Annotated in this window: 55 protein-coding genes (1 of these 55 running past the window's edge); 21 read left to right on the forward strand and 34 right to left on the reverse strand. The window is 57.2% G+C overall.

Annotation, left to right across the window (positions count from 1 at the left end):
• Window positions 1–858, forward strand: partial view of an ABC transporter ATP-binding protein gene (locus JHL21_RS07755; protein ID WP_200212845.1) — the 3' portion only. It extends 48 nt beyond the left edge of the window; only the last 858 of its 906 coding nucleotides appear in the window; its start codon lies off the left edge, out of view; it ends in the stop codon at window positions 856–858.
• Between the two features lie 92 nt (window positions 859–950).
• Here JHL21_RS07755 and JHL21_RS07760 read toward each other — a convergent pair whose 3' ends face one another.
• Window positions 951–1,700, reverse strand: coding sequence for an SDR family oxidoreductase (locus JHL21_RS07760; RefSeq protein ID WP_200212847.1), 750 nt, complete (start codon window positions 1,698–1,700; stop codon window positions 951–953).
• A 348-nt stretch (window positions 1,701–2,048) separates the two neighbouring features.
• Here JHL21_RS07760 and JHL21_RS07765 point away from each other — a divergent pair, with 348 nt between their 5' ends.
• A complete protein-coding gene (locus JHL21_RS07765) occupies window positions 2,049–3,098 on the forward strand; it encodes an alanine racemase (RefSeq protein ID WP_367948168.1) in 1,050 nt (349 codons plus the stop codon).
• Between the two features lie 3 nt (window positions 3,099–3,101).
• Here the strand turns inward: JHL21_RS07765 and JHL21_RS07770 are convergent, their stop codons facing one another.
• Together JHL21_RS07770 and JHL21_RS07775 are read right to left on the reverse strand one after the other, a co-directional pair.
• The gene (locus JHL21_RS07770) at window positions 3,102–3,878 is read right to left on the reverse strand and encodes an SDR family NAD(P)-dependent oxidoreductase (protein WP_169194576.1); all 777 of its coding nucleotides are present in this window, start codon (window positions 3,876–3,878) and stop codon (window positions 3,102–3,104) included.
• Between the two features lie 20 nt (window positions 3,879–3,898).
• On the reverse strand, window positions 3,899–4,282 hold the full coding sequence (locus JHL21_RS07775; protein WP_169194575.1) for a RidA family protein: 384 nt from the start codon (window positions 4,280–4,282) through the stop codon (window positions 3,899–3,901).
• Window positions 4,283–4,461: 179 nt separating this feature from the next.
• Between JHL21_RS07775 and JHL21_RS07780 the strand changes: the two genes are divergently transcribed.
• On the forward strand, window positions 4,462–5,919 hold the full coding sequence (locus tag JHL21_RS07780) for a M81 family metallopeptidase (protein ID WP_200212849.1): 1,458 nt from the start codon (window positions 4,462–4,464) through the stop codon (window positions 5,917–5,919).
• Between the two features lie 593 nt (window positions 5,920–6,512).
• Here JHL21_RS07780 and JHL21_RS07785 read toward each other — a convergent pair.
• The 6 genes from JHL21_RS07785 to JHL21_RS07810 form a co-directional block, all read right to left on the reverse strand.
• Complete coding sequence (locus JHL21_RS07785; protein ID WP_200212851.1) at window positions 6,513–7,379, reverse strand: MurR/RpiR family transcriptional regulator; 867 nt, start codon at window positions 7,377–7,379, stop codon at window positions 6,513–6,515.
• A 28-nt stretch (window positions 7,380–7,407) separates the two neighbouring features.
• Complete coding sequence (locus JHL21_RS07790; RefSeq protein WP_199531370.1) at window positions 7,408–8,484, reverse strand: ABC transporter ATP-binding protein; 1,077 nt, start codon at window positions 8,482–8,484, stop codon at window positions 7,408–7,410.
• A gap of 81 nt (window positions 8,485–8,565) precedes the next feature.
• Complete coding sequence (locus JHL21_RS07795; protein WP_169194571.1) at window positions 8,566–9,786, reverse strand: ABC transporter substrate-binding protein; 1,221 nt, start codon at window positions 9,784–9,786, stop codon at window positions 8,566–8,568.
• Window positions 9,787–9,823: 37 nt separating this feature from the next.
• Window positions 9,824–10,666, reverse strand: coding sequence for a carbohydrate ABC transporter permease (locus tag JHL21_RS07800; RefSeq protein ID WP_182395917.1), 843 nt, complete (start codon window positions 10,664–10,666; stop codon window positions 9,824–9,826).
• 89 nt (window positions 10,667–10,755) lie between these two features.
• A complete protein-coding gene (locus tag JHL21_RS07805; protein ID WP_169194570.1) occupies window positions 10,756–11,643 on the reverse strand; it encodes a carbohydrate ABC transporter permease in 888 nt (295 codons plus the stop codon).
• Window positions 11,644–11,655: 12 nt separating this feature from the next.
• Window positions 11,656–12,810 (reverse strand): Gfo/Idh/MocA family protein, encoded by a 1,155-nt coding sequence (locus JHL21_RS07810; protein ID WP_199531369.1) that lies wholly within the window; start codon window positions 12,808–12,810, stop codon window positions 11,656–11,658.
• A 355-nt stretch (window positions 12,811–13,165) separates the two neighbouring features.
• Between JHL21_RS07810 and JHL21_RS07815 the strand changes: the two genes are divergently transcribed.
• The 3 genes from JHL21_RS07815 to JHL21_RS07825 all read left to right on the forward strand — a co-directional run bounded on the left by JHL21_RS07815 (window position 13,166) and on the right by JHL21_RS07825 (window position 16,337).
• Window positions 13,166–13,654: a hypothetical protein gene (locus JHL21_RS07815; RefSeq protein ID WP_200212853.1), complete on the forward strand. Its 489-nt coding sequence runs from the start codon at window positions 13,166–13,168 to the stop codon at window positions 13,652–13,654.
• A 78-nt stretch (window positions 13,655–13,732) separates the two neighbouring features.
• A complete protein-coding gene (locus tag JHL21_RS07820) occupies window positions 13,733–14,890 on the forward strand; it encodes an MFS transporter (RefSeq protein ID WP_254081968.1) in 1,158 nt (385 codons plus the stop codon).
• Between the two features lie 13 nt (window positions 14,891–14,903).
• Window positions 14,904–16,337, forward strand: coding sequence for a M81 family metallopeptidase (locus tag JHL21_RS07825; protein ID WP_200212855.1), 1,434 nt, complete (start codon window positions 14,904–14,906; stop codon window positions 16,335–16,337).
• Here JHL21_RS07825 and JHL21_RS07830 read toward each other — a convergent pair.
• Together JHL21_RS07830 and JHL21_RS07835 are read right to left on the reverse strand one after the other, a co-directional pair.
• A complete protein-coding gene (locus JHL21_RS07830) occupies window positions 16,334–17,053 on the reverse strand; it encodes a copper homeostasis protein CutC (RefSeq protein WP_200212857.1) in 720 nt (239 codons plus the stop codon). The two genes, JHL21_RS07825 and JHL21_RS07830, sit on opposite strands and share 4 nt — an antisense overlap.
• Window positions 17,050–17,964, reverse strand: a complete 915-nt coding sequence (locus JHL21_RS07835; RefSeq protein ID WP_200212858.1) for an ROK family protein — start codon at window positions 17,962–17,964, stop codon at window positions 17,050–17,052. Before JHL21_RS07835 ends, JHL21_RS07830 begins: the two co-directional genes overlap by 4 nt.
• A gap of 364 nt (window positions 17,965–18,328) precedes the next feature.
• On the opposite strand from JHL21_RS07835, the gene ugpB reads away from it, so the two are divergent.
• The 5 genes from ugpB (at window position 18,329) to JHL21_RS07860 (ending at window position 23,296) form a co-directional block, all read left to right on the forward strand.
• Window positions 18,329–19,648 (forward strand): sn-glycerol-3-phosphate ABC transporter substrate-binding protein UgpB, encoded by a 1,320-nt coding sequence (gene ugpB / locus JHL21_RS07840; protein WP_169194805.1) that lies wholly within the window; start codon window positions 18,329–18,331, stop codon window positions 19,646–19,648.
• Window positions 19,649–19,713: 65 nt separating this feature from the next.
• Window positions 19,714–20,598 (forward strand): sn-glycerol-3-phosphate ABC transporter permease UgpA, encoded by an 885-nt coding sequence (gene ugpA, locus JHL21_RS07845; protein ID WP_169194564.1) that lies wholly within the window; start codon window positions 19,714–19,716, stop codon window positions 20,596–20,598.
• A 9-nt stretch (window positions 20,599–20,607) separates the two neighbouring features.
• Entirely contained in the window at window positions 20,608–21,447 is an 840-nt protein-coding gene (gene ugpE / locus JHL21_RS07850; protein WP_182394991.1) for a sn-glycerol-3-phosphate ABC transporter permease UgpE, read from the forward strand.
• Between the two features lie 5 nt (window positions 21,448–21,452).
• Window positions 21,453–22,550, forward strand: coding sequence for a sn-glycerol-3-phosphate import ATP-binding protein UgpC (locus tag JHL21_RS07855; protein WP_200212859.1), 1,098 nt, complete (start codon window positions 21,453–21,455; stop codon window positions 22,548–22,550).
• Entirely contained in the window at window positions 22,550–23,296 is a 747-nt protein-coding gene (locus JHL21_RS07860) for a glycerophosphoryl diester phosphodiesterase (RefSeq protein ID WP_200212861.1), read from the forward strand. Before JHL21_RS07855 ends, JHL21_RS07860 begins: the two co-directional genes overlap by 1 nt.
• A gap of 56 nt (window positions 23,297–23,352) precedes the next feature.
• Here JHL21_RS07860 and JHL21_RS07865 read toward each other — a convergent pair whose 3' ends face one another.
• From JHL21_RS07865 to JHL21_RS07885, 5 genes are all read right to left on the reverse strand, one after another.
• Complete coding sequence (locus JHL21_RS07865; protein ID WP_200212862.1) at window positions 23,353–23,898, reverse strand: GAF domain-containing protein; 546 nt, start codon at window positions 23,896–23,898, stop codon at window positions 23,353–23,355.
• 51 nt (window positions 23,899–23,949) lie between these two features.
• A complete protein-coding gene (locus JHL21_RS07870) occupies window positions 23,950–24,492 on the reverse strand; it encodes a biotin transporter BioY (RefSeq protein WP_169194559.1) in 543 nt (180 codons plus the stop codon).
• A 7-nt stretch (window positions 24,493–24,499) separates the two neighbouring features.
• A complete protein-coding gene (locus JHL21_RS07875; protein WP_182394982.1) occupies window positions 24,500–25,156 on the reverse strand; it encodes an energy-coupling factor transporter transmembrane protein EcfT in 657 nt (218 codons plus the stop codon).
• A complete protein-coding gene (locus JHL21_RS07880) occupies window positions 25,153–25,827 on the reverse strand; it encodes an energy-coupling factor ABC transporter ATP-binding protein (RefSeq protein ID WP_200212863.1) in 675 nt (224 codons plus the stop codon). The genes JHL21_RS07875 and JHL21_RS07880 overlap by 4 nt, the downstream gene beginning before the upstream one ends.
• Before the next feature lie 67 nt (window positions 25,828–25,894).
• Window positions 25,895–26,983: a LacI family DNA-binding transcriptional regulator gene (locus JHL21_RS07885; RefSeq protein ID WP_200212864.1), complete on the reverse strand. Its 1,089-nt coding sequence runs from the start codon at window positions 26,981–26,983 to the stop codon at window positions 25,895–25,897.
• A gap of 56 nt (window positions 26,984–27,039) precedes the next feature.
• On the opposite strand from JHL21_RS07885, the gene JHL21_RS07890 reads away from it, so the two are divergent.
• Window positions 27,040–28,203, forward strand: a complete 1,164-nt coding sequence (locus JHL21_RS07890) for an MFS transporter (protein ID WP_200212865.1) — start codon at window positions 27,040–27,042, stop codon at window positions 28,201–28,203.
• Window positions 28,204–28,280: 77 nt separating this feature from the next.
• The gene (locus JHL21_RS07895) at window positions 28,281–28,679 is read left to right on the forward strand and encodes a hypothetical protein (protein WP_200212867.1); all 399 of its coding nucleotides are present in this window, start codon (window positions 28,281–28,283) and stop codon (window positions 28,677–28,679) included.
• A 124-nt stretch (window positions 28,680–28,803) separates the two neighbouring features.
• On the opposite strand, the gene JHL21_RS07900 is transcribed toward JHL21_RS07895, so the two are convergent.
• The 5 genes from JHL21_RS07900 to JHL21_RS07920 form a co-directional block, all read right to left on the reverse strand.
• The gene (locus tag JHL21_RS07900; protein ID WP_169194553.1) at window positions 28,804–29,505 is read right to left on the reverse strand and encodes an ABC transporter permease; all 702 of its coding nucleotides are present in this window, start codon (window positions 29,503–29,505) and stop codon (window positions 28,804–28,806) included.
• Window positions 29,506–29,508: 3 nt separating this feature from the next.
• The gene (locus JHL21_RS07905; RefSeq protein ID WP_200212868.1) at window positions 29,509–30,192 is read right to left on the reverse strand and encodes an ABC transporter permease subunit; all 684 of its coding nucleotides are present in this window, start codon (window positions 30,190–30,192) and stop codon (window positions 29,509–29,511) included.
• Between the two features lie 6 nt (window positions 30,193–30,198).
• The gene (locus JHL21_RS07910) at window positions 30,199–30,960 is read right to left on the reverse strand and encodes a transporter substrate-binding domain-containing protein (RefSeq protein WP_199531354.1); all 762 of its coding nucleotides are present in this window, start codon (window positions 30,958–30,960) and stop codon (window positions 30,199–30,201) included.
• A 75-nt stretch (window positions 30,961–31,035) separates the two neighbouring features.
• Window positions 31,036–31,803: an ABC transporter ATP-binding protein gene (locus JHL21_RS07915; protein ID WP_200212869.1), complete on the reverse strand. Its 768-nt coding sequence runs from the start codon at window positions 31,801–31,803 to the stop codon at window positions 31,036–31,038.
• A gap of 26 nt (window positions 31,804–31,829) precedes the next feature.
• Window positions 31,830–32,423 carry a helix-turn-helix domain-containing protein gene (locus JHL21_RS07920; RefSeq protein WP_200212870.1) on the reverse strand — a complete coding sequence of 198 codons (594 nt, stop codon included), beginning with the start codon at window positions 32,421–32,423 and terminating at the stop codon, window positions 31,830–31,832.
• Window positions 32,424–32,714: 291 nt separating this feature from the next.
• Here JHL21_RS07920 and JHL21_RS07925 point away from each other — a divergent pair, with 291 nt between their 5' ends.
• Window positions 32,715–33,623 (forward strand): arginase family protein, encoded by a 909-nt coding sequence (locus JHL21_RS07925; protein WP_200212871.1) that lies wholly within the window; start codon window positions 32,715–32,717, stop codon window positions 33,621–33,623.
• 197 nt (window positions 33,624–33,820) lie between these two features.
• The gene (locus tag JHL21_RS07930) at window positions 33,821–35,539 is read left to right on the forward strand and encodes an ABC transporter ATP-binding protein (RefSeq protein WP_200212872.1); all 1,719 of its coding nucleotides are present in this window, start codon (window positions 33,821–33,823) and stop codon (window positions 35,537–35,539) included.
• A 59-nt stretch (window positions 35,540–35,598) separates the two neighbouring features.
• On the opposite strand, the gene JHL21_RS07935 is transcribed toward JHL21_RS07930, so the two are convergent.
• From JHL21_RS07935 to JHL21_RS07990, 12 genes are all read right to left on the reverse strand, one after another.
• Complete coding sequence (locus tag JHL21_RS07935) at window positions 35,599–36,840, reverse strand: NAD(P)/FAD-dependent oxidoreductase (protein ID WP_200212873.1); 1,242 nt, start codon at window positions 36,838–36,840, stop codon at window positions 35,599–35,601.
• 134 nt (window positions 36,841–36,974) lie between these two features.
• Complete coding sequence (locus JHL21_RS07940) at window positions 36,975–37,820, reverse strand: nitrilase-related carbon-nitrogen hydrolase (protein WP_200212874.1); 846 nt, start codon at window positions 37,818–37,820, stop codon at window positions 36,975–36,977.
• Window positions 37,817–38,512 (reverse strand): DUF1028 domain-containing protein, encoded by a 696-nt coding sequence (locus JHL21_RS07945; RefSeq protein WP_200212875.1) that lies wholly within the window; start codon window positions 38,510–38,512, stop codon window positions 37,817–37,819. Before JHL21_RS07945 ends, JHL21_RS07940 begins: the two co-directional genes overlap by 4 nt.
• Window positions 38,512–39,795, reverse strand: coding sequence for an FAD-binding oxidoreductase (locus JHL21_RS07950; protein ID WP_200212876.1), 1,284 nt, complete (start codon window positions 39,793–39,795; stop codon window positions 38,512–38,514). The genes JHL21_RS07945 and JHL21_RS07950 overlap by 1 nt, the downstream gene beginning before the upstream one ends.
• 14 nt (window positions 39,796–39,809) lie before the next feature.
• Window positions 39,810–40,157: a RidA family protein gene (locus tag JHL21_RS07955; RefSeq protein ID WP_169194542.1), complete on the reverse strand. Its 348-nt coding sequence runs from the start codon at window positions 40,155–40,157 to the stop codon at window positions 39,810–39,812.
• 68 nt (window positions 40,158–40,225) lie between these two features.
• Window positions 40,226–41,032, reverse strand: a complete 807-nt coding sequence (locus JHL21_RS07960) for an ABC transporter permease (protein WP_169194541.1) — start codon at window positions 41,030–41,032, stop codon at window positions 40,226–40,228.
• Window positions 41,032–41,889, reverse strand: coding sequence for an ABC transporter permease (locus JHL21_RS07965; protein WP_169194540.1), 858 nt, complete (start codon window positions 41,887–41,889; stop codon window positions 41,032–41,034). The genes JHL21_RS07960 and JHL21_RS07965 overlap by 1 nt, the downstream gene beginning before the upstream one ends.
• Window positions 41,889–42,968 carry an ABC transporter ATP-binding protein gene (locus JHL21_RS07970; RefSeq protein WP_200212877.1) on the reverse strand — a complete coding sequence of 360 codons (1,080 nt, stop codon included), beginning with the start codon at window positions 42,966–42,968 and terminating at the stop codon, window positions 41,889–41,891. The genes JHL21_RS07965 and JHL21_RS07970 overlap by 1 nt, the downstream gene beginning before the upstream one ends.
• Before the next feature lie 306 nt (window positions 42,969–43,274).
• On the reverse strand, window positions 43,275–43,940 hold the full coding sequence (locus JHL21_RS07975; RefSeq protein ID WP_169194538.1) for a GntR family transcriptional regulator: 666 nt from the start codon (window positions 43,938–43,940) through the stop codon (window positions 43,275–43,277).
• 87 nt (window positions 43,941–44,027) lie between these two features.
• Window positions 44,028–45,206, reverse strand: a complete 1,179-nt coding sequence (locus JHL21_RS07980) for a M20 family metallopeptidase (RefSeq protein WP_169194537.1) — start codon at window positions 45,204–45,206, stop codon at window positions 44,028–44,030.
• Between the two features lie 294 nt (window positions 45,207–45,500).
• On the reverse strand, window positions 45,501–46,856 hold the full coding sequence (locus JHL21_RS07985; protein ID WP_200212878.1) for an amidase: 1,356 nt from the start codon (window positions 46,854–46,856) through the stop codon (window positions 45,501–45,503).
• Window positions 46,857–46,939: 83 nt separating this feature from the next.
• Window positions 46,940–47,938 (reverse strand): extracellular solute-binding protein, encoded by a 999-nt coding sequence (locus JHL21_RS07990; RefSeq protein ID WP_200212879.1) that lies wholly within the window; start codon window positions 47,936–47,938, stop codon window positions 46,940–46,942.
• Between the two features lie 1,024 nt (window positions 47,939–48,962).
• Here JHL21_RS07990 and JHL21_RS07995 point away from each other — a divergent pair.
• The 6 genes from JHL21_RS07995 (at window position 48,963) to JHL21_RS08020 (ending at window position 55,727) form a co-directional block, all read left to right on the forward strand.
• Window positions 48,963–49,361: a hypothetical protein gene (locus JHL21_RS07995; RefSeq protein WP_200212880.1), complete on the forward strand. Its 399-nt coding sequence runs from the start codon at window positions 48,963–48,965 to the stop codon at window positions 49,359–49,361.
• A gap of 112 nt (window positions 49,362–49,473) precedes the next feature.
• Window positions 49,474–50,148, forward strand: coding sequence for a hypothetical protein (locus JHL21_RS08000; RefSeq protein WP_200212882.1), 675 nt, complete (start codon window positions 49,474–49,476; stop codon window positions 50,146–50,148).
• On the forward strand, window positions 50,145–51,584 hold the full coding sequence (locus tag JHL21_RS17970; protein WP_200212883.1) for an O-antigen ligase family protein: 1,440 nt from the start codon (window positions 50,145–50,147) through the stop codon (window positions 51,582–51,584). Before JHL21_RS08000 ends, JHL21_RS17970 begins: the two co-directional genes overlap by 4 nt.
• Complete coding sequence (locus JHL21_RS08010) at window positions 51,581–52,375, forward strand: metallophosphoesterase (RefSeq protein ID WP_200212884.1); 795 nt, start codon at window positions 51,581–51,583, stop codon at window positions 52,373–52,375. The genes JHL21_RS17970 and JHL21_RS08010 overlap by 4 nt, the downstream gene beginning before the upstream one ends.
• Window positions 52,376–52,417: 42 nt before the next feature.
• The gene (locus JHL21_RS08015) at window positions 52,418–54,544 is read left to right on the forward strand and encodes a Wzz/FepE/Etk N-terminal domain-containing protein (RefSeq protein ID WP_200212885.1); all 2,127 of its coding nucleotides are present in this window, start codon (window positions 52,418–52,420) and stop codon (window positions 54,542–54,544) included.
• A gap of 598 nt (window positions 54,545–55,142) precedes the next feature.
• Complete coding sequence (locus JHL21_RS08020; RefSeq protein WP_302052382.1) at window positions 55,143–55,727, forward strand: sugar transferase; 585 nt, start codon at window positions 55,143–55,145, stop codon at window positions 55,725–55,727.
• 412 nt (window positions 55,728–56,139) lie between these two features.
• Here the strand turns inward: JHL21_RS08020 and JHL21_RS08025 are convergent, their stop codons facing one another.
• Complete coding sequence (locus JHL21_RS08025; RefSeq protein ID WP_210338868.1) at window positions 56,140–57,600, reverse strand: MOP flippase family protein; 1,461 nt, start codon at window positions 57,598–57,600, stop codon at window positions 56,140–56,142.
• Window positions 57,601–57,671 lie beyond the last annotated feature (71 nt).

Raw genomic sequence — 57,671 nt, forward strand, 5'->3', positions numbered from 1 at the left:
GGTCGGGCCACCAATCCGGTCTATGCCGCGCGCTCGGTCAGCTTTGGCCTCCATGCCGGTCGCACCCTCGCTCTCGTGGGCGAAAGCGGCTCGGGCAAGACCACGGCGGCGCGCCTGATCATGCGTGAATATACGCCTGACGATGGGCAGCTGATGTTCAATGGCCAGCCGCTCGGCAAGGCCAATGCTAAGGCTCTCAAGGACTATCGTGCGTCGGTGCAGATGGTGTTTCAGGACCCCTTCTCGTCGCTGAACCCAACGCATACAATTTTCTACCATCTCGAGCGCCCGCTCAAACTGCATCAGAAGCAGCTCAACAAGGCGCAGCGCCAAGAGAAGGTGGAAGAGCTTCTGCATCGCGTCCGCCTCGACCCGGCGCTGGTGATGAAGAAATATCCGCACGAGCTATCGGGTGGTCAGCGTCAGCGTATTTCGATTGCCCGCGCTTTGGCAGTGAACCCCAAGGTCATCGTCGCGGATGAGCCAACGTCTATGCTCGACGTGTCAGTGCGCCTTGGCGTGCTAAACTTGCTTAACGATATGAAAAAGAACGACAATCTCGCTCTTCTCTATATCACCCACGACATCGCCACGGCCCGTTTCGTGGCCGAGGACATCATGGTGATGTATGCGGGGCAGATCGTCGAATGGGGCGCAACGGACAGCGTGCTGACCAATCCGCAGCACCCCTATACCCGCCTCTTGTTGGCGGCGGTGCCGGATCCGGATCGACGCTTCGATGCGGCGCAACCGGGTGAGCTAGAGCAGATCGAAGACATTCGCCGTCGCTCTGCCATGCCCCAATCTAATATTCACCAGATTGCCGAGAACCACTTCATCCGCCCAATGGCCGAATAAAATTTAGGAACGCGCGGGGGAAGCCTCGCGCGTTGCCCTTTCGGCGAGGATCGCCGTCAACAAAAAATACGGATCGGTCAAAGTTACAGCCCTCAGCCACGCCCTACGAATGGCATTGTAGTGGCCATTACGGTCATGGTGAGTACATTTGCGTCTAGGGGCAAATTTGCCATGTAGCTCACGGCCTTAGCGACGTGTTCGACGTCCATTGTTGGCTCAACCATGGTCTGGCCATTCGGCTGCAAAATGCCGGTGGTCATTGCTTTGGTCATGTCCGTTTGGGCGTTGCCGATATCGATCTGGCCAACCGCAATGTTGAAGGCGCGACCGTCTAGCGAGGAAGCCTTGGTCAGGCCGGAAATCGCATGTTTTGTAGCGGTATAGGGCGAGGAGTTCGGGCGGGGCGTTGTGGCTGAGATGGAGCCATTGTTGATGATCCGGCCGCCCTGTGGGGACTGCGCTTTGAACTGCTTAAAGGCGAACTGGGTGCAAAAAAATGCCCCGTCTAGGTTAGCAGACACGACATTGTGCCACTGTTCTTTTGTCAAATCTTCCAATGGGATAGGTGGCGCGCCCATGCCGGCGTTGTTGACCAGAAGATCAAGCCGGCCCCAATGGGTGATGACGGTTTGGAAGGCTGCTTCGACGGCGTCACGGTCGCCGATGTCGACTGGTACGGTGAGAGTCTGCTGGCCACTCGGGTCGAGTTCGTGCGCGGAATCTTCTAGGACGGCCAGGCGACGACCGAAGAGGGCGACGGAAAAACCATCTCTAAGCAAGGACTTAACGATTGCCTTGCCGATCCCCGTTCCTCCACCAGTGACGATTGCAACCTTGGTCATGACGCCCTCCCGTTTTGACTTATAGCCATATTCCATGGTTCCGCTTTTGTGTCTCTAGTCTTGTTACCCTATGGCGTTTGAGTGGCTTTTGGCTGGCATTTATGGGCCTGTGGCAGGGCCTTCACTTGGCACTTTGGTGCATTTTCGGGGCCCACGCATCGTATTCACATTGCACCGCAGGAACTGTGAAATTGATGGGCGCTGAACGTCGAAAATGAGGGGTGATTTTCAAGAATGCACGACGGAATGAAAATCAGCACAACTGTCACGATTGTGTTGTTTGAGGCTGACGGCTCACCCAAGGCAGGTTAGTTTTAGCCAACCCAAATTTCAGGCTGAGAGTGTCTCGTGCTCACTATTGAAACGCCGACCCCTGTTGTCGATCTCGACCGCGTTGATGCCAATCTGACTAAGATGCAGGCCTATGCCGATGCACATGGATTGAAACTGCGGCCGCATATTAAAACGCATAAGATCGTGCAGCTGGCGAAACGCCAGTTGGAGCTCGGGGCGGTGGGGATCACCTGCCAAAAATTGCAGGAAGCCGAAGTGATGGCGGATGCGGGGATCACAGATATTCTGATCTCTTATCCGCAGATCGGGTCTTTTAAAGCAGCACGCCTCGCTGAACTGGCAAAGCGCGCGGATATGACCGTCGCTGTCGATAGTGTCGAAGGCATTCAGACCGCCGCTGCTGCTGCCGAGGTTGCGGGAAAGCCGATCAAGATTCTCGTTGAGTTCGATAGCGGCATGAAGCGCACGGGCGTGCAGACCGTAGAACAGGCCACGGCTTTGGCGGTCGCGGTTGCGGCGGAGAAGAACCTTGTTCTCGAAGGTCTCATGACCTACCCGACCACGGAGCAGACCGCGCCTTTCGTGGCCGAGGCTAAAAAGCAGTTTGCGGATAAGGGACTTGAAATCCGCACGGTCTCAAGCGGCGGCACACCGAGCGCGTTCCAGACGCACAAGAGTGCGGGCGTGACGGAGCTGCGCGTCGGCACGTATATTTTCAATGACCGGATGATGATGGAAGCGGGTGCGGCAAAGCTCGAAGAGACCGCCTTGCATCTTTACGCAACGGTCGTCAGTCGTCCGACAGAAGACCGCGCCATTATCGACGCTGGCAGCAAGACGTTCACCAGCGACATGGCGGGTGGCAGTGCCAAGGGCCATGGCCTAGTGCTTGGATATCCGGACGCCATTATTGAGCGCATCAGCGAAGAGCACGGCATGCTCGACGTTTCAGCTTGCGCGACAAAACCTGTGGTTGGGGAAGTTCTGGAAATTGTACCGAACCACGTCTGTCCGGTCGTGAACCTGCATGACCGCCTCACGATTGTGCAAGGCGGCCAAGTGATTGGTGAGTGGAAGGTGGATGCACGAGGCCTGACGCGCTAAGCGTCAGCGACCGCGCAGGACCTCATCCACAAAGCGCAGATTGCCTGCGGTTAGACCGGCGTCGACAGGAATGGTGACGCCGGTCACGCCCGACGCAGCATCCGAAATCAAGAACAGCGCGGCATTGGCCACTTCTGTTGGACTGACCATGCGGCCCAAAGGATAGTGCGGCAACACATTGTCCAGAAGCGTACCATCGGCCGCGAGGCGATGATCCCAGGCCGGGGTGCGAACCGAACCGGGCGCCACGGTATTGGCGCGCACATTCTTCTCGCCATATTCAACAGCAATGCCCTTGGCATAGGCGACAAGGCCTGCCTTGGCCGCCGAGTAAGCCGGGTTGCCGTAATGGCCTAGCGCATTGACTGAGGTGACAAAGACAATGCTGCCCTTGTTCGCCGAGGCCATGGCTTCAGTGATCGGATCCACCAGCGCATAAGCGCCATTGAGATTGATCGCCATTTCGCTGGCCCAAACATCATCATTGAGATGACCAAAGTGTTCAGCGCGGGTGAAGCCGGCATTGGCGACCACACCATCGAGTGGGCCGTTGGCTTCCAGATAGGCGGAGATGGCGGCGCGCGTGGCTTTGGCATCGGCCTGATCGAACAGGACCGAACCTGCAATTGGCAGGCCCTCTAGATCTGCGGCGGTGCGGTCGGCACCGATGACCTTTGCACCAGCATCGGCAAAAACCTGCACCAGCGTGCGGCCAATGCCGCCGCCAGCGCCAGAAATCAGAACGGTTTTGCCATCAAGGCGAAACGGCGATTGGGACATGGGAGACGTCTCGGTTTAACTTATGGGCCTTTATAGGCGATGCAGTCGATTTCGACCTTGCAGTCGACCATCATGTGGCTCTGAACGGCGGAGCGGGCTGGTGGGTGTTCGCCAAAATAGCTCTTGTAAACCGCGTTAAAGCTCCAGAAGTCGCGCGGATCATCGAGCCAGACGCCACACTTGACGACATGCTCAAGCCCGTAGCCAGCTTCTTCGAGGATCGCGATGAGGTTCTTGATGGTCAGATGGGTCTGTTCGACAATCCCATGCCCAACAATTTCGCCATCTTTCATCGACACTTGGCCAGAGACAAAGAGGAAGCCATTGGCTTCAACAGCGCGGGCAAATGGCAAGTTTTGGCCACCAGCGCCTGCTTTCTCGGCTCCATAACGCTTGATCGGCATTCTGCACCTCCAAAACACGGATTTTATGTAACGGAATTTCGTTATTGAAGGCAGCATAACGGCAATTTCGCATCTGCGGCGATAAAATCGAACTCAGAATGTAAATTTCTTACGTGATCAGCGCAAAAACATGGTGTAGCGTTTGAAGACCTCAGCGCGACCAAAGTTTGGATAGAAAATTGCGCCTCTTCACTGCGGCCCTAGCGACCGAAACAAACACTTTTTCTCCCATCGCCGTCGATAAGCGCGCTTTCGAAGCATCACTTTATGCAAAACCGGGTGAGCACCCGGCGACGCCTACACTATGCAGCGCACCGATCACTGTTGGCCGTGAAGTGTGCGCGCGCGAAGGCTGGACGCTGATTGAGGGCTCGGCCAGTTGGGCAGACCCAGCTGGCATGGTGGCCCGCGCCACCTACGAAGAACTGCGCGACGAAATTCTGGAGCAGATCAAAGCTGCCCTGCCGCTGGACGGGCTGGTGCTGGGCCTCCACGGCGCGATGGTGGCGCAGGGCTATGACGACCCGGAAGGCGATTTCCTCTTCCGTGTGCGCGAAATCGTTGGGCCAGATGTGTTGATCTGCGCAGAGCTTGATCCGCATAGCCACCTCACCGCCAAGCGTGCAGTGCAGGCCAATTTCTTCGTCTACTTCAAAGAATTCCCGCACACCGATTTCGTCGATCGCGCGCGAGACCTTTGGGACATCGCGGTGAAGGCGCTCAAGGGCGAAGTCACGCCCCATATGAGCATTTTCGATTGCCGCATGATCGATGTGTTCCCAACCTCAAAGCAGCCGATGCGCGGCATTGTTGACCGCATGATGGAGATGGAAAAGACCATTCCGGGTCTGCTCTCGCTCTCGGTCGTACATGGCTTCATGGCAGGCGACGTGCCTGAAATGGGCACCAAGGTTGTCGCCATCACTGACAATAATCCCGCCCTCGGCGCGGAACTGACCGAAAAGGTCGGCCGCGAACTGTTCGATCTGCGCGGCACCTTCATGGTCAGCCAGGTGGACGAAAAGACTGCCGTGGCGCAGGCGCTTGCTGCAACGCAGTTTCCAGTGGTGATCGCCGACGTATGGGACAATCCGGGCGGCGGCACTTCGGGCGATGCCACCGTGCTCTTGGAAGAGTTCATGGCGCAGGGCGCAACTGGCCTTGCTGTGGGCACGATCTGGGACCCGATTGCGGTGCAGATTTGTTTTGCAGCGGGCGAAGGGGCAGAAATCCCCCTGCGCTTTGGGGCAAAATCGGCGCCGTTTACGGGCAGTCCTATTGACCGCACGGTGACCGTGAAGAAGCTCGTGCGCAATGCCGAGATGAAGTTTGGCGATAGTTTTGCGCCGTTTGGCGATAGCGTTTGGATCCACTTCGACGGGATCGATGTGATCCTCAACTCGACCCGCGCGCAGAGCTTTGACCCAAGCCTTTATTCGGTGATGGGAATTGACCCAACCAAGCAGAAATATCTGCTGATCAAGTCGACCAACCATTTCTACGACAGCTTTTCCAGAATAGCGTCGCAGATCATTTATTGCTCGGCAGGGAAACCCTATCCGAACAAGCCGGCTGAAACCAACTACCGCAAGGCACGTAAGGATATTTGGCCAATGGTCGCCAATCCTTGGGCGTAAGCAGCAGTTTTATTGAATTGAGAAGCGGGGTTTTGGCCCCGCTTTTTTTGTGTTGGCATGGGGGAGTTCTTGGGGGTGGGAAGGGCCCCTCATCCCCGAAGGGAGAGGTGAAGGGCGACTAGGGCTCGGGTGAAAGGAGGCCCCCTCACCCGGCCCTCTGGGCCGACCTCTCCCCCAGAGGGAGAGGTGAAGAGGTGTGCTCGCGTGGCGCCGGCATGGGCTGGCTTGGCGGACGATCTGGTTCGTCGCGGTCACGGTCTGGATCACCCGATCAAGTCGGGTGATGACGGGGTGGAGGGGTATGGGGAATTCTGTAGGGGCTGAAGGCCCCCTCACCCGGCCTGCGGCCGACCTCTCCCCCGAGGGAGAGGTGAGAGGTGTGCTCGCGTGGCGCCGTCATTGGCTGGCTTGGTGGGCGTTCTGGTTCGTCGCGGTCACGGTCTGGATCACCCGAGCAAGTCGGGTGATGACGGAGTGGAGGGTACGAGGATTTGTGTAGGGGCTGAAGGCCCCCTCACCCGGCCTGCGGCCGACCTCTCCCCCAGAGGGAGAGGTAAGAAAGGGAGAGGTGCGAAAGAGACGGGTAAGGAGCTTTAGTCGCCCAGTGGCTGGGCGTCGTCGCCGTCGCGGTGGATGACAAGCTGGTGCTTGATGCGGCGCATGCTGACGACGGCTTGCGGGCCGAGGCGGGCGGCGACCGTCTGGGAGAGAATGTCGAGCACGGCTAGGAAAGAGTAGCGGCTCGGCGTGGGCCGGAGAATGTCTTGATTTTCACGCCAGGTCACAGGCACGAAAATGTCCGCCTGCGCGGCCATGGGGGAATTGGCACGGGTGAGCACTACGCAGGTGGCGCCGTATTCCTTGGCCACCGAGATCGCATTGACGAGCGGCATGTTATTGCCCGAGAGCGAAAAGGCGACGACCACGCTTTCCGCTGGAGCGGAGGCAGCCCGCATCATCTGCATTTGATGGTCAACCGAGGATGCCACCTTAAGACCCAGCCGGAAGAAGCGGGCTTCGGTTTCCGTGGCCAGCATGGAGGACGCGCCGCCAGAGCCAAAGGTCATGACGAAACTGGCCCGCACGATGGCTTCGGCCGCGCTATCGATGGCATCGAAATCGCAAGTCTCGAAGGTGTCGTACACCGTCGATTGAATGCCGTTGATGACGCCTTGGGCGATTTCGCGCACGCTGGACGGACCAGACGAGGGTGCAAAATAGCGCTGACCGACGAAGCGGGACTGTGCCAGACGGACTTTAAAATCTGCGTAGCTGTCGCAGCCGAGGCGGCGGCAGAAACGTGTCACCGTTGGCGGCGACACGTCAGCTTGGGCGGCCAAGTCCACGATGGACATTTTGAGAGCGCCATCGACGTCTGCAAGAACGATATCTGTCAACACGCGCTCTGAGCGTGTGAAGCTATCCTTCTCGGTCTGTAGCATTCCCACTAGGTCCAGCATGAACTTACCCCGCTAATGTCGTAGCGGCTTAGTACACAGCCAGACCGTTGGCGTCGAACAGGTGAACCTGTGCCAAATCGAAGCCCTGTGTAACCTTCTGCCCATCGGCCAGGTTCGGATTGCCTTCGAAGAGGCCGATGAAGTTTTCACCAGCAGGCAGGGTCGAATAGGTAATCGAGTGAATGCCAAGCTGTTCGACAATGCTCGGGGTGACTTCGATTTTGAAATCGCCGCCATTGAGCTTGAGGTGTTCAGGACGAATGCCCAAGGTCACCTGCTGGCCAACAATCGCGGTGCTGGTGCGCGGCAGACCGATGGTGCCCAGAGCACCTAGGTCGACCTGAGCGGTCGTGCCATCAGCCGAAGTTACCTTGCCGGTGATGAAGTTCATCTTGGGCGAGCCAATGAAGCCAGCCACGAAGAGATTGTCAGGCTTGTGGTACAGCTCGAGCGGGGAGCCGACCTGAGCAATATTGCCGTGATCGAGGACGACGATCTTGTCGGCCATGGTCATGGCTTCAACCTGATCGTGGGTCACGTAGATCATGGTCGAGCCGAGGCGCTTGTGCAGCTCCATAAGCTCGATACGCATTTCCGAACGAAGCGCTGCGTCAAGGTTGGAGAGCGGTTCGTCGAAGAGGAAAATCTTAGGCTGGCGGACGATCGCGCGACCGATCGCAACGCGCTGGCGCTGACCACCAGACAACTGGCCCGGACGGTGCTGCAAACGGCTTTCCAGCTGGAGCACCTTGGCGGCGGCGGCGATGCGCTTGTCGACTTCGGCCTGCGGCAGTTTTTCAACGCGCAGCGGGAAGGCGATGTTTTCATACACCGACATATGCGGGTAGAGCGCATAGGACTGGAACACCATGGCAATGCCACGCTGAACCGGGGGAAGATCGTTGACGGGCTTACCGCCAATTTCGATGGAGCCCGAGGTGACGTCCTCTAGGCCCGCAATCATGCGGAGGAGCGTGGACTTGCCGCAACCAGATGGGCCGACGAAGACCACGAATTCGCCTTCGGCGACGTCCAGATCAATGCCTTTAATGATGCGTGCTTCATTAAAGGACTTTTCGAGGTTTTTGAGGCTCAACTGCGACATGGTTGTCGGCTCCCGACGGCATTATTCTCTCTTGGGTGCCGCCGCCCCGGTTGGCAGGGCGGCGACTAGGTCGGACAGACCTTACTTGTACTGCTCGAGTTCGCCGGCAGCCTTTTCGAGGGCCGCAGCTGGCTCAGCAGCGCCGGTGACAACCGACTGAACCAATTCGATCATGACGTTCTGCAGGCCGATGTAGTCAGCAAACAGAGGCTCTGGACCACCAAACTCGATACCGTCGAGGAATGGCTTCCAGTATGGCTTGGCAGCAACCATTTCGTCGGTCTGTGGCTGGAGTGGACGCAGTGGGGTCAGACCCTGAGCCATTTCAGCTGCGAACTGGCGTTCACCGTCGGTGAGGAACTTGGCAAGGCTGATAGCCTGTTCTTCAACACCGGTGCCCTTGAAGATTGCGAGAGCGTCGGTGATCAGGAGCGTGCCTGGACCCTGAGCGTCTGGACCACGTGGAAGGTCAGCAACACCCCAGTTCATGCCAGCTTCAGTCGCCAGGTTTGCAGCACCTGGGGACGCTTCGATCATGGCAACGCCACCATCGAGCCAGATCGCGCGAACTTCATTCTGTTCGTAAGCGGTTGGGCCTTCTTCCGAGTAAGGAACGATTGCCTTGATCGCTTCGAGAGCGGCCAGAACCTGTGGCGAGTTCAGGGTGATGTTGCCTTCAGCATCGATCACCGAACCATTGTTGGTGTAAACCCAGTGGAGGAACTGGTGCATGGTGTTGTCGAAGGTCTTGGCGACCAGACCATAGCCAGCAGCGTCGGTCTTTTCGGTGATCTGCTTAGCGAAAGCGATCTTTTCTTCCCAAGTCTTCGGTGGGGTTTCTGGATCGAGGCCAGCTGCGGTGAACAGGTCCTTGTTCCAGTAGAAAGCTTTGGTCGAGAACGCGACTGGAACGCCCCACTGGGTGCCGTCGAAGGTTACGGTGTCCGGTACGTAGTTGTAGTATGACGCCTTTTCTTCTTCAGTCATTGGGACTTCGACGATGAGGTCGTTGTCAGCAAACTGCTTGAGAGCGCGCGAACCGACGTAAGCCATAGCAACTGGGGTACCAGCAGCAGCGAGCGTGGTTACCTTGTCCTGGCACTGGCCCCAGCCAACGATTTCCGGAACGATCTTGAAGCCTGGGTTGGCAGCTTCCCACTCAGCGAAGCTTTCAGCATAGCCTTCAGTGAGTTCGTCACCGCAGTTGATGAAAGTGATTTCTTTGTCCTGCGCATAGGCAGCGGGTGTGGCAACGGCCACAGCCAGCAGGGATGCAGCAAGCAAACCAGATGTCTTCAGCATATTAGTCTCCCTTAAAAATGGGCCCCTTCGCCCATAGTTACTGTTTCACGGCACCAGCTGTGAGGCCGGCGACGAGATATCGCTGCAGGAACACGATGACGATCATGACCGGCAGAATTCCGATGAAGGACGCAGCCATCAACTCGTTCCAGATGACTTCCTGCTTGCCGAAGAAGGCGAAGAGGCCAACCGGCAGCGGCATGAATTCGGTCTTGGAGTTGAAGGTCAGCGCGAAAATGAACTGCTGCGCATAGGCACCGATGAAGGTCATGATGGCGACCACAACAATGCCCGGCATAGCCAATGGCAGGATGACGCGACGCAGAGTGTAGAGACGGCTCGCACCATCAACCCATGCGGCTTCGTCCAGCTCCTTGGGAATGCGCATCATATAGGTGCGCAGCAGCCAGATGGAGGACGGGATGAGGAAGGCCGCACCCGGCACAATCATCGCCCAGTAAGTGTTCAGAAGGCCCAGACCGCGCATCAGACGGAACAGCGGGATGAGTAGAACTGCACCCGAGAACATGTTCACGGCCAAGAACGCACCCAAGAGCATTGCCGACCCGGTGAACGGGAAGCGGGCAAAGGCATAGGCCGCAGGCACCACCACCGCGATCACCACAATGGTGACGACTGTGGAGATAAAGAAGGAGTTGAAGATGTGCATGCCTAGGGCCGGCACAGACTTCCACATGGTGAAGTAGGCGTCGAACGAGCCGTTCTTCGGGATGAAGCTATAAGGCGTCGAGAACAGCTGCGAGAGTGGCTTGAGCGAGACCAAGAACCCTTCAATGAAGGGCGCCAGGACGAAGAACAAGAACACAGCAATACCAGCGTAGAGCGACGCGATTTCGTACCATTTGTAGCGGTCGATCATCGGCTTGGAAGCGCGAACTTTTACGCGCTTCGGCTTGACGGTTGCAGGGCTGTCGACAGCCGCGACTTCGGTGGTGCGAGCGACGTCACTCATTTGGCTTCTCCCTGCTGGAGCTTACGGACGGCACGGAAGTAGACGAGGCAGAAGGCAATCACGAAGATAGAGATCACCACAGCACGCGCTGCGCCTTCGCCGTATTTGCGGCTACCAATTGCAGTCTTGTAGGTGTCGATGATCATCGTGGTCGTCGAGTTAGACGGACCGCCCTGCGTCAAGATCCAGATGATGTCGAACGAATTGAAGGTTGCGATCAGCGACAGCAAGCTCATGGTGATGATCGCAGGGATCATCATTGGAACGGTGATGCGGCGGAAGCGATAGAAGCGCCCTGCCCCGTCGGTCCAGGCAGCCTCATAGAGGTCCTTCGGGATCGACTGCATTGCCGCGAGGAAATAGATGGTGACCATCGGTACACCGATCCAAACGTCGGTGACGATTGTTGCCCAGAATGCTGTGTCGCCATAAGCGAGGAAGGCAATCGGACCATTGGTCAGGCCGAAGTTCTGCAGCAGACCGGAGATCATGCCGAACTGGCCGTTATACATCCAACCCCACATAAAGATGCCGATCGACATGGGCACAACCCAAGGCGGCATGGTCAGGATACGGAATAAGGTCTGGCCCGGGATGGCGGCGTTCAAAAGTACCGCGCCAAACATGCCGACGATCATCTTGATGGACACCGAGAAGAAGGTCCAGATGAAGGTACGGATGATGACTTCAGTGAAATTGCCCGCACCAAAGATGCGCTGGTAGTTGGCCCAGCCGACCCAATCATAACTCGCCTTCAACGATGCGTTCGTGAAGGAAAGGACAATCGTGTCTACCAGCGGGTAGGCCACGATCGTTAAAATGTAGATCAACGCCGGGGCCAGCAGTGCCAGAGCGAAGAGGGTTGCGCTACGGGTACTGGTCATATGGCGTTCTCCTTACGCGTCGTTGCCGAGAGCGGCGTCGAAACGACGCCAGATCGGGGCCATATCGACCACGGTTTTAGTATTCATCGCTTCGTCCATGCACAAAGCGACCAAGCCTGCTTCAAGAGCGTCAGTCACCGAAACCGGGAGCGGCGCGCCTTCCAAGCAATGCTTGAGAATGTCTACTGCCATCTGCTCATCGGCACCGTAGTGCGAGGAGAGGTCAGAGACGATGTATTCCTTGTCGATGAGGCGCTCAGAGGTGCGCGCATCGGTGACCTGGAAGTAGTTGCGGACGAAATCACCTTCAGCCATGCCCTTGGCGCCAATGACGGCGAAATGACGGAAGTCATGGGGTACGTTGAGGTTGGTGTGGAAGCTCAGGGCTGCGCCATTTTCGTATTGAACAATAGCGGCCTGATAGTCGATGAGATCACCATCACTATCGAAAACACTGTCGCCAGCTTCCCAGCCGGAAGGCTTGCGGTAATAGACCTCAAGATCGTTGATACCAGCGTTTTGCGGTGCGTTTTCCGGGGTGAAGCTGCGACGGCCGCCAAAGCTGGAGACGTAGCGCGCACGGCACCCCATGACGCCATTATACAGATCAATGTCATGGCAGCATTTTTCGAGCATGAAGCCGCCAGCATATTTGCCGTGACGGCGCCAATCGCGCATGAAGAAGCCACCGTGATAGGGCGGAATATGTTCGGACGCTTCGATGGACGCAATATTGCCCAGCTGGCCTTCGGCCTGCGCGCGGCGGAGGTCGACATAAAGGGGCGCATAACGCAGCACCAGACCAACCATGACATTGTCTGAGCCGTACTGAGCAATCAGCTCAGCCAGCGCCATCGTGTCTTCGACCGAGGTCACCACTGGCTTTTCAGAGAAAATTTTCATTCCGCGTTCGAGACCGATGCGGATGTAGTCGAGATGGGTGTGATTGGGCGAACCAATCATCAGCAGGTCCAGATTGCCCTGATCGATCAGGTCTTCGATGCTGTCGTAGGCCTGGCCGACGTTGACGCCATGTTCTTGTGTATAGGGAAGGCCCGCAGGAGCAGGGTCCACATATCCGACGATCTCAAATTCGGACGAAGCCAGAGTGAATACTCTGGAGAGATAACCCAGCCGATAACCGAGGCCGACGATACCTACGCGCATACTTTGAATTCCCTACCCTGATCGTTCTCCGGTCAGCCCCTCAGCCCACCAGATTTGTGTAAACGATTTTCAAGACTAGTCAGCGAGGGTAAGGATTGTCAACTGGGTTTACGGTTGAAAATAATACCAATCTGAACCGCCCGGAATTCCGCCAGTTGTGCTTGTATAACTGCAACTTAGCCTAAGAATTAGGCGCGTTGCTCACACAATCCTTGTAGACAAGAAACAAATGCGGAGGCACAGTCATGCGATTGGCATCATCCTAACCCTTTCAGAGGGAATAGGTATCCTGTCGATGACTGAAAATTTTTAACAGAGAAGACGCACGTCCCTCAACCGCTATGGTAAGAGTATAATGTCCCTGTCGCAGAACCCATTTCCCAACGATCCTGATCGCAGTGCAATCTGGACCATGCTGGTTCCGCGCGATATCGAGGCCTATGTTAAGGCCGATTGGTCTATGGTGGAAGGTGACTTTGTCGCCGATGATTTTTTCGGCGTGAACGGCAATGGCAAGGATAATCCAGACGGCTGGACGATCAGCTATCCGACCCTTGAACTCTATCGCGATGAATGGCTTCGGCAGGCGCGCGAAGGCCAGTCCGTTGACTATGCCGAAGACCAAGAAGCCGGCATTCACCGCGCAACGAGCCTGACCGAAATCGAAATCACCGGTGAGCGCGCGATTGCACACAAGAAGTTTGATGGCGAGATCAAGCGCGCGGATGGCGGGGTTGATCGCCTGAACTGGCAGACCGTCTATTTCTGCCGCAATGTCGGTGGTGAGTGGAAGCTGACCGGCTTTATCGGCTATCTCCCCTACCCGATGGGTAAGCTCATCTAATTTCCTAACTTCAGCCACCCAGCTCAGCGCCTTCCGTGCGAGCGGGTGGCGTCGGGCGTTTCGAACCGGACATTTTTCATGTCTTTTCTATCGCCACAACGCCTCGTCATGCTGGTCTTTTTCCTCCAGCCTGTCGCCTATGGCTCCTGGCTCCCCCGTATTCCAGAAATTCAAAATGCGCTTGGCATGAGCCATGCCGACTTGGCTGTCGCGCTGCTCGGCATGCCCTTGGGCACGTTGCTGACCTTGCCAGTGGCTGGGCCCATCGTTGGGAAAATTGGCGCCCGCAGAGCGATTCTGATTGGGTTTGTGTTCTATTCTCTTGCGGTGTTGCTGCCGGTTCTGGCGGCAAGTCCGCTGATGCTTTTTGCGGCACTGATGCTCGCCGGCTCGTCGATTTCGTTTGTTGAACTTGGCCTCAACGTTCAGGCGGATCTTGAAGAAAAAAGCTCGGGCAAATTGATCATGAATACCTCCCATGGCTTTTGGGCCGTGGGGATCATGGTGGGGAGCCTTGTCGGCTCTGGCTTTGCCGCACTTGGTGTGGCGCCGCAGCACGCCGTGCCGATGTTGTCGGCGCTGGTGTTGCCCATTGCCCTATTGGCTGGCGCTGCTTTGCCGGCATTGGCCGATACGGCAACTCAGCGCGACACCAAGAAATCGGCTTGGTCGCTACCGAGCCCTGCATTGATTGGTATTTGCCTGTTTGTTTTCGGCATCACCATGAGCGAAGGCGCCATGGCGGACTGGTCTGCCATCTTCCTGCGTGAAGCGCTCGGCGCTGAAGGCGGTTTTGTCGGTCTCGGCTATTCGCTCTTTGCCTTCATGGTTGCTGCAGGACGGTTTGGCGGTGATACGCTCAAGCGCAAATTTGGTCCTGTCGGGACGGCGCGCCTCTGCGGATCGCTCGCTGTGCTGGGCGGCCTGACACTGTTCTTTGCGCCGACAATCGAGATTGCTCTTCTCGGCTTTGGCATTCTGGGCCTTGGACTATCGGTTGGGTTCCCGCTGGCTGTGACTGCGGCGGCGGACATTGGCGACCGAGCGGCCTCAGCCAATGTGGCCGTCCTGTCCTTTGTTGCGCTCACCGGGTTTCTGGTTGGCCCACCGCTTATTGGATTTGTGGCGCAAGTCACTGACATTCGTTTCGGCATCGCTTGCGTTGTGCCGTTTCTACTCATCAGCCTATTCCTGACCGGACGCCTGAGAGAGCGTTCGGCAGTCAGCTCTACCTAAGGGAGGAAAAGCCATGCGTATTGCTGTTGCGGGCCTGCACATCGAATGCAGCACTTATAATCCGGTTCTGAACCGGCAGGCCGACTTCCGCACGCTGAAGGGCCCGGCCATGCTCAAGGACATCTATTTTGATTTCCTGACGCATTTCCCGGCTGAGTTCGTCACCATTTTCCACGCCCGCGCCATTGCTGGCGGCCCTGTCGCCCGCGACACCTATGAAACATGGAAGACCGAAATCCTTGGGGGGATTAAGGCTGCGCTGCCCGTCGACGGCGTTTACCTGCCAATGCATGGGGCGATGTTCGTTGAGGGCATGTTCGACGCCGAAGGCGACTTTATCGCTGCGGTGCGTGAGGTGGTCGGGCCCGATGTGCTGATTTCGGCGAGCTATGATTTGCATGGCAATGTCAGCCAGAAGATCATCGACAATCTCGACATGTTTTCGACCTATCGCACTGCTCCGCATATCGACGTGCAGGACACGATGCGACGGGCTGTGACCATGCTGGTGCGGGCGCTGCGGACGGGTGTGAAGCCTGTGCTGGGTTGGGTGAAGGTTCCGGTGCTCCTGCCAGGCGAACGCACCTCAACGCAGGATGAGCCCGCGCGCACCTTCTACACCACCATTCACGAGACCGAAGAGCCGATGGGCATTTGGGATGCATCGTTCCAAGTGGGCTATGTTTGGGCGGACGAGCCGCGTTCGACCGCTTGTGCGATTGTGACGGGCACGGACAAGGCGGCGCTCGAAGTGGCGGCGAAATCGCTGGCGCAGAAATATTGGGACCTGCGCGAGGAGTTTGTGTTTGGCATGGAGGTGGGCTCGATCGAAGAGTGCGTCGCCAAGGCCATTGCGAGCCCCACCGCTCCAGTTGTTCTGGCAGAGTCGGGCGACAACCCAACCGGGGGCGGCGTATCGGATCGTGCCGAAGTTTTGGCTGAGTTGATCAAGCAGAATGCTCAGGGCGTGGTGTTTGCTGGGATTACCGACAAGGCCGCGACGGAGGCAGCTTATGCGGCAGGTGTCGGGGCCAAGGTTCAGCTGCACATCGGCGCGAGCCTTGATCCGGCGAGCACGCCAGTCGATGCGGAAGCGGTTGTGAAATTCTTGCTGGAAACCGACGACGCCAAGCTGCGCGAAGCTGTGGTGACCATCGGCGGGATCGATCTGGTGCTCAGCATTCGCCGTCGCCCGTTCCACAACATCATCGACTTCACCAAGCTTGGGCTTGATCCGAAGACGGCCAAGATTGTGGTGGTGAAGTCGGGCTATCTGTCGCCGGAGCTGGGCCCTATCGCCAATCCGGGGATCATGGCGCTATCGCCCGGCGTGGTCGACCAATTCGTGGAACGCACTGAGCGCAAGCATACGCCGCGCCCGACCTACCCGTTCGACAAGAATTTCGCCTACACGCCAGAAATGAAGTGGTCTCAGCGCGCTCTTTAGTGCGCTGAGAGGACGGCTCGAAGTTCGAGCACCTTATCGCGGGAGGTGACGCGGCGGTTGGGGCTGACAAAGCCCAAGCGCTTCGCGCCTTCCGTGTCCTCTGCCGGAGCGCGCTCCGAGCACGAGGCGTGGACAACCGACACCGGCACGCGGTTGAGAATGCGACGGGCATTGACCGAGGACACGCCTGAACCCGGCATAATGGTGATCCGGCCCTTGGCGGCTTCATGCATCTTGGCGATGTCTTCAATGCCAGCTTCAGCGGAAAGCTGACGGCCTGACGTCAAAATCGTATCGAAGCCGAGGGCAATGGCCTGTTCGACTGCTTCTTGGACATCGGGCACGAGATCGACGCAGCGATGCAGTGTGCGGGGGGTGTCGCCCGCCATCTGGCAGAGGATTTCGAGGCGACGCATATCGAGCGAACCACTGGGCATGCTTGCGCCCAAAACAACGCCGAGATTATTGGTCCGGGCGGTTTCGATATCGCTGATCATAATAGCGAGATCGTAATCGTCGAAGACGAAATCACCGGCGCGGGGGCGCACCATCATGCGGACGGGGATCGGGGTGCTTGCGGCCAGTTTTGCCAAGCCCGCAAAGGGCGTGAGGCCGCCATATTCGAGCGATGAGCAGAGCTCGATGCGGTCAGCGCCGCCTTCGACTGCCGCTTGAATGCCCGAGAGGCTATCAACGCAAACTTCTAGCAAGGTCATACCACGCCCTCCGAATAGGCCAAGCTTGCAGCGCCGATGAGGCCTGCATCGACAGTCAGTTGGGCTGGAACGATGAGTGGTCGATCAAGCTTGCGCAGAATGCGCGGGCGAACGGCGGCGTCAAGCGCAGCCACAAGCTCGGGACTATTCCCCAGGCCACCGCCGACGGGAATAATGTCAGGGCCAAGCACGTTCACCAGCAGGGCGAGCGGGGCCGCGAGGAGCTCGGTGTAAAGCGTCATGGTTTGGGTTGATTGAGTATCGCCCTGCCCCCATGCGGAGACAATGTCGAGGCTCGAAAGCGTTTGGCCATGGATTTGCGCATGAAGGCGCTCCAAACCACGAGCGCCGCCGATGGTGTCGGTGCAGCCAAGCTGGCCACAACCGCACGCCATATGCGCAATTTTGTGCGGCCAGGCCTGGGTTTCAGTTTGGACGATGGTGGCGTGGCCCCATTCGCCCGAGAACCCGCCAGCACCGCGGATGAGGCGTCCATCGGCGACAATGCCGCCACCGACGCCTGTGCCAAGGATGACACCGAAGACGACGTTAAAACCCTTGCCCGCGCCCGCATGGGCTTCGGCCAAGGCGAAACAGTCTGCGTCATTGCCGACGATGACGGGGCGAGACAGCTTGGCGCTGAGATCTGGCCCGAGGGCACGACCGTTGATGCAGGGGATATTTGCAACCGTGGCGACATTGGTTGCCGGATCAACGACGCCAGCAATGGAAATGGCGATGGCTGAGCCCGTGGGTGCGCCGCCTTGGGCGATGAGTGCCGCGATGGCGTCGGCAAAGGCATCAAAGTCGTGCGCTGGTGTGGCGACGCGACCGAGCGAGACAATGTCCGTCGCACTGTGGGCAACTGCGGCCTTAATCGTGGTGCCGCCAATATCGAAACAGGTGATCATGAGACGCTGGCGACTTCCCTATAAGGCACGGCCGATGCTTACGGCGTGTGACATGGGTTTGCCTGCGCCGCAAGAGTCCGCAGCTTAATCCGGGCCACCGCGGCGTCCTGCACCCCATATTCGATCACAAACGCAGCCGCGACGGATGGTTGTGCACTGTCATGGTAACGTCACCAAAGCTTCAAGGAAGCGTCAAGCAGCATCGTTAGAGGAGCCATGCCCGCAGAAAACGTCGGCGGGTACGACACCAAATTCGGTGAGCTGAAACGGAAAAATCCGCAGCTCAAATGTCGTTCACGAAATCCAGTCTGGCGGGACTTGGGTCGATGCTGACCTGTCCTATGGGAGACAGAAGATGAAGACGATGAACCGCGCGGCACTTGCCGCTATCACCCTTGCCCTGAGCACCTCGGTTGCCTTTGCGCAGACCGAACTCAACTGGTGGCACTCCATGGGTGGCGAACTGGGCGAACGCGTGGAAGCGCTTGCTGCAGACTTCAACGCCAGCCAAAGCGAATTTAAGGTCGTTCCGTCCTATCGTGGCGAATACGAAGAATCCATGATCAGCACCATCGCCGCCTTCCGCGCTGGCGAGCAGCCGCATCTGGTGCAGGTTTACGAAGTTGGCACTGGCACCATGATGGCTGCCAAGGGCGCTGTTCTGCCAGTTTACGAACTGATGGCAGCACATGGCTCGAACTTCGATCCATCGGCGTTCCTGCCAGTCGTGACCGGCTATTACACCGACACCGAAGGCAATATGCTTTCGATGCCGTTCAACTCCTCCACCCCAATTCTCTATTACAACAAGACCGCTTTCGAGAAGGCTGGGCTTGATCCAAACGTCGCGCCAAAGACCTGGGCCGATATCGAAAACTTCGGCAAGAAGATCGTTGAATCGGGCGCTGCCACGTGCGGTACGGCCATCAGCTATTCGGCCACTTGGATCGGCACCGAAAACCTCTCGTCGCTGCACAACGTGCCATACGGCTCGCTGGAAAACGGCTTTGGTGGTCTCGGCACCGAACTGACCTTTAACCACGACCTCTCCGTTCGCCTCTGGGAAAAGCTGGCTGAATGGCAGAAGACCGGCATCTACCAGTATGGTGGTACCAGCGGCGGTTCGGACAATGCGCCACGCTTCTACGCTGGCGAATGCGCGATCTTCATGGGTTCCTCGGCTTCCCGCGCTGGCGTTCTTGCCAATGCCAAGGACTTTGAAGTTGGCTTCGGCATGCTGCCATACTTTGACGACGTCGACGGCGCACCGCAGAACTCCATCATTGGTGGCGCAACTCTGTGGACCCTGGCTGGTCACGAAGACGCTGAATACAAGGGCGTAGCGCAGTTCCTGAACTACCTCTCTTCAGCTGAAGTTCAGGCCAAGTTCCACCAGGAAACGGGTTACCTGCCTGTTACTCAGGCGGCTTATGAGCTGACCAAGAGCCAGGGCTACTACGACGCAAACCCAGGTTCGGACATCGCAATCCAGCAGATCAACCTCAACCCACCGACTGAAAACTCGAAGGGCGTTCGCTTCGGCAACATGCCGCAGATCCGTACCGTGATCGACGAAGAGTTCCAGGCCGTTCTCAATGGCTCGAAGTCTGCCAAGGAAGCGCTTGATAGCGCCGTTGCCCGCGGCAACGACATCCTTCGCGAATTTGAATCTGCCAATCAGTAAGCAGTCTTAATCCGGAAGGGCCGGCGAAAACCGGCCCTTTCTTTGTTTTGCGGATACGGCGGACGATGGAAACAAAACGTACGACATTCCCGAATAAGGGCCTGCCATTCTTACTGGTCGCCCCACAGTTGATCATCACGCTGGTGTTCTTCATCTGGCCGGCAGCACAGGCCGTCAAATCTTCTTTCGAACGCGCGGACCCATTTGGGCTTTCGACCAAGTTCGTCGGTTTAGCGCATTATGCGCGCCTGTTTAGCGACCCGCTCTATCTGGCCTCTATCGGCCGCACGGCGCTGTTTGCAGCATCGGTTACAGCCATTTCGATGGGCTTTGCGCTGATCCTGGCCGTTGCCGTCAGCCGTGTTATCCGTTCGGCACAGACCTACACCACGCTGCTGGTCTGGCCCTATGCTGTGGCCCCCGTGGTTGCGGGCATTCTGTGGTGGTTCCTGTTCAATAACGCCACCGGCATTCTTCCCTATTTCATGCGCTATGTGGGGATTGATTGGGATTCTGCGCTCAACGGCGATCACGCCATGACCTTGGTGATCATCGCTGCCAGCTGGAAGCAGATTTCTTACAATTTCCTGTTCTTCGTGGCTGGCATGCAGTCGGTTCCACACGCGCTCACCGAAGCTGCGGCGATTGATGGTGCGAGCCCATGGAAGCGGTTCTGGACCATTATCTTCCCGCTGCTCTCGCCGACCACGTTCTTCCTCTTCATCGTCAACATCAACTACGTGATGTTCGACACTTTCGCGATCATCGCGTCGACCACTGAAGGCGGGCCAAACCAGGCCACCAACACGCTGGTCTACAAAGTATACGCCGACGGCTTCATCGGTCTCAACCTGGGCTCCTCTTCAGCGCAGTCCGTGGTCCTGATGCTCTTCGTTATTGTCCTCACCTTCGTGCAGTTCCGCTACGTGGAACGCCGCGTGCAGTACTAAGGCCCACTCATGGTCGAAAACCGTCCATTTCTCACCATCCTCACGCACCTCGTTTTGGTGCTGGGGGTGCTGATCATCGCCTTTCCTGTCTATGTCGCGCTCATCGCGTCGACCCACGACGAGGCCACGCTAAACATGGCAGCGCCTTTGCTGCCAGGCGGGCATTTGTGGGATAATCTGGTCACCGTCTGGACCTATGATCCGCCGGGCCTGCCGCCATTCTGGACCATGGTCTGGAACTCCACGATGATGGCTTTCATCATCATGGTGGGCAAGGTGGTGATCTCGATCATCTCCGCCTATGCCATCGTCTACTTCAAGTTCCCATTCCGCGTTCTCGCCTTCTGGCTGATCTTCGTAACGCTGATGTTGCCGGTCGAAGTGCGCATCATTCCGACCTATGAAGTGGTGGCAAACCTTGGCCTGCTCAACAGCTATGCGGGCCTGACCATTCCGCTGATCGCTTCGGCAACAGCGACCTTCCTGTTCCGTCAGTTCTTCATGACGGTGCCTGACGAATTGATGGAAGCTGCACGCGTCGATGGCGCAGGGCCGATCAAGTTCTTCATCGATATTCTGCTGCCGCTCTCGCGCACCAATATCGCGGCGCTCTGCATCATCCTCTTCATCTACGGCTGGGTGCAGTATCTCTGGCCCCTGCTCGTCACCACACGCGAAGAGCATTTCACCCTGATGATGGGCGTTAAACAAATGGCTGGGGCGCAGGAAGTCGACCCACAGTGGAACCTCATCATCACCGCGGCCGTGCTGGCCATGCTTCCCCCCGTCCTCATTGTTATCTTCATGCAGCGCCTGTTCGTTAAGGGCCTCGTGGACACGGAGAAATAATCGAAATGGCTGGTATTGAGCTCAAAGAAGTTCGTAAGGTCTATCCGGGCAATGTCGCCGCAATCCACGGCGTCGATCTGTCGATCAAAGACGGCGAGATGGTTGTTCTCGTCGGCCCGTCAGGGTGCGGAAAGTCCACTCTCTTGCGCATGATCGCAGGTCTTGAAGGCATCACCTCAGGCACCATCTCGATTGATAATCAGGTGGTGAACCAGAAAGAGCCCGCCGAGCGCGACATCGCTATGGTGTTCCAGAATTACGCGCTCTACCCGCATATGAGTGTGCGTCAGAACCTCGAATACGGCCTTAAGAACCGCAAAACCCCGCGTGACGAAATCGACCGTCGCGTGGCCGAGGCGGCGCGTATTCTGGAAATCACGCCGTTCCTCGATCGCAAGCCGCGTCAGCTTTCGGGCGGTCAGCGCCAGCGCGTCGCCATGGGCCGCGCTATTGTGCGCCAGCCTAAGGCGTTTCTGTTTGACGAACCACTGTCGAACCTTGACGCCAAGCTGCGCGGTCAGATGCGCATCGAAATCCGTCGTCTGCAGCGTTCGCTCAAAACCACCAGCGTCTATGTCACCCACGATCAGCTCGAAGCGATGACCCTCGCCGACCAGCTCGTAGTGATGAACGGTGGCCGGATCGAACAGGTCGGCACGCCGACTGCGATCTATGATCGTCCGGCTTCGCTGTTTGTTGCCAGCTTTATCGGCTCTCCGCCGATGAATTTGATCTCGACGAGCGCGCTGAACTCGTTCTCGGCGCTGCGTGCCTTCCCTGAGGGGACGGACATTTTGGGCATTCGCCCCGATGTCTTCACGCTCGAACGCCCGACTGAGGCGCATTTGAGTTTTGACGTGGTCGCTGAGCTGATGGAGCCGATTGGCGGCGAAAGCCATTTGCACTTCAAACTCAAGCACTCTGAGCAATCGATCATTCTCACAATTGCAGGCCGTCCGGCTATCGCCGAGGGTACGAGCATGACCGTGTTCGCCCGCACCGCCGATATTCACCCCTATAGCTCTGCCACAGGTCGCCGTACGGACGACGCACCAACTACGCAGACGCAGTCGTCCCATTCCGCTCAAGTTGAGATTGCCTAATGACCAATACGCTTCCAACCGGCCCCATTCGCGAAGAAGTTCAGGCCCACCGCGGCTCGTCGGCACTCGCGCCGGAAAACACCATCGCGGCCTTTCGTCGTGCCGCAGAAGATGGGGCGAAGTGGGTTGAACTCGACGTCGCCCTCAATGCCGACGGCACACTGATCGTCATCCACGACGATACCGTCGAGCGCACGACCAATGGCACCGGAAATCTCGGTGCATTGAGCACTGCAGACATCCAAGCCCTCGATGGTGGCAGCTGGTTTGGGGCCGAGTTCGCGGGCGAAAAGATCCCGACGCTGGATGAGGTGATCGTGGCGCTCGGTGCGTTTGGTCTCAACATCAATGTCGAGATCAAGCAGCACCCCCATCACCAATCGGTGGAGCAGCTCACCTCGGCTGTTGCCGCAGCGCTCGCTAAGCGTCCGGCACACATGCAGATCATGATCTCGAGCTTTGATCCTGATTGCCTCAAGGGAATGCATAAGCTGATGCCAGAACTGGAACTGGCCATGCTCTGGGGCCGCATTCCTGATGATTGGGAAGCGCTGCTCGCCGCTATTCCGGCGACCACCATTCATGCCCATTTCAAGGGGCTCAGCATTGGGCTCTTGGAACAGACCTCGGCCAAGGGCATCAAGGTTCGTGCCTGGACGAGCAATGACACGGTGGAGCTTGCCAGTTTCTGGCGCGCGGGCCTCACCGGGGTGATCACCGACGATCCTCGGATCTATCTCAAGTAAAACAAAAAGGGCGGGTGTTGCGACACCCGCCCTTTTTGTTTGATCTCGAAACGCTCTTAGGAGAGCACGAGGACGACGGCTGCTGCGGCGCTCAGCGCATAGGCCTTGGCCACCACGTCTGGGGTGAAGTGGCCTTCGATGTTGAGCATGTTGAGCGTACCGATAGTGGTGCCAGCGACAACGATTGGCAGGTTCAGCATGGACTTGGCGTTACGCGCGAACAGGGCCTCGTGCTCAGGGAGCAAAGAAGCCACTTCGTCAGCAGAATTGAGCACCAGCGCTTCGCGCTTTTCGATCAGGGTCTGCTCCCAGATGCTATCGCCGATCTCATCGACACCTGGCGCTGGATAGAGGTCCTGGGTGTCGGAATAGGCGCGGTACATCAGGCCTTCTTCGTGGTCCAAGGCCAGAATGGTGAAGATGGTGGTGCCGACCAAAGTGTTGGCAAGCGCATGGAGCGCAGCATAGGCCACTTCCGGCTGGTTTTCAGGCTCCGCCATGGCAGCGGCGAAAATGGCGTGGGGATCGGTCATGGTGGTCAAGGGAGTGTCTTTCAGAATATGCGCCAGAGCGCAGGTGGCTTTGCCGGATCGCTCTGGCAAAGCCTTGGTCTTTGAACGGGGTTTAGCCCGTAGTCGTCACCGAGGACAAGATTAGCGAGCGGTAATAAGCGGGTAGGACTGCTTGACGGTGAGCGCAACGGCGGCGGCAACACCGGCTTTGAGCAGATCGCCCGGCACGTAAATGGCCATCGCCATCAGCGCCTTATCGAGGCCAATGCCAGCCACTGCGGCCATCCAAGGCGTGCCGATTGCATAGCTGAGGACAACGCCGCCGAGCACGCAGAACACGAATAAGTTGAGGAAATTGAGCTTGCCCCACGCGCGTTCGGTGAGGAAGCCAATGAGGAAGGCGACGGGGATCCAGCTGAGGAAGAAGCCGCCCGTTGGGCTGGCCAAGACGCCCAAGCCACCGCGACCACCCGAGAGCAAAGGCAGGCCGATACAGACCAGAACTGTGAACAGCACCAGCGATAGCGCGCCCCGCTTGGCGCCCAGAATTGAGCCCGCCAGCATGGCCCCCATGGCCTGCGCCGTGATCGGCACGCCGATGGGCAAAGCAATGGGCGGGATGATGCCAAGGGCAGCAACGATTGCCGCAAAGAGGGCGATATAGGCGAGATCTCGAGTGTTCATGGTCTTCCTATGGCTTGGGAGGGGGCCGCAGGCGCGAAAACAGATCTTTCGGGCTCTTGGCATCGTCCGGATCAAATGACCGGGCTTCAATGGCGTCACCGATCTCGGTTGCCATCTTGAGGGTCCGAACCAGAAGCGGCACCACAAGCGCAAGCACATTGCGCTCTAGGCCACGGGCGCGTTGGGCCTCGCGCACCTCTTCGAGTTGTTCGGCAATCAGGGGAATAAAACGCAGGGCCAACGAAATAGTGAGGCCAATCTTGGTGGGGCTAATGCCGAGATAAGCGAGCGGGCGCACGGCCCAGCTTATGGCCTCGATCATGGCGCTGACTTTGGTGGTGATGGACACCAAAGCGGCGAGCAAAACGAGCGCCGACAAGCGCAAGGCGACCGAGAGCGCCGACACCGGCTCAACGGTGAACCATTGGACGGCGAGCAGAATAAGGATGATCGGCAGGACGGGACGGATTTGCTGCCAGGCCAGGTTTAAATCGAGCTTGGCGAGGCGGAACAGAAGCAGCGCTGTGACCACAGCCGCGAGCTGTAGCCAGATGTTGGGCGTCAGCACCAAAGCGGTGCTGACAAGGGCCAGCGCGAGGAGTTTTACGCCGGGCGGGAGCGCGTGAAGGGGGGATTGCTGATGGACGTAGACGCCAACGCTCACGCCATCATCTCCTCGTAGCGCGGGATGATCTCACGCGGGGTGCCGTCAAGTACCACCCTGCCCGCTTCAAAGGCGATCATGCGATCAAAATCGGCGAGGAGATCGAGGTCATGCGAGACGACGATGGTTTGCTGGGGCAGCTCGGCGATGAAACGCGAGATGAGGCGTTTGTTGCGCAGATCGAGCGCGGTTGTCGGTTCGTCAAAGACGATGATCTCAGGCTCCATGATCAACACAGAAGCAATGGCCAGCATTTGCTTTTGTCCGCCACTGAGCAAATGCGCTGAGCGATTGCGCAGTTCGCCCAAGCCATATCGATCGAGCGCCGCGTCAACGCGCGCTGTGACCTCATCCTTGGAGAGCTTGAGGTTTCTCAAGCCGAAGGCGAGATCTTCCTCCACCATAGGGAAGACAATCTGATTGTCGGGATTTTGGAAGACGAAGCCGACGCGGCGGCGAATGGCTTTGCTGTCTTTGGCCGTCGATAGACCATCGAGTGTGACAGTGCCGCCAGTGGGGATAACGAGGCCATTGAGCAGACGCGAGAAGGTGCTTTTGCCCGACCCGTTGCTGCCAACGATGGCGATGCGCTTTTCCGATAGAGTAAGGTTCACATCCGACAGCACGGCGACGTCGCCAAAGCGGTGTGAGACCGAGCGCAATTCGATCAATCTCGTTCCTCGACTAACCGCGCCTCCAGTGCGCGGCCATAGGAATAGGCGGGATGGTATGCAGTAATCAAGCCGAGGGGAGGCTTTTAACAGACTGCGCCAACAGGGCTGCGTTATCAAAGCTGCCCGAGGATTGACGGATAAAAAGCCGGGGCTCCAGCACTACACTCGCCATTTTTTCAGCGCCCGCCGTTTTTGCCATGCATACAAGTTCTACCGCCTTTGCGCCCATAGCATCGGCGGGCATATCGACGGAGGTCAAGGAAGGGCGGACGAATTCGGAGGTGTGGTAATTGTCAAAGCCAACCACCGCCATGTCGCTGGGCACGCGCAAGCCAGCGTCGGCCAAAGCAGCCATAGCCCCCAGCGCTTGGCGATCGGTGGCGGCGAGAATGGCCGTTGCTGTGGTTTGCTCGGCCACGAGCTTGGTCACAGCGCGATAGGCTTGGGCCTCATCATAGACGCCCTCAATAACCTGCCCTGTGGCACGGTCTTCCTCAGCTAAGCGCTGTTGAAATCCATCAAGGCGGTCGCGGAAGTCTGGCCAGTCGCTATTGCTAGTGAGGAAAACAATGGTGCGATTGCCCCGTGAGACGAGGTGGTCGGTCGCCTCATAGCTGGCGCGGCGGTTGTCGACAGTGACGGTGACATAGCCCTCGGAGGGCTGCTGGCCGATGACCACGGCGGGCACGCCCATTTGTTCGGGGGGGCGGCGGAGGGGGCCGTCCTTGGCACCGGAGCAGATGATGACGCCATCCAACTGGCGCGCCACAAACTGATCAATCGCGGCCTCGCGCCGCTCATCGCTGGCTCCGACAATGGTCAGGAGAATGGAGAGGCCCGCCTCGGTGGCCGCGCCTTCGATGCCCGCCAGCATTTTGGCGTAATAGGCATTGAGCACAGGCATGGCGACGCCAATGGTGTCGGTGCGCGAGGTCGCAAAGGTCTTGGCGAGAAGGTTTGGAACATAACCCATGGCTGTCGCGACGTCGGTGACCCGTTTTCGGGTTTCTTCCGTGACGGGGTAATCAGCTTTGGCCAAGACGCGCGAAACCGTTGCCACGGAGACACCCGCGGCTTTTGCTACGTCTCGAATACCGATTTTTTTGCGCAGTTCCATGGTCGCCAGAACATCAGAGATAGCGAGTTGAAGCAATTACAGTAACCGGTTACTGTAAATTTTCAAATGACTGCTATTTGAACAGTGACGCGATGATAAGCCTACGAGCCCAGATTACGGCGGTTTTCGCCCTACATGCCCTTGGCAATGCCACGCTCCATACGCGCATCCCCGACATACAGCTTGCCAATGGCATGGGCGACGCGGCACTCGGGCTGGTTTTGATGGGCGCGCCGTTGGGCTCGATGCTGGCCTTTCCAATACTCAGCCGCTCCATTGAGCGCTTCGGCACCAAAGCTGTGACCCTGCTTGGGTTCTTCCTGTGCCTAGCCGCGATTCCGCCAATGGCGGTGATCCCCGGTGTGATCCCGCTCTTTATCCTGATGGCGGTGCATGGCTTTGGTTCTGCAATGTCGGCAATGGCGATGAATGTCGAAGCGGATCGTGTTGAGGCGCAGATGGGCCGCCGCATCATGAACAGTTGCCACGGTGCGTGGAGCATCGCCTATGTCGGGGCCTCAGCCGTGGGCGGCGTGATCCGGGGCGCTGACGTCAGTGCCCTTGTGCATTTGGGCAGCATTATTCCCTTAGCGCTGATTGCAATATTTGTGCTCGAAGCAAAGTCTGAACCCGCGCCGCCGCGCGCCTATGCGCCGACCGCACAGAAAAAGCGGTTTGCCATGCCGAGCCTCGTGCTGTTGGCATTGGTTGCGGTCGGCCTTGGAGCAGAACTGATCGAGGGGTCTGCCCGGGTATGGTCGACCATTTTGATGCGCGACACCTTTGAGATCGCAGCCATTTTTGAATCAGCCGCGCTCCCGGCCATGGTTGGAACGATGGCCTTGGGACGGCTCATCGCTGACCGATACATCGATAAGTTTGGGCCAGTTCCCGTCGCCCGGACCTTGCTTACCGTCGCCATTATTGGGCTCACAGTGGTCAGTCTTGCGCCGCACCCGGCATTGGTGCTTGCGGGCTTTGCGATTTTGGGCGCGGGGATTTGTGTCATCTACCCGCTGTCCATTTCGGCTGCGGCGCGATTGGGCAATGCCCCTGCGTCGCAAAACGTGGCGACGCTAAGTGTCATCATCCAAGTGGTCATGTTGGTGGCCCCAATGCTCACAGGGCTATTGGCTGAGTATCTGGGCGTACGCATGGCATTTGCGGCCTTGCTGATCCCGCTCGCCCTTGGCTGGCTCACGGCAGGATCGTTGGAGGATAAAAGCGCCAAACAGGCCGTGCCCTCAGTAGCCTAGCACCGCACAGGGCGCTTGACCTCGTCCCGGCGAGCGTCGAAAAGCGAAGGAAATATCGTCGTTTACACGAGACTAGTATGACCTCTCCAGCCGCCGACTTCGCCTTGCGTTTTATCACCCAACGTCCGCGGGAAGATGGCTGCGGCGGGGTGGTGTTGCAAATGCTGACAGAACGGCCCTTTGACGAGATCATGGCTCGCATCGGCTGGGGCGAGAATGATCTGCGCCGCTCGACCTGGGATGATCTCATCCGCATCTTGGGCGAAGACGGTTGGCAGTTCGGCACGCCGGTCGAATGCACGCGCTGGGATGAGGTTCGGGGCGTTGCAATCGTCCACGTCCATGACGATCACTTCATGCTCTATGATGCCGAAAATGCTGTCTTCTACGATCCGTTTGAGTTCGAAGGCCCGCAGGCGACCACCAAGCGGATCCCCATGCGCTATTTGACCGTGGCCCGCCCCACCACTGCTTGAGCAATCGCTCAGGCTAAAAAGAATGGAGCAGGAGGCAAGGGGCAGCCTCCTGCTCTAGGGGTTCGACAGTGCTCCGGAAAGCACCCACTTCGAACCTGACTGTTGCGCAACCTTTGGGGCGCTCTTAGCGCGCCGACTGTTGATCGCGACGGAGATAGCTGGCCCAACGTCGTTCGGCGAAGCGGAAGATGCCAACGAGTACGAGGGACAGGACGAGGTAAATGACGCCGATGGCGACATAGGGCTCAAGCATAACGTAGCGGTTGAGCGAGATATTGCGCGCTACACCGGTCAACTCGAGCAGAGTAACCGTGGATGCGAGCGAGGTTGCATGCATCATCAAAATGGTTTCATTGCCATAGAGCTGCAGCGAACGTGTCAGCATGGCCGGCAGCAAAATGTGTCGCGTCATGGCGAGGGGGCGCATGCCGAAAGATTTTGCGGCTTCAATTTCACCAACCGGAATGTGGCGCAGGCTGCCTGCGAAAATCTCGGTGGTATACGCGGTCGTGTTCAGCACGAAGGCGAGGATCACGCAGATCAGCGGGCTGGACAGCCACGGCCAGAGGACGCTCTCGCGCACCAGATCGAACTGGGCCAGCCCATAATAAATCAGGAACAGCTGCACCAAAAGCGGGGTGCCACGGAAGAGCAGCGTATAGCCCGCAACCGCGCCCGAAACATATCGATTGGCGGAATTGCGCGCTAAGGCGAGCGGCACTGAGGCGACGAATGCCAAAGCCAGTGACGCAATGGTGAGGAAAATCGTGAGCTGCGCACCCTGCGCGAAGAAGCCGAGATTGTCCCAGATGAGCTGAAAATTCATGGCTTATGCTCGCTTCTGACCAATGTCGGCACGCTTGGCAACGTAGCGGAGCACCAGAAGGGATAGCGCTGCGACCGTGAGATAGAAAGCGCAGGCGACAAGATAGAAGGTGAAGGGCTGGCGGGTCGCTTCAGCCGCGCCTTTGACGCGGAACATGATGTCCTGCAGGCCGATCAGCGAGATCAGAGCCGTTGCCTTGAAAAGGACGAGCCAATTATTGGTGAAGCCCGGAATGGCGAGGCGCACCATCTGCGGCAGAACAATTGAACGCCAGATTTTGAACGGCCCCATGCCAAAGGCACGCCCGGCCTCGATCTGGCCTTCTGGGATGTTCAGAATGGCGCCGCGGAAGGTTTCGGTCATGTAAGCACCGGAGACCACGCCAAGCGTGACGGCTCCGGCCACAAAAGAGTCGAACTCAATATAGGTGCGAATGCCAAGGCTCTTGGCGATCATCATCAGGAGCGCGGGCAGGCTGTAGTAGATGAGCAGCATCAGAACGAGGTCTGGGATGCCGCGCACGATGGTGGTGTAAACTTCCGCCGCGCCTCGCAGAGCCGCGTTGGAGGAGAGCTTGCACAGCGCAAAGCTCATGCCCAGGACTACAGAGATGACAAGCGCAACCAACGCCACCTGAATGGTGACGAGGCCAGCTGCCAGTACAGTGACAATGTAGTCCTGGATCACTTAGGCTTACTCTACCGTGAGGTACTTGGTTTCGATGGCAGCGAGCGTGCCATCGGCAACGACCTTGGCCAGACCTTCATTGATCTTGGCGAGAAGCTCGGTGTTGTCTGGCGCGAGCGCAATCGCAACGCCTTCGCCGAACTCAGGGGCATCGGCACCGGTGTAGGATGGGCCAACCAGCTCAAAGCCTGCGCCGCTTTCGTCCTTGAGGAAGGATGCGATGATCTGGGCTTCGTAGCTCATATGCAGGTCTGCACGACCAGCGGTGAGTTCGAGGTAAGGGGCCGAGCCGCCGTCATAGCGAACGATGTTCGCCGATGGGAAAGTCTTGGAGACGAAGGCATCCATTGGAGTGCCGGTCTGAACCGCAACGGTCTTGCCTGCAAGGCCAGCATCGGAAATGTCGAGGCCTGCACCCTCTTTCGCGACAAAGCGGAAGGTTGGACGGGAATAGATATCGGAGAAGGCAAAGGTCTTGCGACGCTCGTCGGTGACGGTGAGCGAGGAGATCAGCGCGTCATACTTGCCAGCCAGAAGACCTGGGAACATGCCATCCCAAGCGGCATTGATGATGTTGCAATCTAGCGCTGCAGCTTCACAAATCGCTTCCATCAGATCGATGTCAAAACCGACCAGCGCACCGGTCGAGTCGATCGATTCAAAAGGTGGGAAGGTCGCATCGGTGGCAATGGTGACCTGCTGGGCCATAGCACCGCTGGCAAAGGCGAACGCGCTTGCAGCGACAACGGTAAAGAGGGACTTCTTCATTCTGGATGTCCTTGTATTTGTCCGGCGTATCTGTCCGCACAGCGGAGGCGCGTTGACCGGTAACGCGCCGTGTTCCTAAAACCGTCCGGCCATAAACTGCTTGAGCCGCTCGCTTTCAGGGTCACCAAAAACCTTTTCTGGATGCCCCTGTTCTTCGATCACGCCCTGATGGAGGAAGAGCACTTGGCTTGACACTTTGCGGGCGAAGGCCATTTCGTGGGTGACGACAACCATGGTGCGCCCCTCTTCGGCCAAGTCCTGCATGACCCGCAGCACTTCCCCGACCAATTCGGGATCAAGCGCCGATGTCGGCTCATCAAACAGCATCACTTCGGGGTTCATGCAGAGTGCCCGCGCTATCGCGACGCGCTGCTGCTGACCGCCAGACAGCTGGACGGGGTGACGATCATGAAACTGATCGCCGAGGCCAACCTTGGCCAAGTTGAGCCGGGCGCGCTCAACCGCTTCCGCTTTGCTGAGGCCGAAGACATGCATGGGCGCGGCGATGCAATTGTGCATGACAGTCATATGTTGCCAGAGGCAGAAATTCTGGAACACCATGGCAAGGCGCGCGCGAATGCGTTGCAGCTGGGCGCTATCAGCGGCCTTCAAATTGCCGGTCTTGCGGTCCGCGACAGTCTTGAGCACCTCGCCATCGAGCGCGATTTCGCCGCGCGTGGGTTGCTCGAGAAAATTGACACAACGCAGCAGCGTGCTCTTGCCCGAGCCGCTCGAGCCAATGATGGAGACCACTTCTCCGGCCGCAGCGGAAAAGCTCACACCATTGAGAACGTCAACATCGCCGTAGCGTTTATGAATGTTGGCGACAGCCAGCTTGGTCATAGAGAGTATCCGTGGTGTCCCGAAGATTACGCTGGCGGCGGCACAATGACCCAAAGGGCCGTGCAGGTTTCAGTCTTGGACGGGTTTTCCCAAGTATGTGGGATGGTGGGCGGGAAGGTCAGCGTGTCGCCGGGGAGGAGGAGATATTCCTCGCTGCCGATGACGATGCGCAATTGACCGGTTTGGACATGCACCAGATCCGCAGCGGCCTTGAGCGCATAAGGCTCGTGGCCAGAGCCGCCGCCCGGCTCAATCACCGAATAGAGCGCCATCAAATGCTCATTGCTCGCACCGCTGACGAGGTATTCGCGCATTTTCTCGCCGCCAAGGCTGATCGGCACGCCAGCGCCCTTGGGCACATAGCTCGTCGCGGGGGGCTCAAAAATTTCGCCGGGCTTGACGCCGATCACGTCGCAAACACGTAGCAGTGTGGCGACAGAGGCTTGCACTTCGTCGCGCTCAAACCGGGAAATGAAGGATTTGGTGACGCCAGCGCGCTGGGCGACGTCATCAATCGTCAGGCCCTTGGACTTGCGGAACGCACGAAGGCGGCTACCGACGCGAACATCAGCGGAATCCGTCGATGGAGGGACGTCATTTTCTGTGTTTTCGTCGCTCATCACGCACCAAAAAGGTTTACCCTGACGAACCTTATAGGTTCACCCTGAATTCGAACAATGTGCATGAAAAGCGTGCAAACGCACAAACCAGCCGCATATTCAGCCAAGTAAGGCCGCAAAAGCCTTGATCTTGTCAAGCTTTCAGCGCAAAAAAGTTTCGTAATACGAAACCTCTCAGCCGCAAATTGCCGCTGAGTGATCCTGTGCGAGCTTCGTTCACCCTGCGAACCGCGAACCAAGCAGGCACGGCCATCTGGTTCTGCGCCTGAGTGTATACACAAGAGTATCAGAATGAGTGATCAGAATTTGCGCGGCTTCGATCTCTGGGGCGCACCGTTTGATGGCGAGGCATCCCTCGGCTGGCCGGGTTCGCGCTATGCCCCAGCAAAGGTTCGCGAGGCGGCGCGCTGGATCAATATGCGCATTCAGGATGGTCGCATCTTCCGGCTCGAAACCAATCAGATTGAAACCGTTGGTGATAATCTGCTCGCCGACCGTGGCGACATTCAGATCGCTCATGCGGATACTGAAACGACATTCACCCGCGTGAGCGAGGCTGTCGCGGGCTCTATCCGCAACAAGCGTGTGCCGATTGTTATCGGCGGCGATGACAGCTTGCTGTTCCCGGTCGTCAGAGGCGTCCACGACGCCCTACCCGGTCGTATCGGTATCATTCACTTTGACGCGCACCTCGACCTTATGGACGAAAGCGATGCGCAGGGACGTTTGAGTCAATCGAGCGGCATGCGTCGTTCGCTTGAGCTCGATCGCATTCAGGCTGCAGACTGTATTCAGGTGTGTGAGCGCCACTTCAACTTCCCATCCTCAGGGCAGTTCAAGTTTGACCAAGGGCTGGCCCACATCTCTGCCCGCCAAGTCCTCAAGCAGGGCGTCGACGCAACGCTTGAGCAGGTGTTCAAACAGGTTGAAGGCGCAGACCACCTCTATCTCTCGTTTGACATTGATGCGATCGACCCAGCTTTCGCGCCGGGCGCAGGGGCGCATGAACCGGGCGGCATCACGTCGGCTTGGGGCCTTGAGTTTGTTGAACGCCTCGCGCCTTATTGCTCGGCAATGGCGATCACCGAGGTCAACCCGATGATGGACGTCAAGGACATGACATCGACGCTGGCGGCATACCTTGCCTTCACCTTCGCCGTCGCAGGCAGCAAGGCCGCAGCACCGGGCCCCCGCCGCTAGAATTATGAAGCCGCATTGCCTTGCAGTGCGGCTTTTCCACTTTGTTGCGGCGTTTGACGCTCAAGTGCTATTGGTGCTTGAAGATTGTCGCACGACTCCAAGTGGCCCCACATACTCTTTGCGGGCCACAGTCGTGCCGTCGCACTTGGAAGCCAATGCCCCCAAAAGCCACTAACCGCTCCAGTATCAGACAGGAGTTGATCAGCGTCCTGAGCTTTTTGAGCCCACGCCGCCGTGTTCAGCTCGTTCTGGTCTTTCTTCTTTCGCTCGTGGGCGCTGTTGCGGAAATGGCGACGCTTGGGGCCATTATTCCCTTTCTCGCCATTCTGACAGGCGGCAGCGAACAGTGTAGCGCTCTCAGCGTGGTGTGTGGTCTCAGCCCAACCCAAATATCCTTCGGTTTTGCTGCGATCATCGCAACAGCCACACTGTTGCGATTGCTCTTGGCCTGGGTCAGCACGCGCTTTGCTTATGCTGCCGGTGCAGACCTCGGCTACGAGGTCTATAACCGCGCCCTGCATCAGCCTTATCGGTTTCACGTCGAGCGCAATTCCAGTGAAATCATTGCCGCAATCGGCCGCGTCAATCTGCTGATTACCAGTGTTCTATCCCCGATCATGCAAGGCATGGTGGCCTTGATCATCTGCATCGGGATCATTGCTGCCCTGATCACGGTTGACGTCACGACGGCGCTTATCGCGGCAGTGTCGATTGGGCTTTTTTATGTGGTGGTGACAAAGACCACGCGAAAACTGCTGGAGGCCAATAGTCGGATAGAAGCGGAAGCAGAAACGCAACGCGTCAAAATCCTGCAAGAAGGACTGGGCGGCATTCGCGACATTCTGCTCGATGGCACACAGGGGATGTATACCAAGCGTTTCCGTGCTGCGACGTTCCGGCAACGCACCGCTCTGGCGACGAATCTTTTCATCCGCAGCACCCCCCGATACCTCATCGAAGGCGCGGGCATGCTGGTTATGGTCGGGCTGGCGTGGTGGATCCAGAGCACGCAGGGGCTCGAAGTGGCTCTCCCCACATTGGGAGCACTTGCCTTGGGCGCACAGCGCATGCTTCCGCAGCTGCAAGTGGCCTATCTCGCTTGGTCGTCGCTGAGCGCCAGCAAAGCCATCGTCTCGGACGTCGTAGCATTTTTGAACTTGCCCATGCCGACCGCTTCCGCATTGACGGTGGCAGAAGCCGCTATTTCTGCCTCGCCTTCGCAACCAGTTATTGCGCTCGACAAAGTCGGGTTTGCCTATAAGTCGGATGGCGCAGCTATTCTGCGTGATATTGAGCTCGTCGTTCCGCACGGGTCGCGCATTGGCTTTATAGGCAAAACTGGCAGTGGCAAGAGCACGCTTATTGACGTGATCATGGGCCTCCTGCCCCCGACGAGCGGCGAAATCCGCGTTGGAGGCCAGGTGCTGAATGACAGCAATCGTCGCGCGTGGCAGTCACGCATCGCGCATGTGCCACAGTCCATTTACCTAACGGACGCTTCGATTGCGGAAAACATCGCCTTTGGCAGTGAGCACCATCAGATCGACATGGCTCGTGTCATCGCAGCGGCCCAACGCGCGCAGATCGATAGTTATGTTCAGCAATTGCCGGAAGGGTATGACACGCACGTGGGCGAACGCGGCGTTCGGCTCTCGGGAGGCCAGCGTCAACGCATTGGTCTGGCGCGTGCGTTCTATAAAAATGCTGATGTACTGGTTTTGGATGAGGCGACCAGCGCGCTTGATGACGCAACCGAAACGCAGGTGATGAATGCGATCGCTGCCATCGATGGCGACATTACCGTTCTCATTATCGCGCACCGCCTGACAACGTTGAAAAACTGCGACGTCATCGTGCGATTGGAGAAAGGGCAGATCGTCCGCCAAGGCACTTATGCTGAGGTTATCGGCAACTAGTCGCGCGGCCAAAAAAATCCCGGCACCATGTGGCGCCGGGATGAGAATGTTCCGAAGTCTTAGACGTTATACTTGTCGTGGTACTTCTGCATCATGGCGATGTAGTCACCGACATACTTGGCATCGTACCAAACGCCGAAGAGGAAGCTCGAACGGCGACGGGTCTGGAACGGCAGGCCGAGGAAGTAGATGCCTGGCTGCTTGCCAACACCCATGTCGTGGATTGGCGTGCCGTCTTCTTCAAAGGTATCAACCTGGAGCCAGCTGTAGTCGCGCTTGAAGCCCGAAGCCCAGATGATCGAGGTGATGCCGGCTTCTGCCAGATCGAGCTCGAGGATTGGGTTGGTTTCATATTCCGTGGTAGGCAGCAGGTTACGAGCTTCCGGATATTCTGGAAGATCGAGACCATTGTTCTCGATGTAAGCGTCGATGACGTTCAGGGTATCGAGGTAGCTGTTGTTGCCGAACTCGATGTTGTCAGCGAGATCGTTGGAGAAGGTCAGCTTGCCGTTTTCGTAGCTGGCGGTACGACCAACCAGAACTGCGCCCTTGGAGGCGAGCAGGCGGTAGTCGATTGGCATCTTGGTGTGGACGCCTGAGATGGCGAGCGCAATGTTGCGCTTCACATCGCGATTGACGGTGTCCCAACGGCCAAGAACGCCAGTCCAGTATGCGCCTTCGCGATCACGGTAGAAGCGCGGTGGGCGGATGTGGCGACCGATCGAGTGGTAAACCTTGCGGCCAGCAGCAACGAGTTCTTCAGCGATCTGACCGCCCGAAGCGCCCGCACCAACAACCAGAACTGCGCCTTCTGGCAGCTGCTCTGGGTTGCGGTAGTTGACCGAGTGGATCTGCATGACGGGTGCGTCTTCTGGCACCATCTTTGGATAGACTGGGGTCTGGAAAGCGCCAGTTGCGGCGACAACGTTGATGGCTTCGTATTCGCCATCAGAAGTGACGACGTGGTAACCCTGCTTCTTGTGGAGCTTCGTGACCGAGATCACCGAAACGCCAGTGCGGATCGGCGCGTTGTTCCGCTCTGCATGCTCGACGAGGTATTCAACGAGCTTGTCCTTGGGGGTGAAGACGTCCTGTGGAACGCTCTCGATCTTGCTGCTCGGCAGACGGTCGTGCCAAGCCGGGCCGTTTGCGCGCAGCGAGTCCCAACGAGCGGTGCGCCAGCTTTCAGCGACGCGGCCCTTTTCCAGAACCACGTGGCTAATGCCAAGATTGGTCAGGTGCTCGCTCATCGAAATGCCAGCCTGGCCGCCGCCGACGACGATCGTGTTTACCTTTTCCATTGTATCTCAAGACCTTTTTTGCTGGGCACTAGCCCCAATTGTTTCAGGCTTCGGGAGAAGCTGATGCAAAAGCTCTCCCATGCACCGAGCCGTGGGGCTCGGTGGCGCAATGATTGTGAGTGGTTGTCGACCGCTTAGTTGGCGGGGGTAACCGTTTCGCCGACGAGACGACGCTGACGGATCACCGGGATGCCTTTTCGCAGCTTTTCCACCTGTGCCATGTCAAGGGTGGCAGTCAGCGTTTCGGGGCCGTGACCCGCACGCTTGAGCACAGTGCCCCAGGCGTCAACGATGACCGAGTGGCCGTAGGAGCTCTTGGTTTCGCCATCGACGACAACCGAACCACCGAGACCGCAGGCGATGAGATGGCACTGGGTCTCAACCGCACGAGCGCGGGCAAAGAGTTCCCAATGCGCTTCACCGGTGATCATGGTGTAAGCGGCTGGAAGCGTGATGATCTGAGCGCCCTTGAGGCGCAGAGCACGGAACAACTCGGGGAAGCGACCGTCAAAGCAGATAGCCGTACCGAAGGTGACGCCATCAAATTCCCAAGTAACAATGTCATTGCCGGGCTTGATGTAGTCGGACTCGCGGAAAGGACCATTGCCGAGATCGTCAATGTCAAAGAGGTGGATCTTGCGGTATTCCGCCAGCACTTCACCCTCGCGGCCAAAGACCACGGTGACGTTCTCGACGCGCTCTTCGCCTTCGACCTTGGCCAGAATGGTGCCAGCCTGAACCGACACTTTGTGGCGCTTCGCAAAGGCCTGAGCCATGCGATAAGCGGGGGTTTCGGCGAGCGGCTGAGCCAACTCCACAGCACTCTTTTGATCGAGGCCGTAATAGCTGAAATACTCAGGCAGGACGAGGAAATCAGGCTTTTCAGCTGCCTGCATTGCCGCTTCCATCGCTGCTTCTGCTGCCGGAACTGTCTCCTCAGGAGACAGGCCCATGACTGTTTGGATTGCAGCTACTTTCATGCCTGCGCCCCTTCCTTAGCCAGAATGTCCAATGAGTTTGTGGCGCGACCACCGATATCGGGGTTGAGCACACGTTCAACGAAATTAGCCTGTTGGGGCGCATAAGCGTCCCAGAGGCGGCGCAGATCGGTCAGAGGTTCGGCCGATTTATCAACGCGCAGATCAACCACGCAGAAGTCATCATGTTCAGAGACGCGGAGCGCCGCCGAACCGAGTGGGAAGACTTCCCCGCCAGCGGCAAGGCCAGCGTCGAGAGCGGCGAGCAGACGCTCAGCAATCGGCTTATCGCTGGCCGCTTCCGCCGCCGCGATCATGGCTGCAGGAACGGTGTCGTTGCGCAGGATATTGCCGACAGCAACCATGCCCAGACCAAAAGCCTTGGCATGGATTGGCTCCTGATGGCTGCCCTGACGCGCCGCGGTATTGCCATAGCGATCGACGATCGCAAGCTCACGCCACTCAATGCCTGGTGCTGTGGCGACAGCATCGAGAGCTTCCTGAGCGGAGAGGCCTGCACGCAGATAGCGAAGAGCCATGATGCCCAAACGCGGATCAGTGCGGTGCTGGGTGATAACGGCACCTGCGTCGTGATTGACGAACAGGCAGCGCGCGCCCATGGCCATCGACGAAGTGGTGCCAGCAATGCCGAAGTGACCGGTTTGTGGGCAACGAAGTGCGATAGAGAAGGTCATTAGCTGAGCCTGAACAATGCACGCGATGGGGAGAACGGCGTGATATCCACGCTGGTCTTTTCGCCCATCAGAACTTCGGAAACGAGCTTGCCAGTGATGCCGCCGAGCGTCAGACCAAGGTGGCCGTGGCCGCAGGCGTAGACAATGCGCGGGTCCTTCTTGGATGGACCAATGAAGGGCATGCTGTCTGGGGTCGACGGGCGGAAGCCCATCCACGTGTCCTGACGCTCGCCGAGGGCGGGCACCATTTTACGCGCTTTGTCTTCCAGCACCTTGAGGCGCGATGGGTTTGGCTTCTTATCCAGACCGCCCAGATCCACAGTACCGGCTGCGCGGATCTGATGAGACAGAGGCGTTAGGAAGAAGGCATCCGAGAGGTACATCAGCGGATGGTTGATCAGCCCTTCGGTGTTGTTGAAGGCAACATGATAACCGCGCTCGGTATTCATATTGAGACGATCGCCGACAGTCCTGGAGATGGCACGGGACCATGCACCAGCGGAAACCACGAGGCGCTGCGCCACGACGGTTTCAGAGCCGGCCTCGACGCGGACGCCATCAGCGGTGCTGGTGATGTTGCCAGCCTTGGCCTGAACGAAACGACCACCACGCTTGATGATGTTCTGCGCCAGACCGCGGCAATATTCTTCTGGGCTGTCGATAATGTAGCAGCCCGGGAAAATGGTGCCCCCGACATAGCCCGGCGCCAAGTTTGGCTCCATGCCTGCGATGTCGTCGCGGGTCAGATAGGTGGCTTCAACACCTTCAGCGCGACGGCGTTCGTTCGACTTCTTGGCACGCGCCGCTTCCGCTTCAGAGCGGTAGAGGTGGATTGAACCCTTGCCCTTAACGAAGCGGACGTTGCCCACTTCGTCCATGAGCGGGGCATTGCCATCTTCAAGCACGCGCATCAGCGAGCTCAGAGCGCTGATGATGCCATCCTGACGGCTCCGCAGCGAGGCCGAGAGGAAGGCTGTCAGCCAAGGCGCTAGATCGAGAAGGTCGCGCCAATATAGGGTCAGCGGACCATCATGACGCAGCAGCATGCCTGGGACATCACGCAGAATGCCCGGCGAAGCCGATGGAAAAATGCCCGATGGTGCCACGGTCGACGCATTGCCGAACGAGGCTGCGTTGCGGAAAGACACACCCGGAAGCGGTGGCGTTGGGTCGATGACAGTGACGTCACAGCCCTTGCGCAGGAGCCACAGCGCGGTGGAAAGACCCACCACGCCGCCGCCGATAACCGCAACCGTCAGCTTGCTGCTGTCGTTTACTTGCATTTGGGAAAGACCCCTTAGATCGCAGCGGTTACGATGACTTCAACATCGTAGCCTTCAGCAGCTGGCGGGCAGACGCCTGCAGCGCGCGAAGGCTGGTTCTCTGGGTCGACCCATTCTTCCCAAGCGACATTCATCGCATCAAAATGCTTCTGATCGGAGATCCAGACTTCAGCGCGCAGGATCTTGGACTTGTCGGTGCCAGCTTCGGCCAGCCACTTGTCGACCTTCTGCAGGCAGAGGCGGGTCTGGTCTTCGATGCTGTCACCCTTGTTGCCGCACATGCCGGCGACATAAGCGATGCCGTTGTGGATGGAGACCATGGAGGTGCGCTTAAGGCGCTCGATGCGGACGATTTCAGTCATTTCAATTCACCGTATATTGGCCCTGAGGGCCGCAAATTAGATTTGGTTTCGAGGAGAGTGTTGCGCCGTTACAGGCGCAGGCTCTTCTGGAAGCCCATGGCTTTTTCGAGGATGGCAACAATGACCACCGACATGACGACCAAGGCAGTCGCCATTGCCGCGACGGTCGGATCATCGAAGTCCTTGATGTACTGGTAGGCAGCGACCGGGAGGACCTTGGTGTTGTCGTTGGAGAGGAACACTGCGATCGAGAAGTTATCGAGCGCTTCCACGAAAACGAAAACCGAGGCTGCCAGAATGCCGGACTTGAGCTGGGGCAGCACGATCGAGAAGAAGGTGCGGATCGGACCGGCGCCCAGGTTTCGTGCTGCTTCTTCGATACGCGGATCAAGACCGAGCAAGTTTGCCGACAGGGCGCGGATGGAGAATGGCAGAGCCAGAACAAGCATGCCCAGGCAAAGACCGAACAAGCCGATCTTGTAGCCAGCAGCCGACAGCAGCGATAGCAAGGACACACCCGTCACTACGCCCGGAATGATCAGCGGGGAAAGGATGATCTGCTGGATCAAAGCCTTGCCCTTAAACTCGGTGCGGACCAGCGCATAGCTGGCCGGGATGCCGATAACCAAGCTCAACGGGGTGACGATGAGCGCCATCAAGAACGAGTTCTTGGCTGCGCCCATGAACATGGGCGAATTATAGAAATTGTAGTGCCATTCCAGAGAGAAGCCCTGAGGCGGCCACTGGAAATAGCGGGTTGCGCTGAACGAATGCAGCACAACGAACACTACGGGCAGCAGCAGGAAAGCGGTCGAAACAATCGCCAGCAAGGTGACGACGATGCCGTACTTGCCTTCGAGATCACGCCTAAACATTAGGATACCGCCTTCTCAATTTTCTTGGACACAAAGGTCATCAGCCAGATCGATGCGAAAGCGCCGACGAGGAAGATCACTGCGGTCGCAGCTGCGTAGGGAATGTCGTATTCGACAAACATGCGGTCGTAGATCTGGTTAGCGATCATGCGAACCTTGCCGCCACCGAGAACCATCGGGAACAGGAAGGAGGCGAGTGCGATCGAATAGGCCAGAACCAGTGTCACCATCAGGCCAGGCAACAGCATTGGCATGGTGATGCGCCAGAAGGTAACGATGCGGTTGGCCCCGAGGCTACGCGCTGCTTCTTCGACCGAAGTGTTGAGATTGCGCACGGCACCGATCAGGGTGAAGACCGCAAACGGCAGCAGATAGTGGGCAATCGAGATGCCAACGCCGGTCCAATTATAAAGGAAGCGGATCGGTGCATCGATTATGCCGAGGCTCGTCAGACCAAGATTGATCAGCCCCTTGTTGCCAAGGAGAATGAGCCATGAATAGGCGCGAGTGACACCGCCGGACAGGAAGGTCACGGCGATGGCCAGCATAATCAAAGTACCGACCCACTCTCGCTTCGCCCGCACGATGACCATAGCCATAGGAACGGCCACAGCCACTGTGATGAGCGAAATAACGAAAGACGCCCAGAGCGTGGTGAGCAAGACAGCCTGGTTCGACCCAGACGACAGCACGCGCCAGTAATTTTCAAGCGTAATGGCACCAGCGAACTGGGTGCCTGGGGGCCCCTTGAGGAAAAGGCTGCTTAGAGCGAAATAGCCGTAAGCTGCGACGATGAAGAGACCAATCACCAGCGCAGGGGAAATCAGGTATTTGCTGCGGTCGTTTTTGCTTTCCATCAGTCCCTCAGCAAAATGGTGTGGGCTGGGTCGAGCAGGAGCTTTACGGTCTGGCCGACAGCAAAGCGTGCAGAGTTGCTTGTGCGAGGCGCGTTGGCTTCGATCTTATGACCACCGACTTCGCAGTGATAAACGATGCGTTCGCCAAGCTCATGAGCCGACTTGATGACGGAAACGAGGCCCATACGCGCATCGTCCTCTGCCACCAGCTCGATGTGCGATGGACGGATAGAGATCTTGCAATCAGAGCCAACTGGCTTGGCTTCAGTGGTTGGAACGACAACCTTCTGGCCGCCAAGCTCGATGACCACTTCACCCTCTGACTTCGAGACGACCTTGCTTGGGAAGATGTTTGGCACGCCGAGGAAGCGCGCAACAAATTCGGTCTGAGGACGGTCATAGAGCGCGATTGGGGTATCGAGCTGTTCGATGCAGCCGCCGTTCATGACAGCGATGTAATCGGACAGATAGAGCGCTTCGTCCTGATCGTGGGTCACGAGGATCGAGGTGATGCCCAGCTTGCGCTGCAGATCGCGCAATTCGGCCTGCAGGCCTTCACGCAGGTGGCGGTCTAGCGCACCCAGCGGCTCATCGAGCAGCAGCAGCTTTGGCTTGATGACGACGGCGCGCGCCAGCGCGACGCGCTGCTGCTGGCCACCAGAAAGCTGGCTCGGATAGCGATCGGCAAGATGGGTGAGCTGAACCATTTCGAGCACGTCACGGACGCGAACGGCCTGCTCTTCCTTGGATACGCCACGCATCTTAAGGCCAAAGGCGATATTGGACTCGACGGTCATATGCGGGAACAGGGCATAGTTCTGGAAGACCATGCCGATGTCGCGGAAGTTCGGCTCAACGCGACTGATGTCCTGACCGTCGACGAGGATTTCGCCCGACGTTACATTTAAGAAGCCTGCAACCATGCGCAGCACGGTGCTCTTGCCGCAGCCCGAAGGGCCCAGAAGGGTAAGCAGCGAGCCACTGGGCACGTTGAGATCGAGGTTACGCACCGCTTCAAAGTTGCTGTACCGCTTGGTCAACTGCCTCAGTTGCAAGGTACTGCTTTTTAGAGTTTCCATAGCCGCCGGTTCCGTCAGAAGTGTAGGGGGGTGCGTCCGGGCGATTGCGGCGCCCGAGCACAGAGTTCATTTCGCCTCACGAGAGGCAGAGCGGATGCGATTTTGTCGGAAGATCCAGAATTGACCGGCCTCACTATGGGTGAGACCGCTTTGGTCAATTCCTATTCAGCGATGCGGCGGCGGCGGCAAAGCCGCCTGCTGTGAGTACTTGCCGGGCGAGGCCCCAGACACGACCCTTATCTTATCCGGCAGTTTTCACCGCCGACGACAGCACCAGATATGCTGTCGGGATAATTCAGTCGTCGTTTATTGAGGTCCGAGAGGCATGACGAAACCGCGCATCAAATGCGCGCGCATCACTTTCTCAGCTTCATCAGCGTCCCGCACTCGGATGGCCGCGAGCAATTGCCTGTGCTCGTCGATTGCCCCAAGTGTGTTCTCACGGCTCAAAGCCGCGATATTGGTTTCGCTCATGAAAAACCCGGCGTAATTTTCAATGGCGTTCTGCAATTCAGCAACGCCGCACGCATCGTAAATCCTCCGATGGAACGCAGTGTTGTTACGCACGCGTTCGGTTCTCGCTTCTTCAGGCAAGGCCACTGCCAGTTCGATAGACGCCTCAAGAAACGCAAAATCGCTTTCACCCAACAGAGGGACTGCAAGTCGCGTTGCGTATCCCTCCAAGGCAATGCGGATTGCCCGAATACCTTCAAGTGCCGTTTTGACATTGGCCACGACCACCCCGGATGATGTCCGCTCCAGCAGACGATTACCGAGAAGTCGCGTGAAGGCTTCGCGCAGCGGGGTACGGCTCACACCGAGCCGCTGCGCCATTTCCACCTCGCGGAGACGCTGGCCAGGCTCCAAACGCCCGTCCAGGATCAGCGACCGCAAGAGTTCATAGACCACATCGGCTGAACTCACCGCCGACAGCCGGCGTCCCACCAGCTCGTCAAGTGCATCCACAGTCATGCAATATACCCCCGTATCTTCGCTATGATGCTGTCTAACCGCCACCACCATCACGCGACAGGGGGCATTCGAGCTTGTGGCTCGAACTTACCCTTTAACTGCTCCCTGCCCGTTCTTCCACAACTCAGAGATGAGCGTAGCAAAGACGGCTCCGCGGCCAGCAATTGCGCTCACCACGATTGTTTCGTCGCGCGAGCAGATATCGTTGCAGATTGGACCCATGCCATCGATGGTTGGCACGCCAAGTGCACCACAGAAGCTCGCATCCGAACCGCCCGAGATATTGGTCAGCTCAAAGCAAGGCGCATCGATCTCACGGGAAGCGGCTTCAACGATTTGGTAAAGCGCAGCAGATTCTGCCGAACGCGCCCACGCAGGACGTGTCCAACCACCCTTGAGCTCAACCGAAACACGATCGGTCGCCACCGAAGCAACGAGACGCTCAACTTCTGCCTGAAGTGCCTGTGCAGCTTCTGGAGTGCGCGCACGCATATCAACGTGCAGCTTAGCGTGGCCCGGAATAACCTGACGCGCATCTCCACCCTGGAAGATACCAACGTTGACGATGGTGCCATTTTCGAGATTGGTCAGCGCTTCAATCTGCGGCACCAGCTGAGCCAGCGGACGGATTGCCGATGCACCCTTGAGGTAGTTCGCTGCAGCGTGAGCGGTCTGCCCCTTGGCTTCAACATAGAACGCACCAACGGCACCGCGCGAGGTGAAGTAACCACCACCCGGACGGCCTGGCTCAAGGGTAAGAACCCAATCAGCCTGCTGTGCATGCTCTTCGATCCAGCCACGCGAAAGCGGGCTACCCAGCTCTTCGTCGCTGACGACGAGGAACTTGATCTCAGCAAAATCTGCGAAACCGGCAGTGGTCGCCACATCGATAGCGTTGAGTGCCAGAACGAGGCCACCACGCATATCACCAACGCCTGGCCCCTCAGCCAGATCGCCCTTGATGGCAAATGGCCAAGATTCAAGCGTGCCACGCGGCCAAACTGTGTCGGCGTGACCAAGGATCATCAAGCGACCCTGACCAGTGCCCTTGCGAACTGCCCACAAGCGATCACCGCGTTCCGGGACCTGCTCATAGTTCAGCTCAAAACCCTGACTCTTGAGGCGTTCGCCGATCCACTGCGACGTGCGCGTTACGCCTTCTACGTCGTAGGACCCAGCTTCAACACCAACGAGCTCGGCGATGTCCGCCAGCATCGTATCGAGTCTAGCCGCAAAAATTTCGCGGAATTCAGTAGCGACACCCATCGTCATTCCCTTCCTGTATACATGGATACAAGCATACAAAACAGCGCGTTGCAAGAGTGGACCGAAGGGCTTCGACATGCCCGGGCACTGCCCTTAAAGCCGCTCGACCCGCGCGATATGTTCAAGCAGACGTTCAAATTTCACCGAAATTCCAAGGACTTTGGCGCACAGACGCGCGCTGTGCTGGCCCCGCATGCGTTCCGCCCAGCCGGATGCAGCGTGGAAAATTATGCTCCGACTGGCGAAACATGGTGATCGGCGCGAATTTGACCCAAGAATCAAGCATTGGAACGATCAGCTCAAAAGCGCCGGCAGCACGCCGCGCTGAAGCTCGGCACCGATATTCAAAAGCGCGAAATCGCTATGCATCGGCCCCATCAACTGGAGGCCGATCGGACACCCACGTCGATCGACCTGCACCGGCAAAGCGAGTGCAGGCAGGCCCGACACATTGGCGGGAGCCGTGAACCGAAGTGGATTATCAACACCCGCATTTGGCGCGCCTAGGGGATTGTCCAGCACCGGCGCGACGGCCGCATGGATTGGCAAAGCCAGACAATCCATCTCGCTCATGAATGCCTGCCAAGTCGCCGCAATATCCGCCTGACGCGTCTTATCGCGCTCATGTTGTTCGCTCGTGATCGCAGCACCCTGCCCGGCCAAAGCAGCGAGAGCGGAGCCATACTCATCTCGTTTGGACGGGTAAGTCTCGGCATGACCTAGCGCCACTTCCCTAGCGCAGAGGCGCGACCACACTTCATAAATGTCAGGCGTGTTCGGCAATTTGCATGAAACCAGCACCATACCGGCCGTCGACGCAGCATCCAGCATGCGGCGATAGGCCGAGGTAACCTCAGCGTCCAAGCCGCCTTCAAGAAGCTCTGCGCTATAGCCCAAACGCAAACCTTCGAGGCTGGCCGCCGGAACCTCGTCGCTACCCCCAACCATGCCCTTGAGCATCAGAGCGCAGCCCTCGGCGGTCGTCGCCATGGGACCGACATGGTCAAGGCTCGGCGCCATGGCGCAAACGCCTTCAACACTAACCAAACCACGGCTCGGCTTTAAACCCGTGAGGCCGCAATAGGCCGACGGGAAGCGGATGGAGCCACCGGTGTCACTCCCGACTGCACCCGCAGCAAGCGCTGCGGCGACAGCCACGCCGGAGCCAGAGGAGGATGAGCCAACTCGAAACTGTCCGCCCCAAGGGTTCTTCGGCACGGGCATAAGCGGGTGATGCGTCGAGCACGCACCCTCGGCCATAGCGAGCTTACCCAAAACCACCGCGCCTGCTTGCAAAAGCTGGGAGACAACGGCCGCATCGCGCTGCGTTTGCCGATTGCGGTGAATAGCCATGCCATTCGATGTGGGAGCGAATTCGGTCTCACACAGATCTTTGAGCGCGATCGGCACGCCATGCAGCACGCCGAGAATACGCCCTGCCCGATACGCCGCATCGCAAGAAGCAGCCTGCTTGAGCGCCGCCTCTCCCGTGACGAACACATAGGCATCATACTGGCTACCGAGCACCTCAATGCGCTCTAAATAGCCCCGCGTGAGATCGACCGAAGATACCTTGCCCTCGGCGAGGGCCGCAGCGATTTCAGGAAGGGGACGGGCGAGAAGATCAGCGAGCGTAGAGGCGTTTTGCATAAGGCAGCAGCTCAGTGGGGGATATAAAAAAGATCAGGTGGCGAACCACCTGATCTATCGCAACACCTAAATGTCTTTAGGGATTAGCGGGCGATTTCGTCAAAGCGCACGGTCCAGTCGCTGACGTTTTCGTTGACAAGACGGCCGTCCATCACAAAGCCTTCGCCATCAGCTGGGAGAGCCGCTGCGAGTTCTTCAGGAAGGGCAACATTCTTGTTCACAGGCGCCATGTTGACGCGAGCCAGCATTTCTTCCTGCGCACCCTTAGAGATGATGTAGTTGACGAACTGCGCAGCTTCGTCCTGGCTGTCACCCTTGGTCATCATCATAACGTCGAAGTACATCGGCGCCGGCTTTGGCGCGACCATCTTCATGTTGAGGCCTTCCTTGGCGATCGCGTTCATGTGCGAGCTCTGGCCGATAAGGATCGAACCTTCACCCTGAACGATCGACTGGCGTGCCTGCGAGTCCGAAGAATAATAGAGCGAAACGTTGTCGTTCAGGTTCTTGAGAGCTTCAAAGCCAGCATCGAAATTATCGATGGTGCCGCCGTTGATCTGGTTTGCAACCATCAGCAACGAACCCGAATAGATCGACATCGCTGGAGCGATGATCTGGCTCTTGTATTCTGGCTTCCAGAGGTCTTCCCAAGAGGTCGGCGGTACGGTCACGACGTCAGCGTCATAAACGATACCCATTGGGTAGTAATAAATACCAACCCAATCATCAGAGAGCGCGCCCTGGATCAGCTCACCGCTGTTGGTCAGCTTGTCCTTCGGGATCTTGACGAAGAGTTCCTGGTCCTGGCCCGCTTCGCTGGCGATGGTGTTGGTTGCAAACCATACGTCAACCGATGGGCTCGAGCGCTCTGCCTGCAGCTTGACGAGACCCTCACCCGACGAGGACTGGGTGACCGCATTGACCTTAATGCCGGTTTCCGCTTCGAACTGCTGCGAAATGGCCTTGATGCCATTTTCCCAGGTCGAGCCCCAGATCTGGATGGTGATTTCTTTGTCTTGGGCGAAGGCAGGAGCAGCAGCCAAAACGAAAGCAGAAGAGAGAAGAAGGGTCTTGATATTCACGATAGTCTCACATTCTCTATATTGAAACACACCGCTCAGCACACTGCCCAGAAGCAGCAGAACAGATACGATGTAAAAATCGGATCGAGACGATTGGTTCAACTAGCAGAGTGTGCGACCTCAAACATGGCCACGCTCGAGCGCTGCAACCCTGCATCGCCCAGCAGGTCGTTAGTGTTTCCCTCCACCACCGACCTAAACACACCCGCGCAAGTTTCACCGGTCTAAAATCCAGCCCTACCATCCGACAGCAGACACAGACGCGTGAACGCGGTCGCCATTGATGGTGATCGAACAAATTCCGTGACGAGACTCAGGGGTTCCCTCCATTTTGTGCACACACGGATACCTGTATACAACGTGTACTATGGGATACTTGCATACATTCCCAATGTGCAGCAAGAGACTTAGCGGGCCATGATGAGGAAAAATCATCCACCCCGTATTTTCGGCTAAACGTTAGGCAAAAAAGGCCCAAACACCGAGCATGGGGCGAGGCATTATTCACAGAGACAACACTGCGAGCCGCCTCCTGCAAGCGCAATAAGAACCCAGCAAAGTGGTTTCCGCACAAACTTTCGCAGGCGTAACAGACGTTAAGGCAGACCACCCGTGCCGCCACCCGGAATCAAGACCTAACTACGACTGCACCACAGTCCACACACCTCTCACTGCACGCCGAAACGAGCAGCCCATGCACCCCCATAGCGCCGCAACGCGGATAATGGCGCTGGATTTTCAATGAGATAGCATTCACTTTTGCCAAAATTAGGCCACAACTTGAAACAAACGCAATAGAAATTAAAGCAACAAAAGAACGACAGAATTACAACAGAGCAAAACAACACCAACCCCGCACCCGAAACAGCCTAATACCCACGAATACATTCACTTCATCAGCATGCGCGCGAAACAAACAAACCGCGGCACACGCCATGAAACTGGAATTATCATGATAAAACTGAGTTGCTAGAACCCATTCAGTACTGATATGATCCCACCAAAGTTATGGCGGGAGTTTCCAATGAATACAGTATTGAAGCGCGGACTATCCGCGCTCGTTCTAACCGTTGCATTTGCTATTCCTGCTTATGCACAGCCAGTCACCCAAGCGTCAGTTACTTCTGCATGCGCGGTTAGCGCAAACGCGTGTATCGCTGCGCAGAATGCCTATGTAGCTGCCATGCGCGCACAGGGCCTCAGCGCAGCACAAATTGGCGCAGCAATGGGCGCCGTCGTTGCTGCGCTCGTGAACTCGGGCGTTCCAGCGGCCACTATTGCCGCTGCCGCAGGCAACTCAGTGCAGTATGCAGCGAGCCCAGCTCAGGCCAACGCTTTCACGCAGATTGCTGAAGTCGCAAGTACTGGCGGCACAATTGATCCAGTAGTCGTGCAGGTTGCGTCTTCTTCCAGCCCAAACTGATTTGATCGCTCTATGAACTGTGTGGCCGAGAACACTTCGGCCACACGTCTCAGGGTGAACGAATTTGAACTTGCCGTACCGGGTGTACTTGGTACCTACTCGGAAACGCCCAATGTTTAGCCGCGTCGTTCTGGTTTTTGTATCTGTTTCGCTCTTGGCGACAAGCGTGATTGTGGGGCAACGAGAGCTTGCTGGCCTAGCGCAAGTCGGTGCGACGGACGAGAATTTCTTTGAAACAGTTCTCGCCAACGACCATTGGCTGCCGCCCTCCTACAAATCGACCGACACTATCTTGCGCCGCTGCATAAATGTCGTCGGCGGCCTTTACGGCGCACTCCAGCCCGTAGAACGCATGGATTTGGCGCGTTGGAATTGCCTGGATCAGGCTGACACAGCCATTACGCGGATGCCAAGTTACGCATTGGGATGGTATGCCAAGGCGCTGTTTTCGTACCAGCTCGGCGAACCCAAGGCTGGTGAAGCCGCTTTGATACAGGCACAGCAGACTGGTCGACATGAACAATGGATTGCTGAAGGTCGAGTCCAACTGGCTGAAGACCATTTCAGCACCCTCTCCCTTGCAGCACTCTCCGGTCACCAGAAAGACCTCGAACTCCTAGCGCAATCCGCGCGCGGCGTCGCCTCGGTCGCACGTCGATATACGACGCAGCCCGAGTTCCGCGAGCGCATAACCCTTATCGTCGAACAATTGCCCCCCGAAGACCAAGTACGCTTCCTCAATAACGTTCGCCGCACAACTCAAACTTCCGGCATGGTGATGCCGTGACACTTGCTGGCACCACACTTGTGAGAAAACGCTCAATTACAGCGACGCATCTAGGCTCGTCGACGCTCAATCATATCCTGGCAATTGGCCTAGTCACTCTTGCAACACTCGCCCCTCTTTCGCTTGGCGCCAACAACGCCTCGGCGTGGTCAATCAACGGCGCCATCGTCGGCCTCGTCGCGCTTATCTATTGCCTCGCCCTAATGTTCACCGGCAATCCTCTGCGTGTCGGCCTTTCACGCCTCATACCAGAGACCCTGCTGGCGACTATCGTGGGTGGGTTCATCATCTTCCAAGCCCTGCCAACCTCCCTTTGGGGCGGGAGCGCGGCCTTGATTGATGTTGACGGCAACCGATACGCCTTAGAGCACATCACTGCCTCTGTCGGCATGACAGTCTTCTCTGCGCTTTGCTACTTTACCTACGCTCTGTTTTTCTTTTTGGTGTTTCAGGTTTCTGCCAATCGCCAGCGCGCCTTGTTTTTAGCTGAGGCCGCTTTTGCTGCGATAATTGCGCACGCAGTCCTCGGGCTCATCGCGCTGACACTATGGAATGACAGCCTCCTATTTTTGGAAAAATGGGCTTACCACGGCGTTGCAACCGGGACGTTCGTCAATCGCAATTCTTACGGAACATTTCTAGCGATCGGCTTTGTGCTTGGTGTCGGCCTCACGCTACGCGCCGCCCTGAGCAAGCGCAGCAAGCTCGGCCAACGCCTGCCTCGCGCCGACGAAAAATTTGTGATGGTCGGACTTCAACTCGTCGGCACAGTTCTCATTCTAGCAGCGCTTCTGTCAAGCCAATCGAGAATGGGTCTCGCAGCCGCTCTAGCAGGTGGCTCGGTTCTGATAATAGTCGCGTTAGCGAAAACCAACCTAGCTCGCAGCGGCCTTGGGTTGATGGTCACAATTGCTTTCATTGTTGTCAGTGCCGCAGCGTTCTTCGTTTTCGGTGGCGGAACGCTAGAACGCCTCGGCAGTACAGAATCCGACTCCGACGTTCGACAGCAACTCTATGCCCAAGTGGCGCAGCTTATAGAGGCACATTGGCTTTGGGGAACTGGGGCTGGCACATTTGAACTCGTCTACCCCCTATTCCATCGGTGGCCGGTTAGCCCCGATCTGATTTGGGACAAGGCGCACAATACCTACCTGACCCTCTGGAGTGAGCTCGGTCTCGTCGTCGGGACCTTGCCTCTGATCATTTTTGCGATCATCGCCGCACGCCTCCTGGTTCTCATCAAACAACGCAGCGAGGACTGGTGGTTGCCGGCGATATCCTTGTCGGCACTGGTGGTGGTTGCAACGCACTCGCTCGTCGATTTCTCGATGGAAATACAGGGCGTCGTGCTGATGCTGTTGTTCGTGGTTGGTCTGGGTCTCGATTTCAGCACCAAGAAATCAGCGCCTCTTACAACGAGCGAGCCAGCCAATTGATCATAGACCGGCTAAAATCACTATTCGGTCGCCCCAACGTTCAGCGCACCAAGTCTCCGCGGGTGCGTATAGAGCTCGATAACAGCTACAGCTTGATGTATGCCATCGGCGACGTCCACGGGCGCCTCGATCTGCTTCGACAGCTTGAAGCGAGAATAATTGGCGACGGCAACCAGACTGCTGGGCAGAAGCTTATCGTTCAGCTGGGCGACCTCATTGATCGCGGCCCTCATTCCGCACAAACAATAGACCATATGTTGTCGCGCCCTCCGGCAGGGTGGGAGCGTCGAGCCATCCTCGGCAATCATGAAATGACTCTTTGCGATGCCTTAGAAAACAGCCGTGTCTTTGAACGCTGGCTGGGATTTGGCGGCATTGAAACCCTCGGCAGCTATGGCATAGGCCAGCGCGAAATTCAAAGCGCGCTTGGCAGCTCGCGACGCGTCGCTGAGCTCATTCATACTGTGATACCGCCCGAGCACATTCAATTCCTTCAAAACCTGCCACTGACCATTCGTGTCGGCAATACTGTGTTTGCGCATGCAGGCGGCCGACCTGGAATTGCATGGGCAACTCAAGAAGAACGCGATCTGCTTTGGTACGCGGGACAGCGCGACGACATCCGCGCAGACCAAAAAATTATCGTCCATGGACATGAAATTGTGGCACAGCCCGAAATCTACCCTGGCCGGATCAATGTTGATACTGGCGCATACAGCACCGGCACATTGAGCGCTATTCGATTAGAAAATAATGCGCCGCCGCGCATCATTCAAATAACTGCCGCATAAAGACTAAAAACGCTTACTGCGCGATACTGGGGAATAAGACCTGTGGACGAAGTCGAAATTGATTTGCGTGGCATCGCCAATCTACTGAGACGCCGTATTCGGCTGATTGCCTTAACACTTGCAGTCGTGCTTGGCGTGGCCATTCTCGCTTTGGTCGCCATGAAGCCTGTCTACACGGCTTCAAGTCTCGTCATGGTCGACACGTCACGCAAGAACCTGCTGGATTCTGAATACTCCGCGACAGCGCCGTCTGCCGACAACGCACGCGTGGACAGCGAAGTGGAAATTCTACGCTCGAACGCTGTGCTCCTCGCTGTCATCGTCAACGAGAACCTGATCGACGATCCTGAGTTTGGCGTTTCAGTGGGAGGGCGCGGCATCGGTGACTTCTTCCGCGCCCTCATCCCTGGCAACGCTCCTAAACGTGTTGATGAGCCTCTCCAGCAGGTGCTTAGAAAGTTCTCGGATGCTGTTCGCGTGCAACGGCGCGGTTTAACGTATTTGATGACAGCGAGCGTGACCTCGGGCGATCCACAACGAGCAGCTGACCTCGCCAATGCACTCTCCGCCGCCTATATCGATGAACAACTCCGCTCAAAAATTTCCTCGATTAGCTCCTCGCAGGCGATTATCGCAGCCCGTCTCGACCAGACCCAGCAACTGCTGGTCGCGAGCGAAACAGCATTTGATGACTACATAAATTCCAACATTGATCGCATGGCGGGCCAAGAAGGCTTTGAGAGCGTGCGCGATTTGCGCACCCAACTCAGTCAGATCATTTCGCGCAATCAAGAGGTAACCACGCTAGCGAGCGCGGTCGAAACGTCTCTCGAACAGCGCAATTGGAGCGACCTGGTCACATCGCTTCAATCTGAGGCCATCAATACGATGAACGAACAGCGTGCGACACTGGCACGTCAACTCTCCGAAACCGATGCGGGATCAATTTCAGCCATCGACCTCCGAGCCCAGTTACAGGACTTGGAGGAAACGATGAGCTTGCAGGCGAGCACCGAACTCGCAGCTCTACGCTCCGAACTCCCATCGCTGCAATCTCAGGCAGATACGCTGCGTCGCGACCTGCGCTCTGGCCTCATGCAGTCCAATTTGCCCGTCGACATTCTCACGCAGCTCTATGCACTGCAGCAGTCGAGCGAACTGGTTCGCACACAATATCAGACGCTTCTTGCGCGAAATTCAGATCTGCAGGTGCAGGCCGATTTGCAAGTTGCGGATAGTCGCATTGTGGCGCCAGCACTGGCGCCCCTGTCGCCCAGCTTCCCCAATCCACGCTTAATCCTGCTGCTGGCAGCTCTGGCAGGGCTTGGCCTGGGTATCGGCCTGGCGTTCGTTTACGAGCATTATTTGGGAGGCTTCACCTCCGAGGATCAAGTTGCCGCCGTGTTGAAGGTGCCAGTTTTGGCAGAAATTCCTCGCCAAAAGGGCGTCGACCAAACCGAAGGGCACTCTGTTGCCGACATGCTGGTCGACGCCCCCCTGTCGATTTACTCAGAGGCTTTGCGTCGACTGCGCTCTGGGATTGATAACGCTATTCGCCGTAAAGGCGCGCCGTCTGATGGAAAAGGCGTCGTCATCATGGTGTCATCAACCTCGCCGGGTGAAGGGAAATCTACGCTGTCCCTTTCTCTCATGCGCGCCTACGCCTTGAGCGGTAAAAGAACCATTCTGATCGACGCCGACATGCGTAAACCGTCACTGCACCGCCACATTGGGCTTACGCCTGATACCGGCTTGGCAGAAACATTGCTCGGCACCTCCCCCGACAAGCAGATGGCGGTGCGTGATCCGAAGTCGTCAGCCATGTTGCTGCTCGGTTCCAGAAGTTCGGATATACCAACAGATCAGTTGGTTATGTCTGACGATTTCAGAAGACTCATAGACGCCTGCCGAGCCTCTTTCGACATCACAATCATCGATACGCCACCTGTGGGGCCGGTCGTTGATGGCACGCATATCGCCCCATATGCGGACGCTATTCTCTTTGTCACGCGCTGGTCAGCCACAAATCAATCCGAAGCGAAACGGGCTGTCGCAAGGCTGATCGAAGGATGCGACTACCCGCCAATCATCCTGTCTGTTCTGAACCAGCAAGAAGGATTTAGCTCGCGCTATTACAGCAAACGCTATGGCGGTTATTACACCGCGTAAGGGATTTACAGGAAGTAAGCGAAGGCACCTCAACACCCTGTAAACCCAGCTCGATAGCGCGAATCTGCACGTCGATTTATGCCACCCAGTGCTGTAGCAGCCCGCTCTCTATTCTAGCGAAATCCCTACGCGAATTTGCTTTCATCCCAGAAGCTAACTCACAAGTGTAGCGATCGAGGCGTCTCCATTCGGGAGTTTCGCACGATAGGGCGCCAGAAACACAGACCGCACTCAAACTAAGTAATCAAAAATCACGCATTTCACCCCATTGAAATAAAAAATGCACCACTTATAAGCTTTGAATACAAACGAGTTGCGCGATCCGAACTATCGCAAGTTAATGAATTGAAACTCAATTTGAGTTACGATGAGAATTAGGACTAGTCGCAACATGAGAAATGATATGGGAAGCGCGGATCTGGCGGGCCAGTATCACGGGAATCATACACCTTCTGTTGCGGGTAACGATAAGCCTTCGACGCCGTATAGCGATGCGTTCAAGGCCCTACAGTCTGGCCTACCGCTACATTTTATTCATGGCCAACCGCAATTAACTGCCGCGCCTCGAACGGCCCATTGGCTCCTACAAGCCAAGAGACTGACCGACATAGTATTCAGCGTGATTGCATTGGTGGCGCTGAGCCCGCTTCTCGTCATTATCGCTTTGCTGATCAAGGTGACGTCTGCCGGGCCTGTACTCTTCGCTCAGAACCGCGATGGGCTGAACGGCAAAGAATTCCGGATGTATAAATTCCGCACGCTCAATTGGGGTGAGTCTGACATTAGCGGTCTAAAACCCGTCAAGGCAGCAGATCCAAGACTTACCCGAGTTGGAGCCTTCTTGCGCCGCACATCTTTTGACGAACTGCCGCAACTCTTCAACATCATCTTGGGCGACATGAGCCTCGTCGGCCCCCGCCCGCAAGTGCCAGGCATGCTTGTCGGCGAAGTACGCTACGACGAGTTGGTGCCCTACTACCACATGCGAAATAAGATGAAACCTGGCCTTACCGGCTGGGCCCAGGCTAACGGCCTTCGCGGGACCGTAGAAACAACAGAAGCTGCCAAAGCACGTGTCGATCACGACCTCGCGTACATCGCCAACTTCTCATTCAAGCTCGATATCAAAATACTCATCTGGACGATCTGGCAAGAAGCCGTACAGCTCGGGCGCGGCACATGACCCTAGTGGTTGATACTGGGCACACTGCCGCTCAAACCACTCAGCACTGCCGCTGGGGCGCTAGGATTCTAAGGGTGTCTTTCGCAGCTACAAGCTATTGATTATAAAGCGCTTTCTTTCGAAATTCTGTAGCCTGTAATACAGTGCTGTAATACACCTCCTTGGCATACATCACAACCAGATATTGGGCGGCATGGACTCGCCCGCGGCAGGCAGACGTCCACTCGTGAGTGTCCAAATCCTTGTGGAATTCTGTGCGTGGCCTAGGCACTCAGTTGTCGTCGCAAGAATGAAACTGGTCTAGTGAATACCCGCGGCAATGATGGGCAGCGACCTCTGCCTTCACACGGCAGAGGTTACGGTTCAATCCCTCCCGCACCCAAGCGGGTTTAGAGATTTGCGGACAATGTGGTTATCGCGCAGCATTTCGGCGCCGACCTAACAGGAGCATTTTCATCGCCCCTATCCATTGTCGATTTAAGAGGGCGCTAAAAGCTAAGTACAAAACTCCGCTGATTGTCAGAGCTCCTACCAACCTCAGATAGACATCCGAGATCCAACCTGTGCTGAGTAGAGCTGCAGAAACGGACAGCGCGGTACACAAAAGAGGTGAAAGAATCTGAGCTGTATATTCTAGGAAAGATGCACCACACACCTTCTTTATAATGAAAGCCCAGAACGCCGGTACGAGTACGACGTAAAGGAGTGTGAGGGCCGCCGGTACGCCGACCGGTCCAAACGTCGCTCCCATCAATACCAAGGCCACCAAAGAAATTGCGACTGTAATTGACGACAACAAAGCCATTGTCGTCCGACCCGTCGCATAGAGCAAGCTTCCCAGTGGATTGCCAAGAGCTCTGAACATACACCACAGTGCGAGAACTCTTAGTAAGCTAGAGGCCTCTAGCCAATTTGGTCCCAGCAGGACTAAGACAACATCTGAACTGAATGCTGCAATAAATCCGTAAATAGGCATGTTTATCGAGGACGTCATCCTTATCACAGATAAATAAAGGCGCTTTACCTCCAGAACATTGCTTTGAGATCGCGCTATCATGGGAAAGCTAACGCGCGTAATTATAGGATTGATCAAGAACATAATTCTCAAGCACATATCCCGAGGCTGAGAGTACAACCCAAGCATGTGACTAGAGAAAAATTTCCCAAATAAAACCAGATCCATTTGAAGTGAAATAGTATTCGCTATATTCACACCAACGTAACTTGCACCAAACTTTACAAACCTGCTGGTTTCTTTGATATTAAAATGCAATCTAGCACGATTTTCGCGGTTTTCGAAAATAAGCATAAGCGCGGTTGTAAATGTGCATGAAGTCCATAGGCCAACAACAAGTGACCACGTGCCCCCACCGCTTAATGCCACTTGGATTGTAGCAAAAAATGCCGCAACAGCCGAAATGACCTCAATTTTAGCTAGGTAATCAAATGAGAGCCGCTTCTCGGCAAGCGAGCGATATTGCTGACCCAAGCTGATTATCACAAAAGTTCCGCTCGCCCATCGAACAGGAGCTTCCAGATCGGGCGAATTGAAAAAAACAGCCATTGCAGGTGCAGCCAAAAATACAGCACCTGCCAGAACAGAGCCTATTAGAACATTAAGCCAATATATAGATGAAAGTTCATCTCTACTAACATCTTGGAAATGAACAATAGAGCTGCTTAACCCCCCATCCGACAACAAGGCGACGGCATTAACAATAACCATAACCAACGCAAATAAGCCGAAGTCGGCGGGATTTATTATTCTCGCAAGTATATATACCTGTAAAACCGCAAGCATGGCCCGCGTAAGGCTTGCGGCCGCTGTCCAGCGGACAGCCTGAAAAACTAATGTGCTCACCGGAATGGCCAACCATACTTTTGACCCATACGAGATATCTGTGAATCATTGCCTGATCCAACTCCAAGGTTCACGTGCATAAG

Source organism: Devosia sp. WQ 349K1, assembly GCF_016595685.1.
In the GTDB taxonomy this organism is placed as follows: domain Bacteria; phylum Pseudomonadota; class Alphaproteobacteria; order Rhizobiales; family Devosiaceae; genus Devosia.

Coding starts and splice junctions, on each gene's coding strand:
- JHL21_RS07920 (WP_200212870.1), bottom strand. CDS start 32,423: ATGAGCGACGAAAACACAGAAAATGACGTCCCTCCATCGACGGATTCC.
- ugpB (WP_169194805.1), top strand. CDS start 18,329: ATGAACCGCGCGGCACTTGCCGCTATCACCCTTGCCCTGAGCACCTCG.
- JHL21_RS07970 (WP_200212877.1), bottom strand. CDS start 42,968: ATGGAAACTCTAAAAAGCAGTACCTTGCAACTGAGGCAGTTGACCAAG.
- JHL21_RS07810 (WP_199531369.1), bottom strand. CDS start 12,810: ATGCGCGTAGGTATCGTCGGCCTCGGTTATCGGCTGGGTTATCTCTCC.
- JHL21_RS07860 (WP_200212861.1), top strand. CDS start 22,550: ATGACCAATACGCTTCCAACCGGCCCCATTCGCGAAGAAGTTCAGGCC.
- JHL21_RS07940 (WP_200212874.1), bottom strand. CDS start 37,820: ATGAAAGTAGCTGCAATCCAAACAGTCATGGGCCTGTCTCCTGAGGAG.
- JHL21_RS07785 (WP_200212851.1), bottom strand. CDS start 7,379: ATGCTGGACCTAGTGGGAATGCTACAGACCGAGAAGGATAGCTTCACA.
- JHL21_RS07775 (WP_169194575.1), bottom strand. CDS start 4,282: ATGCCGATCAAGCGTTATGGAGCCGAGAAAGCAGGCGCTGGTGGCCAA.
- JHL21_RS07815 (WP_200212853.1), top strand. CDS start 13,166: ATGTCCCTGTCGCAGAACCCATTTCCCAACGATCCTGATCGCAGTGCA.
- ugpA (WP_169194564.1), top strand. CDS start 19,714: ATGGAAACAAAACGTACGACATTCCCGAATAAGGGCCTGCCATTCTTA.
- JHL21_RS07820 (WP_254081968.1), top strand. CDS start 13,733: ATGTCTTTTCTATCGCCACAACGCCTCGTCATGCTGGTCTTTTTCCTC.
- JHL21_RS07995 (WP_200212880.1), top strand. CDS start 48,963: ATGAATACAGTATTGAAGCGCGGACTATCCGCGCTCGTTCTAACCGTT.
- ugpE (WP_182394991.1), top strand. CDS start 20,608: ATGGTCGAAAACCGTCCATTTCTCACCATCCTCACGCACCTCGTTTTG.
- JHL21_RS07855 (WP_200212859.1), top strand. CDS start 21,453: ATGGCTGGTATTGAGCTCAAAGAAGTTCGTAAGGTCTATCCGGGCAAT.
- JHL21_RS07895 (WP_200212867.1), top strand. CDS start 28,281: ATGACCTCTCCAGCCGCCGACTTCGCCTTGCGTTTTATCACCCAACGT.
- JHL21_RS07985 (WP_200212878.1), bottom strand. CDS start 46,856: ATGCAAAACGCCTCTACGCTCGCTGATCTTCTCGCCCGTCCCCTTCCT.
- JHL21_RS07910 (WP_199531354.1), bottom strand. CDS start 30,960: ATGAAGAAGTCCCTCTTTACCGTTGTCGCTGCAAGCGCGTTCGCCTTT.
- JHL21_RS07800 (WP_182395917.1), bottom strand. CDS start 10,666: ATGATCGACCGCTACAAATGGTACGAAATCGCGTCGCTCTACGCTGGT.
- JHL21_RS07890 (WP_200212865.1), top strand. CDS start 27,040: ATGATAAGCCTACGAGCCCAGATTACGGCGGTTTTCGCCCTACATGCC.
- JHL21_RS07935 (WP_200212873.1), bottom strand. CDS start 36,840: ATGGAAAAGGTAAACACGATCGTCGTCGGCGGCGGCCAGGCTGGCATT.
- JHL21_RS07790 (WP_199531370.1), bottom strand. CDS start 8,484: ATGTCGCAGTTGAGCCTCAAAAACCTCGAAAAGTCCTTTAATGAAGCA.
- JHL21_RS07830 (WP_200212857.1), bottom strand. CDS start 17,053: ATGACCTTGCTAGAAGTTTGCGTTGATAGCCTCTCGGGCATTCAAGCG.
- JHL21_RS07925 (WP_200212871.1), top strand. CDS start 32,715: ATGAGTGATCAGAATTTGCGCGGCTTCGATCTCTGGGGCGCACCGTTT.
- JHL21_RS07870 (WP_169194559.1), bottom strand. CDS start 24,492: ATGAACACTCGAGATCTCGCCTATATCGCCCTCTTTGCGGCAATCGTT.
- JHL21_RS08000 (WP_200212882.1), top strand. CDS start 49,474: ATGTTTAGCCGCGTCGTTCTGGTTTTTGTATCTGTTTCGCTCTTGGCG.
- JHL21_RS07795 (WP_169194571.1), bottom strand. CDS start 9,786: ATGCTGAAGACATCTGGTTTGCTTGCTGCATCCCTGCTGGCTGTGGCC.
- JHL21_RS07900 (WP_169194553.1), bottom strand. CDS start 29,505: ATGAATTTTCAGCTCATCTGGGACAATCTCGGCTTCTTCGCGCAGGGT.
- JHL21_RS07965 (WP_169194540.1), bottom strand. CDS start 41,889: ATGGAAAGCAAAAACGACCGCAGCAAATACCTGATTTCCCCTGCGCTG.
- JHL21_RS07805 (WP_169194570.1), bottom strand. CDS start 11,643: ATGACCAGTACCCGTAGCGCAACCCTCTTCGCTCTGGCACTGCTGGCC.
- JHL21_RS07770 (WP_169194576.1), bottom strand. CDS start 3,878: ATGTCCCAATCGCCGTTTCGCCTTGATGGCAAAACCGTTCTGATTTCT.
- JHL21_RS07980 (WP_169194537.1), bottom strand. CDS start 45,206: ATGGGTGTCGCTACTGAATTCCGCGAAATTTTTGCGGCTAGACTCGAT.
- JHL21_RS07760 (WP_200212847.1), bottom strand. CDS start 1,700: ATGACCAAGGTTGCAATCGTCACTGGTGGAGGAACGGGGATCGGCAAG.
- JHL21_RS07960 (WP_169194541.1), bottom strand. CDS start 41,032: ATGTTTAGGCGTGATCTCGAAGGCAAGTACGGCATCGTCGTCACCTTG.
- JHL21_RS07955 (WP_169194542.1), bottom strand. CDS start 40,157: ATGACTGAAATCGTCCGCATCGAGCGCCTTAAGCGCACCTCCATGGTC.
- JHL21_RS07915 (WP_200212869.1), bottom strand. CDS start 31,803: ATGACCAAGCTGGCTGTCGCCAACATTCATAAACGCTACGGCGATGTT.
- JHL21_RS07975 (WP_169194538.1), bottom strand. CDS start 43,940: ATGACTGTGGATGCACTTGACGAGCTGGTGGGACGCCGGCTGTCGGCG.
- JHL21_RS07945 (WP_200212875.1), bottom strand. CDS start 38,512: ATGACCTTCTCTATCGCACTTCGTTGCCCACAAACCGGTCACTTCGGC.
- JHL21_RS07835 (WP_200212858.1), bottom strand. CDS start 17,964: ATGATCACCTGTTTCGATATTGGCGGCACCACGATTAAGGCCGCAGTT.
- JHL21_RS07950 (WP_200212876.1), bottom strand. CDS start 39,795: ATGCAAGTAAACGACAGCAGCAAGCTGACGGTTGCGGTTATCGGCGGC.
- JHL21_RS07825 (WP_200212855.1), top strand. CDS start 14,904: ATGCGTATTGCTGTTGCGGGCCTGCACATCGAATGCAGCACTTATAAT.